At 61.5% G+C, this 53,742-nt stretch carries 42 protein-coding genes and 1 pseudogene; 12 read left to right on the top strand and 31 right to left on the bottom strand.

What is annotated here, in order from left to right; genetic code table 11:
• Positions 1-638: pseudogene (locus AC1D06_RS24900) on the top strand (hypothetical protein); the annotation flags it as partial.
• Between the two features lie 208 nt (positions 639-846).
• On the opposite strand, the gene AC1D06_RS24895 reads toward AC1D06_RS24900, so the two are convergent.
• The 4 genes from AC1D06_RS24895 to rpsU all read right to left on the bottom strand — a co-directional run bounded on the left by AC1D06_RS24895 (position 847) and on the right by rpsU (position 3,771).
• Positions 847-1,362 (bottom strand): P-loop nucleotide/nucleoside kinase family protein, encoded by a 516-nt coding sequence (locus AC1D06_RS24895; protein ID WP_477988489.1) that lies wholly within the window; start codon positions 1,360-1,362, stop codon positions 847-849.
• Positions 1,363-1,413: 51 nt separating this feature from the next.
• Positions 1,414-2,481 carry an NAD(P)/FAD-dependent oxidoreductase gene (locus AC1D06_RS24890; protein ID WP_477988488.1) on the bottom strand — a complete coding sequence of 356 codons (1,068 nt, stop codon included), beginning with the start codon at positions 2,479-2,481 and terminating at the stop codon, positions 1,414-1,416.
• A 58-nt stretch (positions 2,482-2,539) separates the two neighbouring features.
• Positions 2,540-3,415, bottom strand: a complete 876-nt coding sequence (locus AC1D06_RS24885; protein WP_477988486.1) for a tetratricopeptide repeat protein — start codon at positions 3,413-3,415, stop codon at positions 2,540-2,542.
• A gap of 119 nt (positions 3,416-3,534) precedes the next feature.
• Positions 3,535-3,771 (bottom strand): 30S ribosomal protein S21, encoded by a 237-nt coding sequence (gene rpsU / locus AC1D06_RS24880; protein ID WP_477988485.1) that lies wholly within the window; start codon positions 3,769-3,771, stop codon positions 3,535-3,537.
• A gap of 314 nt (positions 3,772-4,085) precedes the next feature.
• On the opposite strand from rpsU, the gene AC1D06_RS24875 reads away from it, so the two are divergent.
• From AC1D06_RS24875 to AC1D06_RS24855, 5 genes are all read left to right on the top strand, one after another.
• Positions 4,086-5,339 carry a sarcosine oxidase subunit beta family protein gene (locus AC1D06_RS24875; RefSeq protein WP_477882218.1) on the top strand — a complete coding sequence of 418 codons (1,254 nt, stop codon included), beginning with the start codon at positions 4,086-4,088 and terminating at the stop codon, positions 5,337-5,339.
• Between the two features lie 15 nt (positions 5,340-5,354).
• The gene (locus AC1D06_RS24870; RefSeq protein ID WP_477988483.1) at positions 5,355-5,669 is read left to right on the top strand and encodes a sarcosine oxidase subunit delta; all 315 of its coding nucleotides are present in this window, start codon (positions 5,355-5,357) and stop codon (positions 5,667-5,669) included.
• The gene (locus AC1D06_RS24865) at positions 5,666-8,662 is read left to right on the top strand and encodes a sarcosine oxidase subunit alpha (protein WP_477988482.1); all 2,997 of its coding nucleotides are present in this window, start codon (positions 5,666-5,668) and stop codon (positions 8,660-8,662) included. The genes AC1D06_RS24870 and AC1D06_RS24865 overlap by 4 nt, the downstream gene beginning before the upstream one ends.
• Positions 8,655-9,200 carry a sarcosine oxidase subunit gamma gene (locus tag AC1D06_RS24860; RefSeq protein ID WP_477988481.1) on the top strand — a complete coding sequence of 182 codons (546 nt, stop codon included), beginning with the start codon at positions 8,655-8,657 and terminating at the stop codon, positions 9,198-9,200. Before AC1D06_RS24865 ends, AC1D06_RS24860 begins: the two co-directional genes overlap by 8 nt.
• Before the next feature lie 63 nt (positions 9,201-9,263).
• Positions 9,264-9,488: a hypothetical protein gene (locus AC1D06_RS24855; protein ID WP_477988480.1), complete on the top strand. Its 225-nt coding sequence runs from the start codon at positions 9,264-9,266 to the stop codon at positions 9,486-9,488.
• A gap of 80 nt (positions 9,489-9,568) precedes the next feature.
• Here the strand turns inward: AC1D06_RS24855 and AC1D06_RS24850 are convergent, their stop codons facing one another.
• Both AC1D06_RS24850 and glgX read right to left on the bottom strand, forming a co-directional pair.
• Positions 9,569-10,615: a DUF2332 domain-containing protein gene (locus tag AC1D06_RS24850; protein WP_477988479.1), complete on the bottom strand. Its 1,047-nt coding sequence runs from the start codon at positions 10,613-10,615 to the stop codon at positions 9,569-9,571.
• A 135-nt stretch (positions 10,616-10,750) separates the two neighbouring features.
• On the bottom strand, positions 10,751-12,697 hold the full coding sequence (glgX, locus tag AC1D06_RS24845) for a glycogen debranching protein GlgX (protein WP_477988478.1): 1,947 nt from the start codon (positions 12,695-12,697) through the stop codon (positions 10,751-10,753).
• A 148-nt stretch (positions 12,698-12,845) separates the two neighbouring features.
• Here glgX and AC1D06_RS24840 point away from each other — a divergent pair, with 148 nt between their 5' ends.
• Positions 12,846-13,862 carry a hypothetical protein gene (locus tag AC1D06_RS24840; RefSeq protein WP_477988477.1) on the top strand — a complete coding sequence of 339 codons (1,017 nt, stop codon included), beginning with the start codon at positions 12,846-12,848 and terminating at the stop codon, positions 13,860-13,862.
• A 147-nt stretch (positions 13,863-14,009) separates the two neighbouring features.
• On the top strand, positions 14,010-15,176 hold the full coding sequence (locus AC1D06_RS24835; RefSeq protein ID WP_477988476.1) for an HD-GYP domain-containing protein: 1,167 nt from the start codon (positions 14,010-14,012) through the stop codon (positions 15,174-15,176).
• A gap of 59 nt (positions 15,177-15,235) precedes the next feature.
• Here AC1D06_RS24835 and AC1D06_RS24830 read toward each other — a convergent pair whose 3' ends face one another.
• On the bottom strand, positions 15,236-16,147 hold the full coding sequence (locus tag AC1D06_RS24830; RefSeq protein WP_477988474.1) for a LysR family transcriptional regulator: 912 nt from the start codon (positions 16,145-16,147) through the stop codon (positions 15,236-15,238).
• Positions 16,148-16,308: 161 nt separating this feature from the next.
• Between AC1D06_RS24830 and AC1D06_RS24825 the strand changes: the two genes are divergently transcribed.
• Complete coding sequence (locus AC1D06_RS24825) at positions 16,309-17,007, top strand: type 1 glutamine amidotransferase domain-containing protein (RefSeq protein WP_477988473.1); 699 nt, start codon at positions 16,309-16,311, stop codon at positions 17,005-17,007.
• A 128-nt stretch (positions 17,008-17,135) separates the two neighbouring features.
• Here AC1D06_RS24825 and AC1D06_RS24820 read toward each other — a convergent pair whose 3' ends face one another.
• The 10 genes from AC1D06_RS24820 to AC1D06_RS24775 form a co-directional block, all read right to left on the bottom strand.
• On the bottom strand, positions 17,136-18,764 hold the full coding sequence (locus AC1D06_RS24820; RefSeq protein WP_477988472.1) for an alpha-D-glucose phosphate-specific phosphoglucomutase: 1,629 nt from the start codon (positions 18,762-18,764) through the stop codon (positions 17,136-17,138).
• Positions 18,765-18,769: 5 nt separating this feature from the next.
• Complete coding sequence (glgA, locus tag AC1D06_RS24815) at positions 18,770-20,212, bottom strand: glycogen synthase GlgA (RefSeq protein WP_477988471.1); 1,443 nt, start codon at positions 20,210-20,212, stop codon at positions 18,770-18,772.
• Between the two features lie 4 nt (positions 20,213-20,216).
• The gene (gene glgC, locus AC1D06_RS24810; protein WP_477882244.1) at positions 20,217-21,476 is read right to left on the bottom strand and encodes a glucose-1-phosphate adenylyltransferase; all 1,260 of its coding nucleotides are present in this window, start codon (positions 21,474-21,476) and stop codon (positions 20,217-20,219) included.
• Between the two features lie 31 nt (positions 21,477-21,507).
• Positions 21,508-23,805 carry a 1,4-alpha-glucan branching protein GlgB gene (gene glgB / locus AC1D06_RS24805; RefSeq protein WP_477988470.1) on the bottom strand — a complete coding sequence of 766 codons (2,298 nt, stop codon included), beginning with the start codon at positions 23,803-23,805 and terminating at the stop codon, positions 21,508-21,510.
• Entirely contained in the window at positions 23,802-26,267 is a 2,466-nt protein-coding gene (locus AC1D06_RS24800; RefSeq protein ID WP_477988469.1) for a glycogen/starch/alpha-glucan phosphorylase, read from the bottom strand. Before AC1D06_RS24800 ends, glgB begins: the two co-directional genes overlap by 4 nt.
• Positions 26,268-26,583: 316 nt before the next feature.
• The gene (locus AC1D06_RS24795; protein ID WP_477988468.1) at positions 26,584-27,747 is read right to left on the bottom strand and encodes a vWA domain-containing protein; all 1,164 of its coding nucleotides are present in this window, start codon (positions 27,745-27,747) and stop codon (positions 26,584-26,586) included.
• A 247-nt stretch (positions 27,748-27,994) separates the two neighbouring features.
• The gene (locus AC1D06_RS24790; protein WP_477988467.1) at positions 27,995-28,876 is read right to left on the bottom strand and encodes a transglutaminase-like domain-containing protein; all 882 of its coding nucleotides are present in this window, start codon (positions 28,874-28,876) and stop codon (positions 27,995-27,997) included.
• 11 nt (positions 28,877-28,887) lie between these two features.
• Complete coding sequence (locus AC1D06_RS24785) at positions 28,888-31,290, bottom strand: circularly permuted type 2 ATP-grasp protein (RefSeq protein ID WP_477988465.1); 2,403 nt, start codon at positions 31,288-31,290, stop codon at positions 28,888-28,890.
• 1 nt (position 31,291) lies between these two features.
• Positions 31,292-34,612 carry a transglutaminase family protein gene (locus tag AC1D06_RS24780; protein WP_477882256.1) on the bottom strand — a complete coding sequence of 1,107 codons (3,321 nt, stop codon included), beginning with the start codon at positions 34,610-34,612 and terminating at the stop codon, positions 31,292-31,294.
• A gap of 80 nt (positions 34,613-34,692) precedes the next feature.
• Positions 34,693-35,388: a LuxR C-terminal-related transcriptional regulator gene (locus tag AC1D06_RS24775; RefSeq protein ID WP_477882257.1), complete on the bottom strand. Its 696-nt coding sequence runs from the start codon at positions 35,386-35,388 to the stop codon at positions 34,693-34,695.
• A 264-nt stretch (positions 35,389-35,652) separates the two neighbouring features.
• Here AC1D06_RS24775 and AC1D06_RS24770 point away from each other — a divergent pair, with 264 nt between their 5' ends.
• Positions 35,653-36,378 carry a helix-turn-helix domain-containing protein gene (locus AC1D06_RS24770; protein WP_477988464.1) on the top strand — a complete coding sequence of 242 codons (726 nt, stop codon included), beginning with the start codon at positions 35,653-35,655 and terminating at the stop codon, positions 36,376-36,378.
• Positions 36,379-36,389: 11 nt separating this feature from the next.
• Here the strand turns inward: AC1D06_RS24770 and AC1D06_RS24765 are convergent, their stop codons facing one another.
• From AC1D06_RS24765 to AC1D06_RS24740, 6 genes are all read right to left on the bottom strand, one after another.
• Positions 36,390-38,018 carry an amidohydrolase gene (locus AC1D06_RS24765; RefSeq protein WP_477882261.1) on the bottom strand — a complete coding sequence of 543 codons (1,629 nt, stop codon included), beginning with the start codon at positions 38,016-38,018 and terminating at the stop codon, positions 36,390-36,392.
• A 70-nt stretch (positions 38,019-38,088) separates the two neighbouring features.
• Positions 38,089-38,928: an ABC transporter permease subunit gene (locus AC1D06_RS24760; protein WP_477882263.1), complete on the bottom strand. Its 840-nt coding sequence runs from the start codon at positions 38,926-38,928 to the stop codon at positions 38,089-38,091.
• Between the two features lie 2 nt (positions 38,929-38,930).
• Positions 38,931-39,845, bottom strand: coding sequence for an ABC transporter permease (locus AC1D06_RS24755; RefSeq protein WP_477882265.1), 915 nt, complete (start codon positions 39,843-39,845; stop codon positions 38,931-38,933).
• Positions 39,846-40,092: 247 nt separating this feature from the next.
• Positions 40,093-41,220, bottom strand: coding sequence for an ABC transporter ATP-binding protein (locus tag AC1D06_RS24750; RefSeq protein WP_477988463.1), 1,128 nt, complete (start codon positions 41,218-41,220; stop codon positions 40,093-40,095).
• Between the two features lie 43 nt (positions 41,221-41,263).
• Complete coding sequence (locus AC1D06_RS24745) at positions 41,264-42,367, bottom strand: polyamine ABC transporter substrate-binding protein (protein ID WP_477988462.1); 1,104 nt, start codon at positions 42,365-42,367, stop codon at positions 41,264-41,266.
• 149 nt (positions 42,368-42,516) lie between these two features.
• The gene (locus AC1D06_RS24740; RefSeq protein ID WP_477988460.1) at positions 42,517-43,662 is read right to left on the bottom strand and encodes an aromatic ring-hydroxylating oxygenase subunit alpha; all 1,146 of its coding nucleotides are present in this window, start codon (positions 43,660-43,662) and stop codon (positions 42,517-42,519) included.
• Between the two features lie 319 nt (positions 43,663-43,981).
• On the opposite strand from AC1D06_RS24740, the gene AC1D06_RS24735 reads away from it, so the two are divergent.
• Positions 43,982-44,635 carry a TetR family transcriptional regulator C-terminal domain-containing protein gene (locus AC1D06_RS24735; RefSeq protein WP_477988459.1) on the top strand — a complete coding sequence of 218 codons (654 nt, stop codon included), beginning with the start codon at positions 43,982-43,984 and terminating at the stop codon, positions 44,633-44,635.
• Between the two features lie 26 nt (positions 44,636-44,661).
• Here AC1D06_RS24735 and AC1D06_RS24730 read toward each other — a convergent pair whose 3' ends face one another.
• The 8 genes from AC1D06_RS24730 to AC1D06_RS24695 all read right to left on the bottom strand — a co-directional run bounded on the left by AC1D06_RS24730 (position 44,662) and on the right by AC1D06_RS24695 (position 53,027).
• Positions 44,662-44,820, bottom strand: a complete 159-nt coding sequence (locus AC1D06_RS24730; protein ID WP_477882274.1) for a hypothetical protein — start codon at positions 44,818-44,820, stop codon at positions 44,662-44,664.
• A gap of 90 nt (positions 44,821-44,910) precedes the next feature.
• Positions 44,911-45,855: an agmatinase gene (gene speB / locus AC1D06_RS24725; RefSeq protein WP_477988458.1), complete on the bottom strand. Its 945-nt coding sequence runs from the start codon at positions 45,853-45,855 to the stop codon at positions 44,911-44,913.
• 225 nt (positions 45,856-46,080) lie between these two features.
• Complete coding sequence (locus AC1D06_RS24720) at positions 46,081-47,697, bottom strand: 5-guanidino-2-oxopentanoate decarboxylase (RefSeq protein WP_477988457.1); 1,617 nt, start codon at positions 47,695-47,697, stop codon at positions 46,081-46,083.
• Positions 47,698-47,770: 73 nt separating this feature from the next.
• The gene (locus tag AC1D06_RS24715; protein WP_477988455.1) at positions 47,771-48,580 is read right to left on the bottom strand and encodes an ABC transporter permease; all 810 of its coding nucleotides are present in this window, start codon (positions 48,578-48,580) and stop codon (positions 47,771-47,773) included.
• Between the two features lie 9 nt (positions 48,581-48,589).
• On the bottom strand, positions 48,590-49,414 hold the full coding sequence (locus AC1D06_RS24710; protein WP_477988454.1) for an ABC transporter permease: 825 nt from the start codon (positions 49,412-49,414) through the stop codon (positions 48,590-48,592).
• A 294-nt stretch (positions 49,415-49,708) separates the two neighbouring features.
• A complete protein-coding gene (locus AC1D06_RS24705; RefSeq protein ID WP_477988452.1) occupies positions 49,709-50,824 on the bottom strand; it encodes an ABC transporter substrate-binding protein in 1,116 nt (371 codons plus the stop codon).
• A 115-nt stretch (positions 50,825-50,939) separates the two neighbouring features.
• A complete protein-coding gene (locus AC1D06_RS24700; RefSeq protein ID WP_477988451.1) occupies positions 50,940-52,013 on the bottom strand; it encodes an ABC transporter ATP-binding protein in 1,074 nt (357 codons plus the stop codon).
• Between the two features lie 108 nt (positions 52,014-52,121).
• On the bottom strand, positions 52,122-53,027 hold the full coding sequence (locus tag AC1D06_RS24695; protein WP_477878719.1) for a LysR substrate-binding domain-containing protein: 906 nt from the start codon (positions 53,025-53,027) through the stop codon (positions 52,122-52,124).
• Positions 53,028-53,163: 136 nt separating this feature from the next.
• Here AC1D06_RS24695 and AC1D06_RS24690 point away from each other — a divergent pair.
• Positions 53,164-53,742, top strand: a 579-nt coding sequence (locus AC1D06_RS24690) for a zinc-binding metallopeptidase family protein (protein WP_477988450.1), incomplete at its 3' end; no start/stop codon positions are given.

Genomic DNA, 53,742 nt, shown 5'->3' with positions numbered 1-53,742 from the left:
AGCGTGTGGTGTCCCTCGCTTGCAGGAACGATATGTTTGCGCTCTATGAGGACGATACGCAGAACCAAGATGATTGCGATATCAAAAGCGCGTTTGTCGATGCCTATGCCAACGGTTACCGGGACACCGGGTCAATCATAAGCCCGCCTTGCAATCTCGCGAAGGCGGTACGCAGTGACGACGGGCACTATCATGTCTGTAGTTTTCCGAGCCACGACGATTTGATTGCCTGGTTCTGCAATATTCCGGATAAGGTGCTCAGCGCCAAAATCGCCTACTTCGGCGATCGCGAGATTATCGAGTCAAAACTCGAATCCGCCCAAGCCAAAGGGCAATGCTCCGGAACCGAACCTGAGAAGTCGCCAACCACTTATACCTACGAACCCTATGCCCTGTTAATCAGCAAGGCTGATCCCGATCTCGTCCAGTTCGTTCAGAAACGTGTCTATGAATTCTTCTCTCATCGGAACAAAGCCACGTCCCTCTTTGCTACCTATTTCCCTGGCGCTCAGATGTCGCCCGTGCTGGCTTATCTTTTCCTGTTGAATTCAATCGATGAAGAAAAATATTACCAGGTGCCGTACCTGGAGAACGCCCAGGTGGCGGATACGTCGTCCAGGCAATCAACCAAACCGTGACGGACGATAGGCACCAGAAGCGGTTCCGGGTCGCCGTCGAGAACTTCCTTGGCGGCAATTCGTCGGTCGCCGGCGCCTGCGTCATTCCGGAAAGCGCCACGGCGAGATCGATGCCGTCGGCGGCCGTGGCACGACCGATGTTCGGGAGGCCGTCCTTAGGCATTGGCGGGAAGCTTGGGAGACGCAAAGAAGGTCACCGAGGAGATCGTCAAGGCGATGGAGCACTGAGAGCGGTCATAATTCGCTCGACGCTCTGATCGACGGACAGGGATGCCGTGTCCAGTACTAGATGGGGCCGGTCCCACCGTTCGTAGTGACGGGCTTCGACCTGTTCCCAGCTCGGCTTTGTCAGTCCCTCCATGTCTGTCTGCCGGGTTTCAACACGATTGCGATGCATGTCGACGTCGGAGCACACGACTTCCACCTCTAGAAAGTCGACATCTGCCTGTTCCGCAACATGTCTGTAAGCATCTCGGGTGATTTTCAGCGGGTTGACCGAGTCGACGATGATCACACGATCCGGTCGGAGATTGTCGGCGGCGATCCGGTAGGCCGCCATGTAGCCTGCCGGTCCTACGTCTGTTCTGAAAGGCAGGATGCCGGATGAGCGGATCGCCTGTTCGATCGTGTCGATGCGGAGATACATTGCTCCCAGGCACTCGGCCAGGTGGCGCGCAATCGTGCTTTTGCCGGTTCCGGGAAGGCCTGCGAATATGATGAACATTGGCGAATCGCCTTTCGAGACATCGAGAGAAAAGTCGCTTTTGCCTGCGACCTATTCAAAGCGTGAAAGCCGGTAGGGCGCAAGCAGCGACTGGGAAGCACCGTCGAGGACTTCATTGGCGGCAAATTCGCCGATTGCCGGTGCCAGCGTGATGCCGGAATGGGTCACGGCGAGGTAGAGGCCGTCAACGGCTGACGCTCGACCGATGATCGGGAAACCGTCTTTCGGCATCGGGCGGAAGCCGATTCGGTAGCTGTCGTATTCGAGGCCGTTCGCGTCCGAAAGTCGCGAGGCGAGGTCGTCGAACACAGCGTGCGCGGTGGCTTCGGGGTCCTCACCGGGATCGGTGCCGTTAAACGACGTGGAGGCGACGATATGACCATCGGCAGCCTGGCGCATTTCCATGTCCGGTGCGACGATGATGTGGCGGATGAGCGGCGGGGCCGGTTTCGTGTCCACCAACAGACCGGGCGACGCTGTGAGGGGAACCGTGACGCCGATGGATGCGGCAAGCTCCGGCGTGGCGGCGCCGGCCGCGACGATTACTTCATCGGCGTCGATGGTACCGGCGTCGGTGACGATGCCGGTGACCCGGCCGTTGCGGGCGGAGAGGGCGCGCACCTCAGTGCCTTCAACCAAGGTTGCGCCCGATCTTTCTGCATCGGCAAGCAGGTCGCGGGCGGCGGCGTCCGGCTCGATCATGCCCTCTTCGTCAATCTTCAGCGCCCATTCCGGCGGTTCGGCGATATGCGGCTCAAGCGCTGCGATCTGCGCCCGGCTGATGCGCTCGATCCCGTATCCCCAGGATGAATGCTCGGCTGCAAAATTTTCCAACCCATCCGGCGGCAGGTCATAGCAGATCGATCCGCTCCAGCGCGGCGCGATGCCGGGGACGGATTCGGCCAGCCGCCGCCAGCCGGCCATGGCATGGCGCCTGAGATGGAAATAGGGTTCCGGATTGCCCCAGCTGGCATTGATCCAGGCAAAGGAATTGGGCGTTGCCACGCCGCCTGGCCGGGCGCAACAGACTGTGATCGGCGCACCGCGTCTGGCCAGATGCCAGGCGATGGACGCGCCGATGATGCCGCCGCCGATGACGATGATGTTGGGTTTGGCCATGTCGAATCTCCGCTCTGCTGGCGCAGCATAGCGAAGATTTCGATTGTATCAGAAGCGGTTAATTCGCCACGACCGAACTTCTCGTGCGATCCACGCCGTCACGCGCCGGCTGGTATTTCGGGTCCAGCTGTATCGCGTGCATGTAGGACTTGTAGGCGCGCTTCAAGTCCTTGCGGCGTTCGTAGACCAGCGCCTGGTTGGCCCAGGATTCTGCCAGCGTGCCGTCGAGTTCGATGGCGTGGTTGAAGTCGGCGAACGCGTTATCGTCGTCGCCGGTCGCCAGATAGGAGATACCGCGGCCGTTATAGGGTTCGGGAGAATTGGGCGACAGCGAAATCGCCGAGGAGAAATCCTCGATCGCCTTGGCGTGATTGCCCTTTTTCTGCTCGATCAGACCACGGTTATGGTAGGCGCGCGGATCGGTCGTGTCGAGGCCGATCGCCTGATTATAGTCGGCGAGCGCTTGGTCGAGCTGTCCGGCCTGGCGATAGACATTGCCGCGACCGATAAAGGCGACGTCGTAGCGTGGGCTGAGCTTGAGCGCGGTGGTGTAATCCTGCAGCGCCAGATCCGGCTTGCCCATGTTGCGTTCGATCAGGCCGCGATTGGCATAGGCTTGGTAGAATTTCGGATTGAGTTCGATCGCCTTGTTGAAGTCGTCGAGCGCGTCGCTGAATTCGCCGGCACGGCCATAGGCGGAGCCACGGGTATTGTAGCCTTCCGGATCCGACGGGTTGGAATTGATGACGGCGGTGAGCGAGGCGATGTTCTCTTCCGCGCCCTGCGCCTTGTTGATGCGAATCGTATCGGTGGTGTCGGTGGTGCAGGCTGCAAGGGAGCCGGCAAGCGACAGCAGAATGAGGCCCGTGCGCATCGCGGCAAGCCCGCGTCCGTTGAAAAGGTTGCCCCGGCAATCTGCAGTGCGTTTGTTCATGATCGATCGTCTTCCCGCAAACCGCCCCGGCGGACAGCCAAACTCAATCAAAAAAAGGCGGTGGCGAACCGAATCGCCCCCGCCACTTATCTATCAGATTTCGTCAGAACGACGGCAGATCAACGGGTTGCAGCAGGACGGCCGCCGCTGACTATGCCGCCTTCGCGCTGGGCGCGCTTGCGAGCCAGCTTGCGGACGCGGCGGACAGCTTCCGCCTTTTCGCGGGCGCGCTTCTGAGAGGGCTTCTCGTAGTAATCACGCATCTTCATTTCACGGAAAATGCCTTCGCGCTGCATCTTCTTCTTGAGAGCGCGAAGCGCCTGATCAACATTATTGTCGCGAACCAGTACCTGCACGTGAATCCCGTTCCTTATCTCGAGTTGGAGCCGGAATGGCGAAGATTCCGGAAAACAAAGGTTGCCTTCGCATGGCCGAAGGTCACGCGATTGAGAGAACGCACTACCAGAACCGTCGTTCCAAGTCCAGTGCCGACTTTATATTTTGATGCAAATCCGCTGCATACTCGTCGCAAATCCTGCTACATCCGACTTTAGAGCATGGCGGAGGCGCGCTTTGCAGCGTCGCAAAACGGACGTTGCCAACGTCGTATTTTTGCGATTTGGTCCTGCAACGACATCAGCATCGCTTGACGATAGGGAGCTTCCATCGGATGCGCAAATATTCAGTTTTCGCCATCGCCCGCGAGGCCATGCGTGGCCATACAGGCTGGGAGAAGCAGTGGTCTTCGCCCGAGCCGCGCAAGGACTATGATGTCATCATCATCGGCGCTGGCGGCCACGGCCTCGGTGCCGCTTACTATCTCGCCAAGGAGCATGGCATCACCAATATCGCGGTGATCGAAAAGGGCTGGTTGGGCGGCGGCAATACCGGCCGCAACACCACGATCATCCGCTCGAACTACCTCTATGACGAGAGCATGGATATCTATGAGCATTCGCTGAAGCTCTGGGAGAATCTGTCGCAGGACCTGAACTACAACGTCATGTATTCGCCGCGCGGTGTGATGATGCTGTCGCATACGGTGCATGATCGCCAGACCTTCATGCGCCATGTTCATGCCAACCGCCTCTATGGCATCGACAATGAATGGCTGACGCCGGAGCAGGCGAAGGAATATTGCCCGCCGCTCGATATCGCCGCCGCCGCCCGCTATCCGATCAACGGAGCAGCGCTGCAGCGTCGCGGCGGTACGGCCCGTCACGATGCGGTTGCCTGGGGCTATGCTCGCGCGGCTTCGGATCGCGGCGTGCATGTCATCCAGAATTGCGAAGTCACCGGCATCCGCCGTGGCCCCGATGGCGCCGTGACCGGCGTCGACACGTCCAAGGGCTTTATCGGCGCCAAGAAGGTGGCGGTGTCGGCCTCGGGCCACAACACCGTGCTGATGGCGATGGCCGACGTGCGCGTGCCGCTGCATTCCAATCCGCTGCAGGCACTGGTTTCCGAGCCGATGAAGCCGATCTTCCCCTGCGTGGTCATGTCCAACACCGTGCATGCCTATATCTCCCAGTCCGACAAGGGCGAACTGGTGATCGGCGCCGGCACCGACCAATATGTCTCCTATTCTCAGACCGGCGGCCTGCAGATCATCACCCACACGCTCGATGCCATCTGCGAAATCTTCCCGATCTTCCGGCGGGTGAAGATGATGCGCCAATGGGGCGGCATCACCGACAACACCCCGGACCGTTCGGCAATCCAGTCGAAGACGCCGGTCAAGCATCTCTATGTCAATTGCGGCTGGGGAACGGGCGGCTTCAAGGCGACGCCGGGTTCGGCGCATCTCTTCGCCCACCTGATCGCCAAGGACGAACCGCACCCGCTGGCCGCCGGCCTGACGCTCGACCGCTTTACCAGCGGCCGGTTGATCGACGAAGCCGCCGCCGCGGCTGTGGCGCACTGAACGAGGTCTCCGACAATGCTGCTCATCTACTGCCCCTATTGCCAGGAAGACCGTTCGGAACTCGAGTTCCGCGGCGCCGGCGACGCGCATATCGACCGCCCGCAGAACATCACTGAAATCTCCGACGAGCAATTCGCCGAATATTTCTTCATGCGTGACAATCCCAAGGGCCTGATCTTCGAACGCTGGCGGCATATCCATGGCTGCGGAAAATTCTTCCGCGCCATCCGCCACACCGTGACGGACAAGTTTGTCATGACCTACAAGCAGGAAGAGCCGCGGCCTGATGAGGCGACTATCGAAGCCCGGCTTGCAGGAGGCGCAAAATGAGCGGAGCCAATCGTATTGCCGGCAAGGGCCGGTTGACGCCCGCCAAGACGGCGCGCTTCACCTATGACGGCCGTGTGCTCGGCGCGTTGGAAGGCGACACCGTCGCCTCGGCGCTGCTCGCCAACGGCATCCATCTCGCCGGCCGCTCGTTCAAGTACCACCGGCCGCGCGGCATCCTGACCGCCGGTCCGGAAGAGCCGAATGCGCTGTTCGATATCTCCCGTGACGCCGCTCGCGCCCAGCCGAATGTCCGCGCTACGGTGCAGGAAGTGTTCGACGGCATGAAGGTCAAGTCGCAGAACCGCTGGCCGTCGCTGGCCTTCGATGTCGGCGCGGTCAACAACCTGCTGTCGCCGTTCTTCGCCGCCGGCTTCTACTACAAGACCTTCATGTGGCCGAAATCGGCCTGGAAGAATGTCTATGAGCCGCAGATCCGCAAGGCGGCCGGCCTCGGCGAAGCGCCGAAGGAAGGCGATCCGGATCACTATGCCGGCCGCTATGCGCATTGCGACGTGCTGGTCGCTGGCGGCGGCGTCGCCGGCATTGCTGCGGCGCTGGCCGCGGCCGAAGCCGGCGCCAGCGTCATCCTCGCCGATGAGCGGCCGACCTTGGGCGGTGCGCTGCACTTCGATGCCGGCGTGACCATCGACGGCCAGGACGGCTATGCCTGGGCGCAGGCGATGGGCGCCAAGCTCGCCGCCATGCCGAATGTCCGGGTGCTGACCCGTACGACAGTGTTCGGTTATTATGAGCACAATTTCCTCGGCCTTGCCGAGCGCGTCACCGACCATCTCGCCAATCCCGACAAGCATCAGCCGCGCGAGCGGCTCTGGCAGGTGCGCGCCAAGCGCGTCGTTCTTGCCACCGGCGCGATCGAGCGGCACATGGTGTTCGACGGCAATGACCGGCCGGGCATCATGCTGGCGTCGGCCGCACGCACCTATCTCAACCATTATGGCGTCGCCATCGGCGCCAAGGTCGGCGTCTATACGGCGCATGATTCGGCCTATGAGGCAGCCTTCGATCTCAAGGCGGCCGGCGTGCAGGTTCCCGTCATCGTCGACAGCCGCGACCGGCCCGGTGAAGAAGTGCTCGCCAAGGCGCGTTCGCTCGGCATCAATGTCATGACCGGTTCCGCGGTCATCGGCACGTCCGGCAGCCTGCGTATCAAGTCGATCGAGGTGGCACGCCGGGGCATGCGGCAGGGCGAGAAGATCGCCGTTGACGCGCTGATCGTCTCCTCCGGCTGGACACCTGCTGTGCATCTCTTCTCGCAGTCGCGCGGCAAGCTCGCCTTCGATGGTGAGAACCAGCGCTTCCTGCCCGGCACCAACCATGAGAACAGTTTTTCGGTCGGCGCCTGCAACGGCACGGATTCGATCGAGGCTGCCATCCAGGAAGCGCTTGGCGCCGGCGAATTGATGGCGCGTGCGACCGGTAGTGACAAGCCGGTATCGCTCTCCATCTCGGCCAGCCAGCCTTTCGCCTGGACCGGCGGCATGGCGGGTGCGGCGGAAGGTGCAGGCCCCGACAACACGACGGCCAAGGCCTTCGTCGACTTCCAGCACGACGTCACGGCCAAGGACATCCGGCTTGCGGTGCGCGAAGGCATGCACTCGATCGAGCACATCAAGCGCTTCACCACCAATGGCATGGCGACCGACCAGGGCAAGCTCTCCAACGTCCATGGCCTGGCGATCGCAGCAGAATCGCTCGGCAAGCCGATCCCCGAAGTGGGTCTCACCACCTTCCGCGCACCCTACACGCCGGTGACCTTCGGCACGCTGGTCAGCCATTCGCGCGGTGCGCTGTTTGACCCGGCCCGCAAGACACCGATCCATAACTGGTCGGTGGCGCAGGGTGCGGTGTTTGAGGATGTCGGCAACTGGAAGCGCGCCTGGTTCTATCCGAAGCCGGGCGAGGACATGCATCAGGCCGTCGACCGCGAATGCACGACGGTCCGTACGATTGCCGGCGTGTTCGACGCCTCGACGCTCGGCAAGATCGAGGTCGTCGGGCCGGATGCGGCCAAGTTCATGAACCTGATGTACACCAACAGCTGGGACAATTTGAAGCCGGGCCGCTGCCGCTATGGCATCATGCTGCGCGAAGACGGTTTCGTCTATGACGACGGCGTCGTCGGTCGGTTGGCGGAAGACCGTTTCCATGTGACCACGACGACCGGCGGTGCGCCGCGCGTCATGCACCATATGGAAGACTATCTGCAGACGGAATTCCCGCATCTCGACGTCTGGCTGACCTCGACCACCGAACAGTGGGCGGTCATCGCCGTGCAGGGGCCGAAGGCGCGCGAGATCATTGAGCCGCTGCTCGAGGGCATCGATCTATCGGCCGAGGCTTTCCCGCATATGAGCGTGGTGGAAGGCAAGATCGCCGGCGTGCCGACGCGGCTCTTCCGCATGACCTTTGCCGGCGAGCTCGGCTTCGAAGTCAACGTGCCGGCTGATTACGGCCAGTCGGTGATGGAAGCGATCTGGGAGCGCGCGGGACCCCTGGGCGCTTGCGCCTATGGCACCGAGACGATGCACATCCTGCGCGCCGAGAAAGGCTATATCATCGTCGGCCAGGATACCGACGGCACGGTCACGCCCGATGATGCCGGCCTTTCCTGGGCGGTGGGCAAGAAGAAGGCTGACTTTGTCGGCATTCGCGGCCTGAAGCGTCCGGACATCGTCCGCGAAGGCCGCAAGCAGCTCGTCGGCCTGCGCACCAAGGATCCGAAGGTGGTGCTCGACGAAGGCGCGCAGATCGTCGCCGATCCGAACCAGCCGAAGCCGATGAAAATGCTCGGCCACGTCACCTCGTCCTATTGGTCGGAAAATCTCGGCCATTCGATTGCACTGGCGCTGGTCGCCGGCGGACGGTCGAAAATGGGCCAGACGCTTTACGTGCCGATGCCGGACCGGGTGATCCCGGTCGAGGTTTGCGACATGGTGTTCTATGACAAGGAAGGAGGCCGGATCAATGGCTGAAGCAGTCCGTAAATCGCCGCTCTCCCATGCTGCCGCAGGTTCTGCTACAGTGCGTATCGACCTGCTGCCGGCGGCGGCCCGCGCCGCGTTGCGCGCCAAGCCGGATGCGGTCGGTGCGCTCTCCAGTGCGCTTGGCGTCACGCTGCCGACGCAGCCGAAGCATTCGTCTGCGAGCAACGACAGGCATGCGCTGTGGATCGGGCCGGACGAATGGTTCCTGATCGGGCCAGACGGCACCGATTTTGTCGCTCTTGCCGGCAATTCCGGCGTGCTGCATTCGGCGGTCGATATCTCGCACCGCAATGTCGGCATCCTCGTCACCGGCGCAGGTGCGGCCGCCGCGATCAATGCCGGCTGCCCGCATGATCTCTCGGAAGCTTCGTTCCCGGTCGGCGCCTGCGCCCGCACCGTGCTCGGCAAGATGGAGATCATCCTCTACCGGACGGCTCAAGATGTTTATCGCGTCGAATGCTGGCGCTCGTTCGCCGAATATTGCTTCGGCATGCTGGCCGAGGGCGCGGCGGACGCCGCTCTCTAAGCTTTGAGAACCGGATACCATGCGCTATGTTCCTGGTGGATATAGCGCATGGTGGATTGATCGATGGCCAGTATTCCCTTTCCTCTTCATCTTGAGCCGGAGCTGCAGCGTCGACTCGAAGAGGTTGCGCGGGACGAAGATGTTTCAGTTGCGGCGATGGCTGCGCAAGCGATCGAAACTTTCCTCGACAATCGAGAGTATAAGCGGCGAGAAATTGCGGCTGCTATTGCCGAAGCGGACAGGGGAATATTCATTTCGTCGGAAGCCATCGAGCGATGGATGGCTTAGTGGTGCACAGACAACGAATTGCCACTTCCCGAACCGGATATTTTTCCAGATCAAGGAAATGATAAAGCGACGAAATAGGGCTATTGCCAGCCCTTCCAATCCACCCATCGGCCGTGGAAATCGCCGCGGCCAACTTCCTGCTTCTCTCCCGTTGGCCAAATCTGCAGAGTGAGCGACGCGCCCTCCGGCTTGCCGTCGGCCTCCAACTGCAAACGCGCCAGAGGCGCATCCTCCGTTGCTCTTTCGCCAGCCTCGGCGATTAGCCGCTCACCTTCAGCCTGCAAGGCCTTCGGCAGATATTGCCAGGCGATGGTATTGAAGATCGCATGCACCGCGCCGGGTTGGATGAACTCCAGCCGGGTTTTCAACCAGTCGATGGCGTCGGCCTTGTCGATATTGAGGCCGTAGGCGGCGGCAAGGTCGAGGGCGGCGCGAGTGCGGGCGAGGCGGTCCGCCTGGTCGGCCCAGATATAGGAGAGCATACGCAGGCGGTGCTCGGGGTTGGCGGCGTCGACCGGGTTGAGGTCGCAGCCGGCGCGATCCTGTACGGTCAGGGACGCGGAGGGCAGGGGTGCGCCGCGCCATTCCGGGGCGATGACGACGGGCGAATTCGGATCGCCCCAGGTCGCATCGCCGAGGCGGTAGAAATAGCGATCCCATTGCAGGTTAAGGCCGGCGCTGGAGCCCACTTCCGACAGCACCAGCGGTTTGCCGAAGCGGGCGGCGAGTGTCAGGAAACCGGGCAGTAATGCGCCTGAGCGGCGCACTTCGTTGGTTTGCGGCGCTGACTTCAGGCGCTCGAGGATGAAATCGGAATGCGCCGTTAAAGCGTGGTGGATGGCTGCCCAGAGCGCATCGTCATCGCTTTCGGATGGTGGATAGGCGGCGGAAAGAAGACCGTCGCCGCCCTGCAGCACGAGTGCGTGCAAACAGCCGGCGATGCGCAACGGCACGGAATCGGCCGCGGGGGAGGGATCGCCTTCCCATCCGAGAATGGTGGTTCCTACCGGATTGTCGGCTTCGAGCCGTTCGGCCAGCAGGCGGCAGACACGGGCGGTGAAGGGCGAGCCCAGGCTGTCGCAGGCCTTTGCCTGGCCGAGGAATGCGGCGCGGATATCGTAAGGCATTCAGCCCTCCTTGATCTGCTCTTGTGCTATACGCAGTTTCACATGCGCTCATCGCCGAGGCTATGACGGCGGTCATCAATTTTCGTCCGCAAAACGATCACTACGGGCCGTTTCGAGCCGTGCGGCGCTTGAGCGCTAATCGAGCCTGCCGGCAAAAATCGACACCGAGCGCGCGACGACCGTCATGCCGGTACCAAGCACGACCTTCCAGTTCCGCGCCCCGCCTGGCAGATGAATGAGCTTGTCGTCGCGGGTCCGGTTGAAGGCGATGGCGAGCCGGCAGAGTTCGTTGGCTTCGCGGTCGACGGTTTTCAGCGACATCAGCAGATAGCCGTTGCCGGGTGCATCCCAGTCCCAGACCTGCATCGGCATGCCTGATGGCGACAGCCATTCCACATCCTGGTCCGTCAGGAATCGGGTGCTGGAAAAAATGTCGAAGCGCCGGCGGATGGCCGAGAGCGTGGCGGCATGATCCTCGATCTCGATATCCCGCTCAGCCCAGTTGAGCCAGGTCAGCGGATTGTCCTGCGCATAGGCATTGTTGTTGCCGTCCTGGCTGCGGCCGAATTCGTCGCCGGCCGTCAGCATGATCGCGCCGCGGCTGGCAAACAGCGTCGACAGCAAGGCCTTCACATCGCTGCGGCGATGGCCTTTGATCAAGGGATCGCTGGTCTTGCCTTCGGCGCCATTGTTCCAGGAATAGTTCTCATTGTGGCCATCGCGGTTCTGCTCGCCGTTCAGCGCATTGTGCTTGGCATTGAAGGACACGAGATCGAGCAGGCTGAAACCGTCATGGGCGGCGATGAAATTGACCGTGCGGGTCGCGGTGCCGCCGTGACGAGAAAAGGTGCTGGAGGAGCCGGCGAGCAGGGAGGCGAGATCGCCGATCTTATGATCATCGCCACGCCAGAACATCCGCATGTCGTCGCGCGCGCGGTCGTTCCATTCGAGAAAGCCCTCGGGGAAATTGCCGAGTTGATAGCCGCCGGGACCGATATCCCAGGGTTCGGCGATCAGGACACGGTCGGCCAGCAGTGCATCCTCGCGCATCGTCGCCAGCACGGCGGCATCCGGATGGAAGCCATGCGGGCCGCGACCGAGGATTGGGGCGAGGTCGAAGCGGAAGCCGTCTACGCCGCAATATCGGACAAAGTGCCGGAGCGTATCGAGCACCAGTTCGCGCACCGGGCGATGGTCGCAGGCGAGCGTATTGCCGGTGCCGGTGTCGTTGACCAGCCCGCCCGGCTCGCCCTGCGGATGACGATAATATGTGAGGCTGTCGATGCCGCGCATCGAGATGATCGGCCCGAATTTGTCGCTTTCGCCGGTATGATTGAAGACGAGGTCGAGAATGGTGCCGATGCCATGCGCATGCAGCGCTGCGACAGCTTCCGCCAGTTCGCGTACGCCACCGGGGCAGAGGCGCGGGTCGAGCGCCATCATGGCGACGGGATTGTAACCCCAGCTGTTGCGCAGGTTGAGCGGTGGCAGATGCCGCTCGTCGATCCAGGCGGTGATCGGCATCAGTTCGACGGCCGAGACGCTGAGTTTCCGGAGATGGGCGATGATGGCCGGGTGGCTCAGCGCCCGCACGGTGCCGCGCTCGGCTTCGGGGATGTCGGGATGCTGCATGGTCAGGCCGCGGACATTGACCTCGTAGATCAATCCGCCGGTCTGGAAATGCGGTGCGTGATGCGGAATCGGGTTGCATTGCCTGGCAATCGATTTCGGAACCACGGCGGCCGTGTCGGCGCCGAACTGCGACAGGATTGGGTCGTAGTGAAAAGGTCTGTCGAGCTCCACCGCATAGGGGTCGACAAGCAGTTTCGACGGATCGAACCAGAGCCCGCGTTCCGGCGCCCAATCGCCATGGGCACGATAGCCGTAATGTGTTCCCGTCCGTGCGCCGTCGACCGATAAATGCCAGACGTGATCGTTACCCACCGTCATCGGCAATCGCGAGAGCTCAAGGCCGCCATTGTCCTCGTAGAGGCATAGATCGATTGCCCTCGCATATCGGGACCGGATGGAGAAATCGATGCCGCGAGAAGTGATCGTCACGCCAGGCTTGGCTTGGGGCATGGGGGAGACTTTCGATTGGAACGATTCGGCACAACGTATGGCGGAAACAAGAAAACGTTATTTCAGGCGAAACCGACAGCCCCAATTAGGAAATTCCTGTGCGTCGCGGTGTCGATGATATTAGAAAGAAGCCAAGAAGGAGCGGTACATGGAGATGGAGCCGAAGAGTGAGGTGATCGTTCATGCTGAAACGCGCGACGGCGTTAGCCTGCCGGTGATCGATGTCACGCATCCGCGTTTCCACGTACCTGATGACGCGGCCGGCCGGCCGGCTCTGGAAGAAGCGTTCGTGCGCAGCGAGCGGCGCAACCGCCTGATCCCGGGTTTTGTCGTGCGCTGGATGCTGAAGTCGGCGGTGCAGAAATCGAAGCTGCTGGCTGCACTCTTCGGCGGCCGGGAAAGCTTTCTCGACGGCATCACCACCTATGTGATGAAGCTCGGTGCTGACAATCTCGTGCCGCCTTATGACGCGCCGATCGACCGACGTTTCGCCGCCTCGCCGCATGCAACCTATCTCAGGCTGAGAACGCAGCAGATGGCGGAGCTGATGGCCGACGGGCTAATACCCAATCTTCGCCCCGATGCACGGCCGCTGCATATCATCAATATTGCCGGTGGGCCGACGATCGATACGCTCAACGCGCTGATCATTCTCAAGCGGCGTAACCCGGTATTGCTGGCACGCAAGATCGCGATCCATGTGCTGGATCAGGACGATGCTGGTCCATTCTTTGGGCGCAATGCGCTTGCGGCGCTGCAAGCGGAGAACCGGGCTCTCGCCAGCCTCGATATTGCCTTCGACCATCGCGCTTACGACTGGAACGATGTCGTTCTTCTCGGTGAGCTCATCGCGGACTGTATCGGGCGGAATGCGATCATTGCCGCCTCCACGGAGGGTGGCCTGTTCGAATATGGCAGCGACCAGGCAATCATCGACAATCTCAAGATCTTGGCTGCCGATGGCAAAGGTGTTCGTTTCGTCGTCGGATCGGTGACGCGCGACGACGAGCAGCGCCGGAAACTGCTCGCACAAAGCCGCATCAAGCTGATCTTGCGCGGGCTGGAGGGCTTTTCCCCTCTGGCGGCAAAGGCTGGGTTTGGCATCCGAGACAGCCGTCCGACGATCTGGAGCGACCAGGTCGTTCTTTCGCCAATAGAAAATTAGTATTTACTAAATAATTTGAACCTGCCGGGCAGTCAGTTAGCTTTTGTCAAAACTTGCCTGTGAATATTAGGATTCCAGTAAGTCAACTATAGGAAGCTCTTCTTTGTTAAATACCATTTTCGTGAGCAGCCGATGGTGGCAGAGGCAATGACGAGCGATCGGGGGACCGCCCTGGATATTGACGACCTTATTCTGCAGCTTTCACTGGCGCGTGGTTTCGACGAAGTCACGGCGATCGTCCGCAGCGGCGCGCGGCCGCTGGTCGGTGCGGATGGCGTCACCTTCGTGCTGCGCGATGGCGACAAATGCTTCTATGCGGACGAGGATGCGATCGGGCCGCTGTGGAAGGGCCAACGTTTCCCGCTGGAAAGCTGCATTTCGGGCTGGTCGATGCTGCACAAGGAAGCGGTGGTCATCGAGGATATCTATGCCGATCAGCGCATTCCGCACGCAGCTTATCGGCCGACTTTCGTCAAAAGCCTTGTCATGGTTCCGGTGCGGCGCGACGATCCGGTGGGCGCGATCGGTTGCTATTGGGCGTCGCATCATCGGCCGTCGAACAGCATCATTCGCATCCTGCAGCGCATCGCCAACAGTGCTGCGGTGGCGATGACCAATATCGCGCTTGCCAATTCGTTGCGCGCTGCGCGCGACGAGGCGATCCGCGCCAAGGATGCCATGGTGATGGCGATGGCGGATCTGGCCGAGGCGCGCGACAACGAGACCGGCAACCATATCCGTCGCACGCAGCACTATGTCCGCGCGCTGGCCGAGGCCTGCCTAGCGCGGGGTGTCTATGCGGGAGAACTCGATTCCGAGACGATTGCGCTGCTCTACAAGTCAGCGCCGCTGCATGATATCGGCAAGATCGCCATTCCCGACGCCATCCTGCGCAAGCCGGGCAAGCTGACGGGCGACGAATTCGCCATCATGAAGACGCATGCCATGCTCGGCGGGCGCGCCATCGCCAACGCCCAGAATAATCTCGGCGTCGACTCCGGCTTCCTGCATGTTGCCGGACAGATCGCCGAGACGCATCACGAGAAATGGGATGGTTCCGGTTATCCGAACGGATTGAAAGGCAGCGAGATTCCGCTCGCCGGCCGGCTGATGGCGATCGCCGACGTCTACGACGCGCTGATTTCGGAGCGGGTCTACAAGCCGGCAATGCCGCATGAGGAGGCGGTGAGCATTATCCTTGCGGAACGCGGCCGGCATTTCGATCCGAAACTCGTCGATGTGTTCGCCGAGATTGAGGGACGTTTCGCCAAAATCCAGGCGAATTTCGGCGATTCAATATCGCGTGCAGCCTGAGACGGTCAGGAGCGAAGTGCCCTCTCAGCTTACATGAACACGAGCGTGGGCAACCGATTTTAAGTCTCTCTTGCGGTCATTTCTCCTGCCAATTCGCCGATCATCGAACGCAACCACCTGTGGGCTGGGTCGTGACGATAGCGAACGTGCCAAGCCATTTGCACAGGGAAGGTGCCGAGGTCGACGGGCGTCGGAAGCACTTTCAGGCGCGGATCCTGCTCCAGCTTCTGACAGATCAGGCGCGGCAGCGTTGCGCAGTAGTCCGTGACGGCAAGCATCTCGGGGACGGCGAGAAAGTGCGTCACGGAAACGGCAACCTCCCGTTTGAGGTTATGCTGCCCCAACGCCTGGAAGAGGCCTGCGCGCAGCCGGCCCGGCGGGAGAACGTTCACATGCTTTAGGCTCTCAAACTGCTCTCGGGACATACGATCTCCGATCTCGGGATGATCGGCGCGCACCACACAGGCAAGCCCGTCATCCATAAGATGCTGAACGACAAGGTTATCCGGTGGATCGACAATCCGGCCAAGCACCATGGCCGTCGTCCCTGAAATGACGCCGGTCTCGGCGAGATCATTTCCGAATGGCGTCATGCGGAGCTTAATGCCCGGCGCCCGCTCGCGCATTCTCGCGGCCAGTGCCGGCATCAAAACAAGTTCCACGTAGCTGTTGGGAGCAAGCGTGAACAGGCGCTCGGCGTTTGCCGGCTGAAACTCCTGCTGGTTCGAAACGAGATCGTCGAGTTGCGCCAGCGCTGCTTCGATTGTCGGGGCGATCTCTTCTGCCAGTTCTGTCGGCTTTATGCCGTATCTTTCTCGGATGAACAGCGGGTCACGCAGGGTTTCGCGCAGGCGGTTCAGCGAATTGGACAGTGCCGGTTGCGTGATGCCCAGCCGCGCTGCGGCCCGCGTCACGCTCCGCTCTTCCATCAGGGCCAGGAAAACCGGGAGCAGGTTCAGATCGTATCTCATTGAGATATAATTTCATGTGAATATCTAAAATCAAAGAAATAAATTTCCGAAATATGTCGGCCGATGCCATTGTCACCACATCGAAAAGCCGCTGCGGCTGAACGAACTCCAAATCAACCGGCTGCCACGCCCATGGCACCATCTCACGGAAGGATCTGGCAATGAAAGTCCTCATCGTACTCACTTCGCACGACACGCTCGGCGACACCGGCAGGAAGACCGGCTTCTGGCTCGAAGAGCTGGCAGCGCCCTACTACGTCTTCAAGGATGCCGGCGCCGAGATCACTCTCGCCTCGCCGAAAGGCGGCCAGCCGCCTCTCGACCCGAAGAGCGATGAGCCGACGTTCCAGACCGACCTGACGCGGCGCTTCAACGGCGACAAAGCGGCCAAGGCGCAGCTGGCAGAGACTGTGCGCCTGGATAGCATCAACCAGAAGGACTTCGATACAGTCTTCTACCCCGGCGGCCACGGCCCTTTGTGGGATCTGGCCGAAGATCGGAATTCGATCGAACTGATCGCATCCTTCGTTGCGGTTGGCAAACCGGTCGCTTTGGTTTGCCATGCGCCGGGTGTTCTGCGTCATGTGACAAAACCCGACGGCAGCCCCTTCGTTCAGGGACGCTACGTCACCGGCTTCACCAATTCCGAGGAAGAAGCTGTGGGCCTCACAAAGGTCGTGCCGTTCCTGGTCGAGGACGAGTTGATCGGTCTCGGCGCGGTCTTCTCCAAAGTCAAGGACTGGGGTGTGCATACAGTGGTCGATGGCCAGCTCATCACCGGTCAGAATCCGGCCTCATCGAGTGAAGCAGCGGAGGCACTGATTGCTGCTCTGGGCCGGATGAAGACCAGGACTGCCTGAGCGTGCCGAAACGCCGCGATCCGCCGACGGCTCGCGTCGGCGGATCATCTTCAAAAGCCGGAGTTTGTGACGTCCTCCCCTGTTCCAACAATACTGCTGTAACAGCGAGATTTCCGTACATCGAAGCGTCAGGTTATCACGCTCGGCGTGTCGCGTCCCGTCCTCGACTTGATGCCGGCGATCTGGTCTGCCACGGCGATCAGGTCGGCCAGCGCCTGCTGCGTGTCGAGGTCGTGGCGCGAGGCGTCGGGCTCGTAGCGCTCGATATAGACGCGCAGCGTCGCCCCGGACGTGCCGGTGCCTGACAGGCGGAAGACGACGCGGCTGCCGCCTTCGAAGAGGATGCGGATACCCTGGTGCTCGGACACGGAATGGTCGACCGGGTCGTGATAGGCGAAGTCGTCGGCGGTCTGGACCGTCAGCTCACCGAATTTCTGGCCGGGCAGGGTGGCGAGCTGGCTGCGCAGATTGTCCACCAGGCCATTGGCCGCTCCGGTCTCGATTTCCTCGTAGTCGTGGCGCGAATAATAATTGCGGCCGAAGGCGGCCCAATGCTTGGTGACGATGTCCTTGGCGCTCTCGTTGCGCACCGCAAGGATATTGAGCCAGAGCAGCACGGCCCAGAGGCCGTCCTTTTCGCGCACGTGGTTGGAACCGGTGCCGGCGCTTTCCTCGCCGCAAATCGTCGCCATACCGGCATCGAGCAGGTTGCCGAAGAATTTCCAGCCGGTCGGCGTCTCGTAGATGCCGATGCCGAGCTTTTCAGCAACGCGGTCGGCCGCACCCGAGGTCGGCATCGAGCGGGCGATGCCGGCAAGCCCTTTGGCATAGCCGGGAGCGAGGTGAGCATTGGCCGACAGCATGGCAACGCTGTCGGACGGGGTGACGAAAATGCCTTTGCCGATGATCAGGTTGCGGTCGCCGTCGCCATCCGAGGCGGCGCCGAAATCCGGCGCGTCCGGCCCCATCATCTCGTCATAAAGGTCCTTGGCATGGACGAGGTTCGGGTCGGGGTGGTGGCCGCCGAAATCCGGCAGCGGCACGAAATTGCGCACCGAACCCTTGGCGGCACCGAGACGGTTTTCGAGGATCTCCTTGGCATAGGGACCGGTGACCGCGCTCATCGCGTCGAAGACGACGCGAAAGCCGGAGCCGATCTTGGCCTTGATCGCCGGGAAATCGAACAGTGTCTCCATCAGCGCCGCATAATCCTCGACCGGATCGAAGACATGGACTTCCATGTTTTCCAGCGACTTCATGCCCGGGACGTCGATGTCGATATCGGGGGCGTCGGAAATCTGGTATTTGTCGATCTGCTTGGAGAGGGCGAAGATCGCGTCGGTGATCTTCTCCGGCGCCGGGCCACCGTTTTCGGCATTGTACTTGATGCCGAAATCCTCGGTCGGGCCGCCGGGATTGTGCGAGGCGGACAGGATGATGCCGCCGAAGGCCTTGTATTTGCGGATGATGTTGGATGTCGCCGGCGTCGAGAGGATGCCGCCGCGGCCGACCATGACCTTGCCGAAGCCGTTGGCGGCCGCCATCTTCAGCACGATCTGGATGACTTCGCGGTTATAGTAGCGGCCGTCGCCGCCGAGCACCAGCGTCTGGCCGAGATAGCCTTCGAGGGAGTCGAAGATCGATTGCACGAAGTTCTGCACATAATTGGGCTGCTGGAAATGCGGCACCTTCTTGCGCAGGCCTGATGTGCCCGGCTTCTGGTCATTGTAGGGTGTGGTCGAGACGGTGAGGATCATGGCGGTCAAACCCTGCTGATGAGATTCTGGTAGAGGCTGGCATATTGGCGGGCACTGGCGCCCCAGGAGACGTCGGATTTCATCGCCGCCTTCTGAATCTGCGCCCAGGTCTTCTGGTCCGCGTAGAGCCGGAAAGTACGGCGCAGCGCGTCGCGCAGGCCATCGGAGGTGACGGGGGAGAACTCGATGCCGGTCGCGACCTTGGCGGTAACCGCAGCACCATTGGCGTCGATAATCGTGTCGGCGAGCCCGCCCGTATGGCCGACAACCGGAAGGCAGCCATAGCGCAGGCCATAGAGCTGGGTCAGCCCGCAGGGCTCGAAGCGTGACGGCACGAGGATGGCATCGGCACCGGCCTGCATCAAATGTGACAGCGGCTCGTCATAGCCGACGACCATGCCGACGCGGCCGGGATGGCGCGTCACCGCCGCCTGCAACGCCTCTTCGAGCGCTGCGTCGCCGGAGCCGAGTATAGCGAGGCTACCGCCATTGGCGACGATATAGTCGATATTGTCGACGACGAGATCAATGCCCTTCTGCCAGGTGAGCCGCGAGACGATGCAGAAGATCGGCCCAGCGCCAGGGGTGAGCCCCACGCGGGTCGCGAGCGCCTTGCGGTTTTCCTCGCGGCGTTTGAGCGAGGAGGAATTGTAGTTGGCGACGATGTGCCGGTCGTTTTCCGGATCCCAGATCTGGTCGTCTATGCCGTTGACGATGCCGGTGAGATCGGCAGCGCGGGCGGCGATCAAGCCTTCGAGACCCATGCCGAATTGCGGCTCGGTGATCTCGATCGCATAGGTAGGGCTCACGGTGGTCAGCGCCCAGGCGGTGCGCAGCCCACCCTTGAGATAGCCGACATCGCCATAATATTCGAGGCCGTTGACGTTAAAGGCATCCGGCGGCAGTTCCAGCTGGGGGAAAATCGCAGACGAAAACTGGCCCTGGAAGGCGATGTTGTGAATGGTGATCACCGACGGCACGCGGCCGCCGGCGGCGCTGTATTTCAGATAGATCGGTGTAATTGCCGCCTGCCAGTCATGGACATGGATGAGGTCCGGTAACCAGGCAGGATCCAATCCGTTGGCGATGTCGGCGCCGATATAGGAGAGTGCGGCGAACCGCCGCCAATTGTCGACATGGTCGAGGCCCGCTGCGTCGGTATAGGGGCCGCCCGGCCTGTCGAAATAGGCCGGCGCGTCGAGGATATAGAGATCCAACCCGGCGTGCTGGGTAAAGAGCACGCGCGCCGGTTCGCCCAGAAGCCAGGTCAGATCGGCGATGACTTTCGTCTCGCCGATCTTGGCCATGACGGAAGGATAGCCGGGCAGAAGCGTCCGCATCTCGACGCCGAAAGGCGTGAGCGCGAGCGGCAGCGCGCCCGCGACATCCGCGAGCCCTCCGGTCTTGATCAGCGGAAAGACTTCCGAGGCGACGGACAGGACTTTCATGATTTCAGCCCAGTTTGTCGATCATGGCCTGGGTGATGAGGCAGATGCCGGATTCGGTGCGGCGGAAGCGCTTGGCATCGAGTTCGGGATCCTCGCCGACGACCAGGCCTTCCGGGATGATGACGCCCCGATCGACGACGACCTTGCTCAGCCGCGCGTGGCGATTGACGATCACTTCCGGCAGGACGACCGCGTGGTCGAGGCTCGAATAGGAATTTACCCGGCAACCGGTCGACAGCATCGTGCGATGGACGGATGCACCGGAAATGATGCAATTGCCCGAGACAAGCGAGGAGATGGCGGTGCCACGGCGGCCGTCGATATCATGGACGAATTTGGCCGGCGGCGTGATCTCGGAATAGGTCCAGATCGGCCACTGGACGTCGTAAAGATCGAGTTCCGGCACGACATCCGTCAGGTCGATATTGGCTTGCCAATAGGCATCGACGGTTCCGACGTCGCGCCAATAGGCCTCCGTCTCCATCTCCGCCTTGACGCAGGATTGGCTGAAACGGTGGGCGACGGCTTTGCCGTTCTTGACGATATAGGGGATCAGGTCCTTGCCGAAGTCGCGTGAGGAGTTCGGGTCGGCGGCGTCGCGCCGCAGGAGGTCGACGAGGAACTTGGTGTGGAAGATGTAAATGCCCATCGAAGCGAGCGCCATGCTCTCGTTGCCGGGAATGCCGGGCGGGTCGGCGGGCTTTTCGACGAAGTCGATGATCACGTCCTTGTTGTCGACATGCATGACACCGAAGGCCACAGCCTCCATGCGCGGCACTTCCAGGCAGCCGATGGTGACGTCGGCGCCGGAATTGACGTGCTGGCGCAGCATCAGTTCGTAGTCTTGCTTGTAGATGTGGTCGCCGGCGAGGATGACCATGTATTCCGGATTATGCGGAACGATGATGTCGATGTTCTGGTAGACGGCGTCGGCCGTGCCTTCATACCACTGCGTCTCGGAGACGCGCTGGGAGGCGGGCAGGATATCGAAACTCTCATTACGCTCGGGGCGGAAGAAGTTCCAGCCGCGCTGCAGGTGGCGGATCAGCGAATGCGCTTTATACTGAGTGGCGACGCCCATGCGGCGGATGCCGGAATTCAGTGCATTGGAAAGCGCGAAATCGATGATGCGCGTCTTGCCGCCGAAATAAACTGCGGGCTTGGCGCGTCTGTCCGTCAGTTCCTTGAGACGGCTGCCGCGTCCACCGGCCAGCACATAAGCCATGGCATCGCGCGCCAAAGGCTGGAGTCTTCTTTCTGCCATTTTATTTCCTCCCAGTGATCGTTACGCGTACTCATACGGGCTCCAGCCAGATCGTGCCGAGCGGCGGCAGGACGAGTGTCCCGACGATCCGTCCGGATGGCTGTCTATGGGCGGTCACTTCCCCAAGATTGCCTTTTCCTGAACCGCCATAGGTTTCGGCATCCGTATTGATGATTTCACGCCATTTGCCTTCCATCGGCAAGGGCACGTCGTAATTGTCGCGCTCGACAGGCGTGAAATTGGTGATCACGGCCACTGGTTTCTCGCCCGGTGCCTTGCGGATCCAGGCATAAACCGAATTTTCGTGGTCGTCGGCGATCATCCATTCAAAGCCTTCGCCCTCGCAGTCGCGGGCATGCAGGGCCGGCTTGGTTTTGTAGAGCTGATTGAGATCGCGCACGAGACGGCGCATGCCGTCGTGGTTGGGGAAATCGAGCAGGTTCCAGTCGAGCGAGCGCGATTCCGACCATTCGTTCCACTGGGCGAATTCCTGGCCCATGAACAACAGCTTCTTGCCGGGATATCCCCACATGAAGCCGTAATAAGCGCGCAGATTGGCGAATTTCTGCCACTGGTCGCCGGCCATTTTGGTGATCAGCGAGCCCTTGCCATGCACGACTTCGTCATGGGAAAGCGGCAGGACGAAATTCTCCGACCAGGCATAGAGCAGGCCGAATGTCAGTTCATTGTGGTGATGCTTGCGGTGGATCGGGTCACGCTTGAGATATTCGAGCGTGTCATGCATGAAGCCCATGTTCCACTTGAAGCCGAAACCCAGGCCGCCGTCATAGACCGGCGCGGAGACCTTCGGCCAGGAGGTGGATTCCTCGGCTATGGTCAGGATGCCGTGATGCGAGCCGTAGAGATGGCGGTTCATGTCCTTGAGGAATTCCACCGCCTCGAGGTTTTCGCGGCCACCGTATTTGTTGGGAATCCACTCGCCTTCCTTGCGCGAATAATCGAGGTAAAGCATGGAGGCGACGGCATCGACACGCAGGCCGTCGATGTGGAATTTTTCGGCCCAGTAGAGCGCGGAATTGATCAGGAAGCTTACGACTTCGGTGCGGCCGAAATTGTAGATGGCGGTATTCCAGTCGGGGTGAAATCCCTGGCGCGGGTCCTCATGCTCGTAAAGCCCGGTTCCGTCGAAATGCCGAAGCCCGTGCTGGTCCACCGGAAAATGCGCCGGCACCCAGTCCATCAGGATCGAGATGCCCGCCTTGTGAGCGCCGTTGACGAAACGTGAAAAGGCTTCCGGCTCGCCGAATCGGGCGGTGGGCGAGAACAGGCCCGTCGTCTGATAACCCCAGGACGGGTCGAAAGGGTGCTCAGTGATCGGCATGAATTCGATATGGGTGAAGCCCATTTCGACGCAATAGGGGATGAGCAGGTCGCCGAGTTCGTCCCAGGTCAGCATCGCGTCGTCGGGGCCACGCCGCCAGGAGGCGGGGTGGACTTCGTAGATCGAGATCGGCTGGCGGCGGGCATCGATGGTGGACCACCATTCGCGATGTGCCGCATCCTCCCATTCCTGTTCGATCTCCGGCGTGGTCAGCGAAGCTGTCTTCGGTCTGAGCTCCGATTTGCGTGCGTAGGGATCGGCTTTCAGCGGCAGCAGCGTGCCGTCGCGGGCGAGGATTTCATATTTATAGGTCTCGCCACCGCCAATGCCGGGAACGAAGATTTCCCAGACGCCGCTGTCGCTGCGGAAGCGCATGACATGCCGGCGGCCGTCCCAGTTGTTGAAGCTGCCGACGACCGAGACCCGGGCGGCATTCGGCGCCCAGACGGCAAAATGAAAGCCTTCCGCACCTTCATGCTCGATCGGATGGGCGCCCATCTTGTCGAACAATCTCAGATGCGAGCCTTCGCGCAGATAATAGTCGTCCATCGGCCCGAGCACGGGGCCGAAGGAATAGGGATCGACCACATCCCATTCGCCGACGGCGTTTTTCGCGTGGTAACGGAGTGGTTGCCGTGCCTTGACGGAGAGCAGCCCCTCGAAGAAGCCGGCACCGTCGCGACGGGGAATCGAGCCGAGATCTTCACCCTTCAGCGTATAGGCGGTGATCTGCTCGGCGCCGGGGACGAACGCGCGGACGACGAATTCCTTGCCGAATTCATGCAGGCCGAGCACGGCGAACGGATTGGCATGCACGCCCGCGACGATCGCGGCCACCTCTTCATCGAAGATGCGGAAATCCTTGACCTTGGCTGGCTTCTTGGCGGCATTGTCTGCCGCCGCGTTTGCGTCAGGCGTGGCGCCTCCGTTCGCATCTGCTTCCGACTTTACCGTCCTGCGATCGGCCTTGCCCGCCTCGATACTCATCCCGCCCTCCAGATTTCCTTGGCATATTGCCGGATTGTCCGATCAGAGGAAAACCATCCCATGCGCGCTGTGTTCCGGATTGTTTTTGCATACCAGCTTTTTTCATTCTCCCAGGTGCGATCAATCTCGCGCTGGGCCTTGGTATAGGCATCGAAATCACCCGCCACCATGAACCAGTCGTGCTGGTAGAGGCCGTCGACGAGGCTGGCGAAGCGGGTTGGGTCATCGGGCGAGAAGACGCCCGAAGCAATGGCGTGCAGTGCTTGCGACAGGTCGCGCGAGCCTTCGATGATGGCCCGCGGATTGTGGCCTTCGGCGCGTGCCGCGGCGACTTGTTCTGCGGTCATGCCAAAAATCTGGATATTGTCTGCGCCGACGTAGTCACGCATTTCGACATTGGCGCCATCGAGCGTGCCGATGGTGAGCGCGCCGTTGAGGCCGAACTTCATGTTGCCGGTGCCGGAGGCTTCCATGCCGGCGGTCGAGATCTGTTCGGAAAGGTCGGCCGCAGGCACGAGCACTTCGGCGAGCGAGACATTGTAGTTCGGCACGAAGACGACTTTGAGCAGGCCACGCACCGCGGGGTCGGAATTGACGACACGGGCGACGTCATTGGCGAGCTTGATGATCAGCTTGGCGTTGTGATAGCTCGGCGCCGCCTTGCCGGCGAAGATTTTCACCCGCGGCACCCAGTCCTGCTCGGGACGGGAGCGCATCTGGTCGTAGAGCGACACGGCCTCGATGATGTTGAGGAACTGACGCTTATATTCGTGGATGCGCTTGACCTGGATGTCGAACATGGCCGACGGGTCAAGCTTCAAGCCCATACGGCTCTGGATGAGCTGGGCGAGGCGGACCTTGTTGTCGCGCTTGACGGCGGCGAACTTCTTCTGGAATTCGGCGTCTTCGGCGAAGGCATTGAGGCTCTGCAGTGCCTCGGTATCGTCGAGGAACTTGTCGCCGATCGTTTCGCGCAGCAGCTTGACCAAGCTAGGATTGCACTGGTTGAGCCAGCGGCGGGGGGTGATGCCGTTGGTCTTGTTGTTGATGCGGTCCGGATAGAGCCGGTGCAGGTCGGCGAACACCGTGACCTTCATCAGGTCGGTATGCAGTGCCGAAACGCCGTTGATCGAGTGCGAGCCGATGAAGGCGAGATTGCCCATGCGCACGCGGCGGTCGCCGCTTTCGTCGATCAGCGAGATGGCACGAATCTGCGGATCGCTGAAATTCTTGGCCTTGCGGGCTTCGAGCAGCACTTTGGCATTGATGCCGTAGATGATCTGCATATGGCGCGGCAGCAGGCGCTCGAACAGCGGCACCGGCCAGGTTTCCAGTGCTTCCGGCAGGAGCGTATGGTTGGTGTAGGAGACCGTCTTGTGGGTAATTTCCCAGGCTGCATCGAATTCGAAGCCGTGGACGTCGCAGAGAAGGCGCATCAGTTCAGCGACGGAGACGGCCGGATGTGTGTCGTTGAGCTGGATCGCAACCTTTTCGTGGAGGTTTTCCAGCGTGTTGTATTGCTGGCGATGGCGGCGGAGGATGTCCTGCAGCGAGGCCGAGGAGAAGAAGAATTCCTGCCGGAGCCTGAGTTCCTGGCCGGCGGGCGTTGCGTCGGCGGGGTAGAGCACGCGCGCCAGGCTCTCGGCCTTGTTGCTTTCGCGCAGCGCGCCGATATGGTCGCCGGCATTGAAGGCGGCGAGCAGGATCGGGTCGATCGGCTGGGCCGTCCAGAGGCGCAGCGTGTTGACGCGATTGCCGCGCCAGCCGACGATCGGCGTGTCATAGGCCATGGCGATGACGCGCTCGGCCGGCTTCCAGACGTAACGAGCCTCGCCATCCTGAGCGAGCACGGATTCGACGGCGCCGCCGAAGCCGACTTCATAGGCGCTTTCGCGGCGCTCGAACTCCCAGGGATTGCCGTGGGCAAGCCAGGTTTCCGGCAGTTCCACCTGCCAGCCGTCAGCGATCTGCTGGCGGAACAGGCCGTGGACATAGCGGATGCCATAGCCATAGGCGGGGATATCCGTCGTCGCCATCGATTCCATGAAGCAGGCGGCGAGGCGGCCGAGACCGCCATTGCCGAGTGCTGCGTCGGGTTCAAGCGCCGCGACGACGTCGAAGTCGACGCCGAGCATTTTCAGCGCTTCACGCAGTTCGTCCATCAGGCCGAGATTGGAAACAGCGTCGCGCGTCAGCCGGCCGATCAGGAATTCCAGCGAGAGATAGTAGACACGCTTGCCCTCGCTCTCATACGTGCGGCGGGTGGACTCCATCCAGCGGTCGATCACCCGGTCGCGAATGACCAGGATGGCAGCGGTCAGCCAATCATGCGGCTTGGCCACGGTGGCATCCTTGCCAATGCGGTAGGTCAGGCGCTCGACAATGTCTTCGGCCAGGGTCGCGGGATCGGACAGTCTTTCCGGCGGCTTCGGGATTTCGACTTTCTCTGCAGAGGTTTTCATTGTGAGCTCAATTACTTCGGGGGTTGACGATCGGCGGGCACGCTGGACAAATCGCCACCGCGTCTCGCGAGATTTGCACCGTTCAAAAAGACATGCAACGGTTTATTCCATCCACCGCTGAAAACAGAGCTATGGCGAAATCGTGACACTTCGATGAACCGGCGCCAAAACTGCACGCGCCAAACCTCCCGAACGCTCCCAGGGAGTCATATTAGGCATTTAATCGATTTAGGATCAATATGGATTCAAAAAAATACCGCCGGCTATGAAACCGGCGGTTCAAGGTCGTTGGGACAGGCTCGGGGAGGTAGGAGTGTTATTGGGTCAGGCGTGTTGCCGTCTCGGTGGCGCGCTCGCCGATATATTCGAAGGCGGCGTTGATATCGTCGGCGTTTTCGGCGGCGAAATAATGCGAGCTGGTCGTGGCGCAGTAGCTCAGCAGCGCTTTGCCCCGTGTCGGCGCCATGAAGGCGATCGTATAGACTTCTATGCCATTGGTGCGGGCAAGATCGCACCACTTCTTAGTCTCGGTGTCGGCCGAGTCATAGTTGTTGTCGCCGTCGGTCATGAAGACGATGTATTTCGACGGCACCTGGCCGTTCTTGTTGAGGTGTGCGGTGTTCTCCGATGCGGCCACGAGCGACTGGTATGCCGTCTTGAAGGCGAGGCCGGAATCGGTGCCGCCGTCGGCAGTCAGCTTGCTGATATAGGTTTTCGTGGCCGTCTCGCCCCAGGCGAGCGTGCTGGGTGTCTGCATTGCGGTATTGTAAGAGGCCGCGGCGGTGCGGACGAGGGTTGTCGCCGGATCGGCGGTGGCAAGCTGGTTCATCAGGTTGGTCGCCGCCATCCGGAGCGCGGTGATCTTGTCGTAGTAAGTGTAGCAGGTATAGGTCTTGCGGCCATAGCGGCAGGTATAGCTGCCGGAGACGGTATTGGTATATTCCGCCATCGAGCCGGAGCGGTCGAGCACAAGGTACATCGACAGCGCATTCTTGCTGGCCGTCGTCGATTCCGTCGAACTGGTCACCGTCAGCCGGCCGCCGGTCTGGCCGAGAAAGGCCGACAGCGTCGAATATTGCACGTCATAGCAGGTCTGCACCGTGACATCGTATTTCTTGGCCGTGCCGACCGTCGTCTGGTCGTTGACGGTCACATGCGTGCAGCTTGAAAAGTTGAACGGGTTGGTCTTTTCCTTGTCCGGATTGTCCATGTGGTTGGACATCTGGCCGGTGATGAAATCCGCGGCAAGCGTCTTCGCCTGGTCGTCGGTAATGCCCTTGTTGGCGAGCGCCGACGCGGCGGCCAGGGCCGCGGCATCGGCGGCGTTCTGCAGCGCCGCCTTGGTGGCGATCATCTTCGACATATCCAGCGCCAGTCCTCCCGCAGCCAGCCCGACCGGCAGGATCAGTGCCGCCATGAGCGAAAGGTTGCCAGCCTTGTTACGGAGGAAACGGCATAGAGATGACGTACGTGATGTCATGGCGGCCACTCGGAGGAAGGGTTGACTTCTAATATTTTGAGAAGAAGTTAACAGCGATGTGTTCGAATTAAGTTTCTGAAAAGACTTCGATTTAACGAAAGTTTAGTGTTAAAATTTCTCGTTGGAAGTTACACTTTTTTCAGACTTTCGCGTGGCCGCACGAAAGAATTGCCGGAAACTATGTCTCCGACTGCTCCTAATACGCGCGAGACGCGAAAAGGTTCCCTATGCCGTGTAAAAAAAATAATCAGGCCTTGACGGGGACGACGTCGACGGCTTGGTCGGTCGTGTGACTGCCGTAACTTTTCAATATCCCGATGACCGGAGCGACGTCAGAATAGTCGCGGCCGTAGCCGACGCGGATATGGTCGCTGCCGGCCATGATATTATTGGTCGGGTCCCATTCCATCCAGCCGCCCGCCTGGCCGCACCAGACGCGCACCCAGGCATGCATGGCGTCGGCACCTTCGAGCCGCTCCTTGCCGGGCGGCGGGATGGTGCGCAGATAACCACTGACATAGCCGGCGGGAATGCCCACCGAGCGCAGGCCGAGGATCATGATATGGGCAAAATCCTGGCAGACGCCCTTCTTCAGTTTGAAGGCCTCGCCCGCTGGCGTGTCGACCTTGGTGGCGCCGGGCACATAGGTGAATTGCTTGTTGATCCGCTGGCAGATGACGGTCGCGGCTTCGCGGACCGATATATCAGGCTTGAACATTGTGCGCACCCAGTCGCCGATGTCGCGCGAGGCGGGAAGCCTGGGGCTGTCGCCGAGGAAATGATGCGGCGCTTCGGGACCTAGTGACCAGCAGTCGGTCACCTCATCGCCGATCTTGCCGACGCGTGGGGAAGAATCCGCCTGGGGCGAGGCATTTTCAACCTGCACACGCGCCTGCATGCGGATCTCGAATTCGTCGAGCGGATTGCGGAAAGTGATGGCTGTGGCGGGATTGTTGAAAAAATCGGCGAAATYGGTGCGCTCGTCAGGGCCTGGTCCGAAGGCTACCGTGCCGGCGATCAGGCGCTGGCCCTTGTCCAGCGTCAGCGGCAGCACGCGCACGATCTGCCGTGCCCCGGATGCGGCGACCTCGTAACTGTAGCTGATTTTCATCGAAACGTCGTAGAGCATGTCTGAAGGCTCTAACCGATATAGGTGCGGGCGAGAAGGTCGGAAAAGTTTTCCATGTCGGCTTCGAGCCGGTCATAAAGGTCGACAGTCATGCTTTCTGGTGTCATCAGCGCCAGCGTCGAGTAGAGGCGCAACGCCTCGCGGTAGAAGGGCGACATCTGGCCCTGGACGATCGCGTTGGGCAATTGCTCGACTTCTGCCTTGATCTCGTTGAGCTGGTAGAGGACCGAGCGCGGATTGAGCGAATCGAGCGCCAGCAGGTCGGTCACGGTCAGCCGCGCCGTTGCCACGTTGTAGCGGCGGCGATGGGTCATGACGCTGTCGCCGATCTCAATCAGCATGTCGAGCGCGCCGTCGGGCGCATCGGAGCCGGAAAAATGGCCGAGCAGCCGCGACATATGCAGGCCGCGCTCCAGGTGGCGGCCGATCGACAGGAAACGCCAACCGGTGAACCGATACATGTTTTCATGTACCAGACCGGCGAAGCCGGCCAATTTGCGCAGCAGCACGGTCATGGCGCCGGTGGCGTCGTCGCCGGGCTGCACCTTCTCGCGGAATTCGCGCGTGGTCTTGGCTAGGTCGTTGAGCGCCAGCCAGCCGTCGGCGGAGAACCGGTCGCGTATGTTGGAGGCGGAATAAAGGGCGCTGGAAATGTTGCGCATCAGGCTTTCCGGCACGACTTCCTTGGTGTCGATGTCGAGCTGGGCGAGATAGGCCGAGAACTTGGCGAGCAGCGGCTGCTTGCGGTCGGCATATTCAGCGAAGCGGCCGTGCCAGGCGCGCAGGATGCGAAGCGCTCCTTCGCCCCGCTCGATATAGCGGCCGAGCCAGAAGAGATTATCGGCGGCGCGGCTCGGCAGGCTGCCCGGCATGTTGCGGGTGAAGCTCTCCTCCGGCGGCAGGAGTGTCGACCATTTCACCGGCTTGTCGGAAACGATCCAGACATCGGCGACTGCGCCGCCCTTCTGCATGGCGATCGCGGAGACATCCTCGCTGGCGCCGATGCGAGCGAAGCCGCCGGGCATGATCTGCCAGCCGTCGCGGCTGCGGGCGGCGAAGACGCGCAGGCTCATCGGCCGCGGCGACAGTTTACCGTCGACAAAGGCCGGCGTGGTCGAGAGTTTTACGATCTCCTGGCCGACCAGCCGGCTGCCCTCCTGGTTCAGGCGCTTGAGGAAATCCTTGTCCTTCTCGGCCAGCACCGTGCCGAGTTGCGATTCCTGTTCGTCGAAGAAGGCAAGGCTGGAAAAGGCCGGTCCGATGATCATCCGGTCGAGATTCTTGGCGACATGTTCGCGCTCGGCCTTCTGGCCACACCACCAGGTGGCGATCGAGGGCAATTTCAGGTCCTCGTTCATAAGCCGGCGACAGATGGCAGGCATGAAGGCGAGCAGGGCGCGGGTTTCGAGAATGCCGGTGCCGATCGCATTGACGACCGTGACGCTCTCGGCCCTGAGCGCCTGGACGAGGCCGGGCGTGCCGATCTGCGAACGCTGGTTGAGTTCGAGCGGATCGGCATATTCCGCGTCGAGGCGACGCCAGAGCACGCTGACCGGCTTGAGACCGGCGACGGTGCGGACCATGACCTGGTTGTTGACGACAGTCAGGTCCTCGCCTTCGAGCAGCATGAAGCCGAGATAGCGGGCGATATAGGCATGCTCGAAATAGGTTTCGTTGGCCGGACCCGGCGACAGGATGGCGATGCGGTCGTCTGAATGCGTCTTGCGGGCCTGCAGGGCGTCACGGAAGGCGCCGAAGAAGGCGGCAAGCCGGTGGACATGGATTTCAGCATAGACATCGGAATAGGCGCGCGTGGTGGCGACCCGGTTTTCTAGCGCAAAGCCGGCGCCCGACGGCGCCTGCGTCCGGTCGGACAGCACCCACCAGTCGCCATCCGGCCCGCGGCCGATTTCAAAGGCAATGAAATGCAGGAAATGGCCGCTATCAGCCGGTTTCAGGCCGACGACGGGCCGGAGATATTCAGGATTGGAGGCGAGAAGGGAGGCAGGGAGGAAGCCTTCCTGCACCAGCCGATTGTCGGAATAGATGTCGGCGACCAGGCGTTCCAGCAGTTCGGCGCGCTGAACGAGGCCCTCGGAGAGTTTTTGCCATTCCGCGCCGTCGATCAGCACCGGCACGTGGCTCAGCGGCCAGGAACGCTCGGCATTGGAGGCGCCGCCGCCATAGGCGCGATAGAAGACCCCGGCATCGCGCAGATAGCGGTCAGCCTTGTCCATGCGATTTTCGCGATCTTCGGCATCCATGGCGGAGAAGCGCTCGACGAAATGCCGCCAGACGGGACGCACTTGTCCATCCGGGCCGAGCATCTCGTCGGCCGCGCCTGCCAGTGGCTTGTAATCGAGCCCTGGTTTCTTCCCCGAAACGGTGTCGCGCTTGCCGCTTACCCCCGTCAATTCACACCCCTGGCGGCCGCCTAAGATCGAGCGTCAGCGGGAATTCCGCATTAGGAGCCTCGGGCCGGAGCGGGTAGCGCCCGGCTGTATAGCCCCAAGGTTCGAAGCGCGAGAGCCGCCGCGCCTGCGCTTCATTGCCGTTGACTGGAAATGTTTCATAATTGCGTCCGCCCGGATGAGCAACATGATAGATGCAGCCACCAACAGCCTTTCCTGTCCATGTGTCGTAAATGTCGAAGGTGAGCGGCGTGTTGACCGGCAGCGTCGGATGGAAGCCGGAGGCCGGGTGCCAGGCCTTGAAGCGGACGCCCGCCACAGCCGGGCCGCCGGCTTTTGTCTTCTGCAGCGGTACGGGTCGGCCATTGCAGGTCACGGTGTAGCGTTCGGGATTGCCGGTATCGAGCTTGACCTGCAGCCGCTCGATCGAGGAATCGACGAAACGCGCCGTGCCGCCGATGGCGCCGGTTTCGCCCGTCACATGCCAAGGTTCAAGTGCCTGGCGAAGCTCGAGCTTCGTGCCGTCGAAATCGACCTCGCCGTAGAAGGGGAAGCGGAATTCGAGCTGCGCTTCGAACCATTCCGGCCGCAGTTCGAAACCGTGGCTCCTGAGGTCGTCGAGCACGTCGAGAAAATCCTGCCAGACATAGTGCGGCAGCATGAATCGATCATGCAGGGTCGTGCCCCAGCGGGTGAACCTGCCGTCAACGGGCGCTTTCCAGAAGCGGGCGATCAGCGCCCTGACAAGAAGCTGCTGGGCAAGGCTCATGCGCGCATCCGGCGGCATTTCGAAGCCGCGAAATTCGACCAGGCCAAGCCGGCCGGTCGGGCCATCGGGCGAGAACAGTTTGTCGATGCAGATTTCCGAACGGTGGGTGTTGCCGGTGGAATCGACAAGCAAGTTGCGGAACAGGCGGTCGACGAGCCAGGGCAGGGGCGCCATGCCCTTGCCGGGCGCCGGCACCTGCGACATGGCGATTTCGAGTTCATAGAGACCGTCGTGGCGGGCTTCGTCGATGCGCGGCGCCTGGCTGGTCGGGCCGATGAACAGGCCGGAGAACAGATAGGACAGCGACGGATGCCGCTGCCAGTAGAGCACGATGCTCTTCAGCAGATCCGGCCGGCGCAGGAACGGGCTGTCGTTGGGATTGATGCCGCCGACCACGACATGGTTGCCGCCGCCGGTGCCGGTATGGCGGCCGTCGATCATGAATTTTTCCGCGCCGAGGCGCGATTGGCGGGCCTCCTCATAGATCGCGGTGGTGATGTCGACGCATTCCTTCCAGCTCGTCGCCGGGTGGATGTTGACCTCGATGACGCCGGGATCGGGAGCGACGCGGATGACGTTCAGCCGCTCGTCATGCGGCGGCGCATAGCCTTCGATATGCACCGGCAGGCCGAGCGCCGCTGCGGCACGTTCGGCCGAGGCGATGAGATCGAGATAATCTTCCAGCGACACGGTCGGCGGCATGAAGATGCAAAGCCGGCCGTCGCGCGGCTCGATGGAGATCGCTGTCCTGACGCGTCCGCCGATCTCTTCATAGGATTGCGGCGTCTGGACCTGCCGGTCGATCGATGCCCGAAAGGAATGGGCATCGAGTATGCGCCCCTTGTCGGCGCTGAAATCCGGCAGCGGAGGCCGCTCGACCGTAGGGTCGGTCGGGTTGATATAGGGATACCAGGCGGGTGGTATATAGGGCAGGGAATTGAGCGGCAGGCGGAAGCCGACGGGAGAATCGCCGGGAACCAGGTAAATGCGACCACGACGGGTGTTCCACTTTTCGCTGACCCAGATCCGGCCGCTGGCACGCGCATTCCAGGCCTGCACCGGCAGAACATAACCGGTCGGATCGTTCAATCCTCGCGAAAAGACCTTGGCAATGCGCGTCCGTTCTTCAAGATCCTTCAGCTTGGAATTGGCGGGATCGACATTTTCCGGCAGGCTGGCTTCCTTGATGATCCATTCGGCCGGATCTTCGAAGGCAGGGGCTACGTTTTCCGCTGGGATGTCGAGCTCGACTGCGATTGCCGCCAGTAATCGCCCGGCATCTTCCTGTGTCACCTTGTAGTCTGCCTTCTCGACCGCGATCAGTGTCTGATCGCGCCAGACCGGCAGGCCGTCGCGCCGCCAGTAGAGCGAGAAGGTCCAGCGCGGCAGGCTTTCGCCTGGATACCATTTGCCCTGTCCGTAGTGAAGAAAACCACCCGGCGCGAAGCGGTCGCGCAGCCGGCGAATCAGCGTATCGGCCAGACCGCGCTTTTGCGGGCCGACGGCGGCAGTGTTCCATTCGTCGGACTGGAAATCGTCGATCGAGACGAAGGTCGGTTCGCCGCCCATGGTCAGGCGCACGTCCTCGGCCTTGAGATAGGCGTCGACCTCTTCGCCCAGTGCATCGAGCTGTTCCCAGCTGTCCTGCGGGAACGGTTTGGTGATGCGTGGATGTTCGGAGACACGCGTAACCTTCATGTCGAAGGCGAATTCGGTTTGTGCCTTGCCCGAGAAGCCGCCGGAGATCGGCGCGGCATTCTTGTAATGCGGCGTGGCAGCAAGCGGGATGTGGCTCTCGCCGGTCAGGAGGCCCGAGGTTGGGTCGAGACCGACCCAGCCGGCGCCGGGAAGATAGACCTCGCACCAGGCATGCAGGTCGGTGAAGTCGACCTCGGTGCCGGACGGGCCGTCGAGCGCCTTGAGGTCCGGGGCAAGCTGGATCAGGTAGCCTGAGACGAAGCGGGCGGCGAAGCCCAGATGACGGAGGATCTGCACCAGCAGCCAGCCGGAATCGCGGCAGGAGCCGAGCGCGGAGAGAAGCGTCTCTTCCGGCGTCTGCACGCCGGGCTCCAAGCGGATGACATAGCCGACCCGTTGCTGAAGCTTTGCGTTGAGATCGACGACGAGATCGACGGTCTTACGCGGCGTGCGATCGAAGGCATCGAGAAGAGCTTGCAGTTCCGGGCCCGCCGGCTCCGGCGTCCGATAGATCGATAGGTCTTCCTTCAGCTCTTCCGGATAGTTGAACGGCCAGATTTCCGCCGATTCCTCGACGAAGAAATCGAAGGGATTGTAGACCGTCATGTCGGCAATCAGATCGACCTCGATCTTGAATTCCGTCACCGGCTCGGGGAAGACGAAGCGGGCGAGATAATTGCCGTAGGGGTCCTGCTGCAGATTGACGAAGTGAGTGTCGGGCGTGACCTTGAGCGAGTGGCTGAGAACCTTGGTCTTGGAGTGTGCTGCCGGCTTGAGGCGGATGATCTGCGGGCTCAGTATGACCGGATTGTCGTATTTATAATGGGTCAGATGGTAGATGCTGGCTTTGATGGTCATGCGGTTTGCCCGTTCCCCTGTTATTGCTGCGAGTTTGTGCAATGCAAACGGGGAAAGCAAGCGGCATTTGACGTAAAGGGCTATACCAGGCCACGACGGTCGGCTTCGATGGCGGCTTCGGCACGGCTCGACACGTTGAGCTTGCGATAGATCGCCTTGATGTGGGTGGCGCAGGTGTTCTGCGAGAAGCCGAGGATGCCGGCGATTTCAGCGGCAGTCAGTCCCTTGCCGAGCAATCTCAACACCTCGAGTTCGCGATTGGTGAGGTTTCCGGCGGATGCTGGGCCGATATCGGGCCGGGCAGTTGGATTCGATGCCCGGAAATAGGCGAGGATGCGGTGGGCGATCCGCGGCGAGATCGGCGGCTCGTTGCGGTCGATGCGCTTGAGCTGCTCGATCAGATGTGCCGTCTTGGGGCTCTTCAGGATATAGCCCATTGCGCCGGCGGACAGCGCGTCGAAGAGATTGGCGTCGTCATCGGCGCTGGTGAGCATGATCGGCATGGTGCCGGGCAGGTATATGGACATCCGCCGGACCAGGTCGATGCCGTTGCCGTCGGGCAGCGCAATATCGGTGAGGGCGACATCGAAATCGCGCCTGACGTCGTTGCGGCCGAAAAGCAGCCGCTGCGCTTCGGCAAAGGTCCCCACCGCGGTGACATTCGCGCCGGCGAGAGCGCTCTTCAGGCTCTCGGCGATCCAGGCGCGCGTCTCCCGGTTGTTCTCGACGACGAGGAGGCGGCAATGGCTGAGCGCGGGTACAAGCAAATTCGTCATAAAGTTGCACTTCGCGGAGGAGGCAGCGAGATTGGCAACAGGAAGCGGCTGCCGTGGCGCCTCCCGAGCGTTGGCACATGTTAGCTTTGCATGTTCAAATGTGTAAACTCTCGAAACCGCTAGGTTTGGCCAACATTCATCGTGTTTCCGGCGTGTTTCGCATACGTCGATCTCCTTACATTGAAAGCATTTTTCCCTTGGTGTAAAAAAGAGGCAGGGGCGGCGCGACAATCCCGGCGCATGCAACAGGGGGCGCTCACGGTGATGATAAAACAGATAATGCGCCTCGCCGGCGGGGCGCTTGAGGCGGATACGGCCGAGGAAGCGAGCGCCCGGTTTTTCGAGGCGGCGCGGCGCGTCGGCGCGACCTATTTGCAGACCCGGCTCTACCGCCGGCCGATGGCGCGGCTGACGTCGCAGGCCCATTGGGCTGCCGGCGGTTTCATCAAGCGCATCTCGCCTGCGACATGGCCTGGAAGTGCTGCGTTCAACTATATCTGTTTCGACTGCAATCCGCTGCTTAGCGCCATTCGCGAGAATCGGACGCGTTATCGCTTCTCGGACTTTGCCCCGCATGATGATCGTGTGTTCAAGGACTATTGGGATGCGATGGGCGAGGCCGGTATCGCCGACGCGCTTTGCGCCACCTCCTACGGCGCCAAGGGTGTGATCACGTCGCTGCATCTCGGATTTGGCGACCGCGACATTGATGCGCAAACCGCGCGGGTGGCGCAGATGGCGGGGTTGCTGCTCACCGAGCGGCTGATGGAGTTTGCCGGCGGGTTGGAGGACGATTTGCCGGAGCTTTCTCCCCGGGAACGCGACTGCCTCGCCTATGTGGCGGATGGCAAGCGGGACAGCGATATCGCCGACTTGCTCGGGATCAGCGACACGACTGTGCGCTTCCATGTCGACAATGCCCGCAGGAAGCTCGGCGCAATCAACCGGCCGCAGGCCGTCGCTCGTTTGGCGAACAGGGGTGCGCTTTAACCTCCGGGGCGTCAGAAGCCAGGATCGCGATGTACCTCACGTCCCGCAAGCAGGGTGAGCAATACCTGCGTGGCGCCGATGTTGTAGGCGTCGCAGGTCAGGATATCGCGGTCGAGCACGATCAGGTCGGCATATTTGCCGACCGAGAGGGAGCCGGTATCGGCGATGCGCCAGGCGGCTGCAGCAGCGAAGGTGGTGTAGCCCTTCAACGCTTCTTCGCGCGTCATGCGCTGTTCCGGCAGGAAGATCGGATGCGTGCTGGGCCGGGCCGGTGGCTGGCGGGTGATCGCCGTTTCCATGATCTCGAAGGGATTGAGCGTCGACACACCCCAATCCGACGACAGCGCGTAGCCGGCGCCGGCATCGATGAGCGAGCGGAAGGCATACATCCATTTGCCGCGTGCCGTGCCGACCATCGGCAAAGCGACATCGGTGACAGAGGGCTCGTGCCGCGCCCAGAGCGCCTGGATGTTGGCCATGGCGCCGAGTTTGTGGAAACGCTTGATGTCATCGGGGTCGATGCACTGGACATGGGCGAGTTGATGCAGGCTCGGCCAGGGGCCATTGGCATTGCGGGCGGCTTCGAGGCCGTCGAGGGCAGCGCGAACCGCCATGTCGCCGATCACATGAACATGGATCTGGAAACGGGCGGCGTCGAAGGCGGTGAAAAGCTCCAAGATCTGCGGATGCGAGAACATCAGCGGCGCATTGCCGCCGATGGCGTCGGAATAGTCGGAGATCATGGCGCCGGTGCGGTTTTCCAGAACGCCGTCGAGGAAGAACTTTGCCGAATGGATGTGAAACATCTCGGAACGATGTTTTGCACGCAGGGCTGATACCCGGGCGAGTGCCGCATTGGTCGCCTCGAAGGGTTCGACCTTGGCGGTGGCGCGGACACGCACGGTCAATTCACCACGCGCTTCCATGCCGGCATAGACGCGGGCATGGCGTTCGCCGACCGAGGCGTCGAGCACTCCGGTAATGCCGTGGCGATTGGCGAGCGCCTGGGCGAACCGGATGCCATCGGCATAGTCTTCGTCGGAAAGCTCAGGCATGCGCTCGCGTGCCCAGTCGAGCGCATCTTCGTGCAGCATGCCGGTCGGGACGCCCTTGTCGTCGCGGACGAAATGGCCGTTGAACGGGTCCTCGATGCCCTTGACGAGGCCAAGCAACTCGCAGGCTTTCGAGTTGAGGCAGGCATTGTGGCCGTCGGAGGCGAGAATGAAGGACGGGCGATCCGGCACGGCGCGGTCGAGCACCTCGCGGGTCAGGTTGGTGTCGGTGAAGATGCCGGTATACCAGCCGACGCCATTGACCCAGTCGCCGGCATGCGTATCGCCGAATGCTTTCAACGCCGCGACCATCTCGTCGACAGTGCGCGGGGCTTCGAGATTGGCGTTGTGGGCGAAGGCCTGGCCGCTATCCTGCAGGTGGATGTGCGTATCCTGGAAACCGGGCAGAACCATGCGGCCGCCGGCGTCGATGATCTCGGTGCTGGAGGTGGCAAGGCGCTTGATCTCCGCATCCGTCCCCAACGCCATCACACGACCATCGCGGACCGCCAGCGCTTCGACGCGCGGCGCCAGTGGATCCATGGTGACGATATTGCCGTTGAGGACGATCAGGTCTGCTGCGGGCATGATGGTTTCCGGTTCAGAGCAGGGCTATAGGGGAACCATGTGGCGGATGGCGGCATCATCGTGCATGTCGTCACTCGTTCGCCGCCGTTGCCAGATGGATATCCCTTTCCCGTCGCCGGTCGGCGCGCGCCATGATCACGCCGGCAATGGCCACGCAAATGCCGACGAAGATGATGATGATGGTTGCCAGCGCATTGATATCAGGCGTGACACCGAGGCGCACCTTGCTCCAGATCAGGATCGGCAGTGTCGTCGAGCCGGGACCGGTGGTGAACGAGGTGATGACGACATCGTCGAGCGAGATAGTGAAGGCAAGCAGCCAGCCGGACATGATCGCCGGGAAAATGATCGGTAGCGTCACGTCCTTCAGCACCTGCCAGGGCCGCGAACCCAGATCCATCGCCGCTTCCTCAATCGAAATATCGACGCTTGTCAGACGCGACTGGATGATGGTCGCCACATAGGTCATCGAGAAGGTGATGTGGGCGACGGTGACGGTGGTGAAACCGCGCTTGCCCGGCCAGCCGATCCATTGGCCCATGAGGATGAACAGCATCAGCATGGAAATGCCGGTGATGACTTCCGGCATGATCAGCGGCGCGGTGACGAAGCCGGAGAACAGGGTCTTGCCGCGAAAGCGTCCGAAGCGGGCAAGCGTGATGCCGGCCATGGTGCCGAGGATCGTCGCTACTGTCGCGCTGGTCAGCGCGATTTCCAGCGACAGGATCGCGGCATTCATGATCTGCTGATTGGCGAACAGCTTTCCATACCATTCGGTCGAGAAGCCGCCCCAGACGGTGGCGAGCCGCGACTTGTTGAACGAAAAGAAGATCATCGAGAAGATCGGGATGTAGAAGAAGGCGAAGCCGAAGGCCAGGCAGCTCATCAGGAAGGTGTGGCGCTGTTTCATGATCAGTTGTTGTCCTTCGCCTGCGCCTTGGCCTCGAAATGCGTGTAGAGCATCATCGGGATCACCAGCAGGATCAGCAGCGCCACGGCGACGGCAGCGGCCATCGGCCAGTCGCGCGCCGAGGAGAATTCGTCGGAGATGACGCGGCCGATCATCGGGTCGTAGGCATTGCCGACCAGACTTGGGATGACGAGTTCGCCGGAGGCGGGGATGAAGACGAGCAGGCCGCCGGCGATGATGCCGGGCACCGAGAGCGGCAGGGTGATGTCGATGAACACCTGGTAGCGTTTCGAGCCGAGGTCCATCGCCGCCTCGTTGAGCGTCATGTCGAGCTTTTCGAGATTGGCGTAGAGCGGCAGGATCATGAAGGGCAGGTAGGAATAGACCATGACCAGCACGACGGCGAAATTGGTGTTCATCATCGGAATGCTGGTCAGCGCCCAGTCGGCCGGCACGATGAAATTCCAGATGGTGGTCAGGCCGTGATTGAACCAGCTGTTGGACCCCATCAGGCCCATCCAGGCATAGACGCGCAGAAGGAACGAGGTCCAGAACGGCAGGATCACCAGGATCAGCAGGAAATTGCGCCAGGTGCGGCTGACGCGGGTGAGGCCCAGCGCCATCGGATAGCCGATCAGCAGGCAGAAGAAGGTGGCGACGGCGGCGTTGAACACCGAGATCAGGTAGGCGCGGATATAGAGCGTGTCGGTGAACAGGCGCTCGTAGCCTTCCCAGAAGATATAAGGCCAGCCGGGCTTGTACATCAGTGGCGGCGAGGCCGGCGCGGTCTTGGCGAGGCTGATGCCGACAACGATGACGAAGGGCAGGAAGCAGAACAGCGTCAGCCAGATATAAGGTGTGCCGATGATGACCTGGCGCCAGCCGCGGCCGTTGAACCATTGGGAGAGGCGGGTCATGGGTGGGCACCTGCTTCGATCGGCTGTCGGCGTGTGCGGCTACCCCCCTCTGGCCTGCCGGCCATCTCCCCCTCAAGGGGGGAGATTGGCAAGTGGCGTGCACTCTGCCCAAAGTCAGTGTCGAGTGCTGCGCGCTGTGACGGAAGAGGGAGGCTAAGCCGTGCCCCATCCAATCTCCCCCCTTGAGGGGGAGATGCCCGGCAGGGCAGAGGGGGGTGAACCCGGAATGCAGATATTTCCATCCTCCTCACTCCTGCAACAGAATCACGGAGGACGGCTCGAACGACAGCCACACTTTGTCTTCCCATTGCGCGACGCGTTCGCTTTCGGCGGCGCGGCGGGAGTTGACGTTGTTGACGGCGACCACGGTGCCGGTGTCGAGCTTGATGCGGTAAAGCGAATCCTTGCCGAAATAGCCGAGGTCCTCGACCGTTCCCGGGATGGCGTTCATGCCGGCGGGCGGCGGCTCGCGGGTGATGTGGATCTTTTCCGGCCGCACCGCGACCTTGACCGTCTGGCCGGCGCTCATGCCTTCGGGAAGCGGTGCGGTGACGGTGGCGCCGAGCAGGGGCACCTCGACACTCGCCACGCCATTGGCCGTCTTCACCTGGCCGTCATACATGTTGATCGAGCCGATGAAGCCGGCGACGAAGCTGGAACTGGGATATTCGTAGACCTCGGTCGCGGTGCCGATCTGGCGGACGATGCCGCGGTCCATGACGGCGATGCGGGTGGCGAGCGTCATCGCCTCTTCCTGGTCGTGGGTGACGACGACGAAGGTGATGCCGGTCTTGTATTGGATATTGGCGATCTCGAACTGGGTGTGCTCACGCAGCTTCTTGTCGAGCGCGCCGAGCGGTTCGTCGAGCAGCAGCAGTTTCGGGTGCTTGGCAAGCGAGCGGGCGAGCGCCACGCGCTGGCGCTGGCCGCCGGAAAGCTGGTGCGGCTTGCGGTGGCCGAGATCGGAAAGCTGCACCAGGCTCAGCATTTCCTTGACCCGGTCCTTGCGCTGGGCGTCGGTCATGTTGTCGTGCTTGAGGCCATAGGCGACGTTCTTCTCCACCGTCATATGCGGGAAGAGGGCGTAGGACTGGAACATCATGTTGATCGGCCGCTCGTATGGCGGCACATTGGTCATGTCCTTGCCGTCGATATAGATCTTGCCGGCGGTCGGGGTCTCGAAGCCGGCGAGCATGCGGAGCAGCGTGGTCTTGCCGCAGCCGGAGCCGCCGAGCAGGGCGAAAAGTTCGCCCTTGCCGATGTCGATGGAGACATTCTTCACCGCAGGCAGGCCGGCGAAGGTTTTGGTTACATTCTCGATCCTGACAAAGTCAGGCTGCGTGGTCTTGACGGCCTGCTGTTGGGCTTGGTTCATCATATCTCTCTGGTTGGCGGAAATCGGAGTGCCGGGCGATCGCTCAGCCGGATTTCACGTCGGTCCAGACGCGGGTATAGGCGCGTTCCTGTTCTTCGGTCGGCGCCGTCGGCGTGTAGAGACGGCCCATCACTTCCTTGTCTGGATAGACGGCCGGGTTGGACGCGATCTTCTTGTCGATGAAGGGCAGAGCCTTGAGATTGGCATTGGCATAGTTGGTGAGGTTGGTGCACTTGGCGATCACCTCGGGGTCCATCAGGTAGTTGATGAACTTGTGGGCATTGTCGAGATTGGCGGAATCCGACGGGATGGCCCAGAGATCGACCCAGGCAGGCGCCCCGGTCTTCGGCACATAGTAGGCGAGGTTGATCTTGACCCCAGCGTCGGCGGCGCGCTTTTGGGCTGTGGCATAGTCGCCGGACCAGTCGTTGATGACGCAAAGTTCCTTGTTGGGAATGGCGTTGAGATAGTTCGAATTGTCGAAGGTCTTGATATATTTGCGGATCGGCTTGAACACATCGGCGGCCGCCTTGTAGTCGGCTTCGGTCGCGGTGTTCGGGTCCTTGCCGATATATTTCAGCGTCATGAACAGAATGTCGGTGGGGCTGTCGAGCACCGAGATGCCGCAGTCGGCGAGCTTTGACGCATTTTCCGGCTTGAACAGCACGTCGAGCGACTGCAGGTCGACATTCGGCAGGCGCTCTTTGACCATGTCGACATTGAAGGTCATCCCGACCGAACCCCACATATAGGGCGCGCCATAGTCGTTACTGGGGTCCCAGCCAGAGGCAATTTTCAGGATTGCCGGATCGAGATTGGCCCAGTTGGGCAGCTTGGACTTGTCGAGCTTGTGGTAGACCTTGGCTTTGAGCATGTTGGGAATGCCGAGGCCTGACTGGAGGACGACGTCGTAACCGGTCGAGCCGGCGAGCATCTTGGCCTGCATTTCCTCGGCCGAAGCATAATTGTCGTAGGTTACGGCAATGCCGGTGACTTTCTGGAAATCGTCCAGCGTCGTCTCGCCGATATAGTCCGCCCAATTGTAGACGTTGAGCGTGCCTTCGGCGCGGGCGCGCTTGACGAAGGGTGCCGCGAGCAGCGTGCCGCCGATGAGGGTGAGGGCTGTGCGCCTGGTGATAGCCGTCATGATGTCTGTTCCCTGTTATGGTTTTTGTCTTGGTTGATAAAAGTCAATTCCTACCGGAGATGCAAGATGGCCTCCGGCGCCATGCTCGGCTTAGTCTTTTGTTTTGACGCAGGTTCCGGAAAACCGTGGGACAGTTTTCCGGAACCTGCTTAGGCCATTTCCCCCCTGATCCATTGCTGGAAGCGATAGACGTCGAATTCCTGCGGCATGAGCCGGCCGTGATCGAATTTCGCGCTTCTGAGACCCCGCTGGTTCATCTCGCAGGCGGCTCCATCCTGCTCCATGACGAGCGTGGCGAAGTCGACCACGTTGGAAAGATTGAATTCGGGATTGCCGAGCGTTTCCGGCAGGAACAGCCATTCGGCTTTGAGTTCGGTGGTCTCGGGTCCGAGCGGCCGCAACGAGACGGCCCGGACATAGTCGACATGGGCGACGATGAACATGGTCGGCAGCATGGTGACGAAGAGCTGGCCCATGTCGCGTTCGGCCTCGGTCAGGCCGAGGAATTCCGGGCCACAAGTCCCACCATCCATCGACCAGGTGCGGGCGCCGTGCTCGAGCGCGTGGCCGTGGTCATCCGTCTCGGGCGTCCAATCGGGCGCCTCGTTGGGTGCCATGTAGCCCTTTGAATAGATCGGCACCATGTCGGAGAGTTCGGGATGGATGCCCGGGCAGTGCAGGCATTCATTGTAATTTTCCCAAAAGACTTTCCAGTTGCAGGCGAGTTCGCGGACCATGGTGTGACCGGTCACGAGATCTGTCATCGGCCAGTTGTCAAGCGCATGCTCGCCCATATCCGGCACGGCGGCAAAGTCCGGTGGCTCGTCGGCGAGACAGACATAGATGAAGCCGTTCCAGACTTTCACATGTGCGGAGAACAGGCCAAAATCTTCCTTGCGGAAATCCGGTGTCATCGAAATGAACGGCGTGCGGATGAGGCGGCCGTCGAGTGCATAGCTCCACTGGTGATAGGGGCAGGCGATCAGCTTGGAGGCGAGTTGTTTTTCCTCGACCGAGCAGAGCTCCGAGCCGCGATGGCGGCAGGTATTGTGGAAGCAGGAGAGGGCGCCGTCGCGGTCCTTGATCAGGATCAGGTTCTGGCCGGCGACGCTGATGCGGCGCATGGTCATTTCCGGCAGACCGTTATCGCGGCCGACATAGACCCAATGCTTCGACCAGATCGTAAGCTGTTCGCGGGCAAACCAGTCGGGATCGAAATAGGCCTTGGCGGGCAGGGTCTCGGGACAATGATCCAGAAGCGGCGAGGCGGGATGCGGCATGTGCATCTGGTTCATCGGATCGGCTCCCGCTCGTTACCGCATGCCCCGGCGACACGACATCATCCGCACCATCCGCCGGCCGGCAATGCGGCGACGAAAGCGCGTCAGAAGGTCGGCATAGCCCGGCTGCGGCATCGTTCTCGTTCCCTGCCCATCTGGTTCGCAGGCTTCTCCTAAGCGAGATTAGCAGCGTCCGACAGGTTCTGAAATTTAGTTTTTTGCATTTTGACTGAACTGTCAATCAATAAAATTCGAAGCCGGCGAAAAATAATTTCTTCCGTTTGCGGGGCGATCATGCGACTTATGATAAGAATTTTTCAACAACCATAAGTCGATGGCAGACACAGAAAAAACCGAGGAAACCCTTCCGCGCAAGGCAAGCCGAGAGGCTCGGCGGCAGCAATTTATCGAAGCGACCATCGCAACGCTGGCCCGTAACGGTTTTGCACGCACGACGTTGACAGAAGTGGCTGCAACTGCAGGGTTGTCGCATGGCCTCGTCATCTTTCATTTCCAGACGAAGGAAAAGCTGCTGATCGAGACGCTGATCTTCCTTGCCAAGGAGTATCGCGACAACTGGACGCAGGCGCTCGCCGCCGCTCCGGATCGGCCGGCGGAGAAGCTCGATGCGCTGATCAGGGCCGACTTCGTCGAAGAGATCTGCAATACCGGACGGCTGGGCGCCTGGTCGGCGCTCTGGGGCGAGGCGTTGAGCAGGCCGCTTTATGTCGAACATGGCGCGACCTACGATCTCGAATATGCCCATACGGTCGATCGGGTCTGCGCCGAGATCATCGCCGAAGGCGGCTATCCGCACGACGCGGCGGCGGTCGGACGGGTGGTGCGCGTGTCGCTGGAAGGCCTGTGGTTCGACCTGATGACTTCGCCGCAGCCCTATCCGGTGAAGGAGGCGCTGGCGAGCATGTTCCAGCTCGCCACGGCCTTCTTCCCGAAGCATTTCGACCTCAACGGCGTGATTGCTCAATAATCTTCGTAGCTGCCTCGCGGCGCATCTCAGTGATGGTGGCCGCCTTTGCCGCCATGATAGCCGCCGGGGTGAAGTTTCATTGCATTATCGGGGCGGCTGTATTTTTGCGGAGGGGGAGTCTGACACGCAGAAAGCAGCATGGTCACGACAACTAGAACAATTGTGAGGGCGGGAGAAAAACGCATCGGGTCACCTCCTGTGGCTGCGAATATAAATAGATTTGCAGTCAGTTGGCAACGTGCGAACACGTTGCCCGGAATGATGGTACGATAGCGTCAGCGTCTCACGCCCGGCAGGATGCAGAGCATTTCGTAGAGCAGGTTGGCACCAATGAGCGCCGTATTGCCCGAGGGATCGAAGGGCGGGGAAACTTCGACCAGGTCGCCGCCGACGAGATTGAGGCCGGCGCAGCCACGGATGATTTCCAATGCCTGCCAGGTGGTGAGGCCGCCGACTTCGACCGTGCCGGTGCCGGGCGCGAAAGCCGGGTCGAGGCTGTCTATGTCATAGGTGAGGTAGACGGGTGCGTCGCCGATCCTGGCGCGGATATCGTCCATCAGCGGCTTCAGCGACTTGTACCAGCAGTCCTCGGCCTGGATCACCGTCCAGCCCTTGCTGCGGCCCCAGTTGAAATCCTCCGGCGAATAGCCTGAGCCGCGCAGGCCGATCTGAAACACCTTGTCGTTGACCAGCAGGCCATCGTCATAGGCGCGGCGGAAGGGCGTGCCGTGGGCGATCTTCTCGCCAAACAYCTCGTCATTGATGTCGGCATGGGCGTCGACATGGATCAGCGCCACCGGGCCGTGCTTCTTGGCGATGGCGCGCAGGATCGGGTAGGTCATGGTGTGATCGCCGCCGAGCGACAGCGGGATGACATCGTGCTTGAGGATGTCGTTATAGGCCGCGGTGATGATGTCGACCGATTTCTTCAGGTCGAACGTGTCGATAGCAACGTCGCCGATATCGGCCACCTGGATGCTGTCGAAGGGCGCGGCGCCAGTGGCCATGTTGTAAGGCCGGATCATGCAGGATTCCTGGCGGATCTGGCGTGGTCCGAGGCGGGTGCCGGGGCGATTCGATGTGCCGACATCGAGAGGGATGCCGACGAAGCAGGCGTCGAGGCCCTCGGCGGTCGGCTGCGATGGCAGGCGCATCATCGTGCCGGGGCCGGCGAAACGGGGCATGTCGTTGCCGCCGAGCGGCTGGTTGAAGGTGGTCATGGTTGCTGTTCCTCTTCAAAACGGACGTCGAATTTGAGGTTACCCCCTCTGTCCTGCCGGACATCTCCCCCTCAAGGGGGGAGATTGGCTAGAGGCGCGCTCACCGCCCAAAATAAATGCGAGGCACAGGGCATGCGAGGCGGGAGGGGTGCGGGACGGTGCCCCACCCAATCTCCCCCCTTGAGGGGGAGATGCCCGGCAGGGCAGAGGGGGGTAGCCGCATACTCATCCCTTAGCCTTTGCTTCTGCTTCCCTGCGCACCTCTTCGCCGAACACAATCATCGTCGGCTCCTTGCCGCGGCTGGCAGCCTCGACCATGCCGAGCAGATCATCGACGCTACGGGCCGTCGCCGTCTCCCAGCCATAGGCCTCGCCAAGCGTGATGAAATCCGGCGTGTAGAGATCGACACCGAGCGGCGGGATGTTTTTCGAGATCATGTAGGACTTGATCTCGCCATAGCCGAAATTGTTGAGCAGCAGCAGGACCACCGGCAGTTTTGCCTCCTTGGCACAGGCCAGTTCGGCGATGGAGAATTGCACGCCGCCATCGCCGGCAAGCGCGATGACAGGCCGGTCGGGTGCCGCTGCCTTGGCGCCGATCGCGGCAGGAAGACCGTAACCCAATGTGCCATAGCCGGTGGCGGAGTTGAAATAGGTGCCGGGTGCCGCAGCCGTGTAGCCAAGATTGCCGGCATAGACGAGCTGGGTGGAGTCGCCGACGAAGATAGCGCCGGACAGGCGGTCACGGATGGTTTCGAGCAGATAGATGTCGCCGCGCATCGGAGCGGTCAGGTCGCCGCGCGGATCCTTGCGGGCGGCTGCAGCGCGGGCGGCGCCATCGTGCTTTGCCGTTGTGACGGCTTCGGCGAGTTGGCTGGCAGCGGTGGCGGAATCGCCGACAATGCCGATCTCGGGCGCGATGGTGCGCATCACCTGGGTCGGGTCGATATCGACGCGGATCAGTTTGCCGGGGATGGTGAAGAAGCCGTCCTCGTACATGTCATAATCGGTCGGTCCGAATTCGGTGCCGATCGCCAGCACGACGTCGGCGGCTTCGATCAGCTGTCGGGTTGCGGAGAAGCTGGCGGAGATCGAGACGCCGAGCGGATGACCTGCCGGCAGGATGCCGCGGCCATTGGTGGTCATCGCGACCGGCGCATCGAGCTTTTCGGCCAAGGCGCGGATTTCGGCCGCGGCATGCCTGGCGCCGCCGCCGACCAGGATCACCGGCGCGTTTGCCGCGTCCAGCAGTTTGGCAGCTTCTGTGATCTGGGCGCTCGCAGCATCCGGCCGCTGCAGCCGCACCATCTTTTCCGGCACCGGTAGGTGATCGGCTTCGGCGAGCATGACGTTGATCGGCAATTCGATATGCACCGGGCGGGGGCGGGCGCTGTCGAAGACGGCGAAGGCGCGGGCGAGAGCCGGGGCCAGTTCCTCCGGACGGTTGACCGTGTAGCTGAAGGCGGTGATGGTGTTGAGCAATGCCTGCTGGTTCGGCAGTTCGTGCAGCCAGCCTTCGCCAGAGCCCATGCGCCCATGGCTGTTGACGGTCGAGATCACCAGCATCGGGATCGAATCGCCATAGGCCTGCGCCATGGCCGTGGCGATATTGGTCATGCCGGGGCCAGTGATGATGAAGCAGACGCCCGGTCTGCCGGAGACACGGGCATAGCCGTCGGCCATGAAGCCGGCGCCCTGTTCGTGGCGCGGCGTGATATGGCGGATCGACGAGCCGGCAAGGCCGCGATAAAGCTCGACCGTGTGTACGCCCGGAATGCCGAACACCGTGTCGACGCCATAGGCTTCCAGAAGTTTCGTCAGATACATGCCCGTGCTGATCACAGCCGTCTCCCGTCCCGGATTTTCTAATTCTTCAATTGTATAATAAGCCTGAGCGGCAAGCGCCAGCGATTTTTCACTTCTTCGAGGCCAGCGCCGTGACGGCGGTCTTGGTGAGGATGACGGCGATGACGATGATGATCAGGATCACCGAAATCGAGGCGATGGCCGGATCGATATTGTCGCGCAGGCCCATCCACATCATGCGCGGTAGCGTGACGGCATTGACCGACGTGATGAACAGGGTGACGCCGATTTCTTCCCAGGAGAGAACGAAGGCGAGGAAGAAGGCGGTCAACAGGCCGAAGCGGATGTTCGGCAGGATGACGCGGAAGATGCGCTGCGAAATGCTGGCGCCAAAGCCGCGCGCGGCGAGATCGATGCGGCGGTCGACCTGCGACAGCGCCACGGTGATCAGCACGACTGCGAAGGGCGCGCTCATCACCGAATGGGCGATGGCGACACCGAGCGGCGTGTCATAGCCGACCCAGTCATTGACCTTGGAGAGCGAGGTCATGAAGAAATAGATGGTGATCGCGGAAACCACAGGCGGTGCCACCATCGGCATCAGCACGAAGCCGAACAGCACGCCGGCGAACCACGGCCGGAACATCCAGACCCCCAGCGCGAAAGCCAGCGCCAATGCCGTCGAAATCACGGCGCTCATGATGCCGATCCGGACGGAGAGCCATGCAGCCTGCAGCCAGGCGGGGTTGGTGATCAGTGTCTCATAATGCTTCCACGACCAGTTGCCGTTGGGCATGGAGAGGAAGCGCGTCGGGGTGAAGGACACGGGAATCACGGCAAACAGCGGCAGCAACATGAAGAGCGCCACGATTGCCGCGAGGATAAGGGCGAGGGTGCTGGGTCTATACATTGTCGACATGATCGCACCTCACTTCAGCATGCTGGCGGGGCGGGCGTAGCGCATCAGGAGCGCCAGCAGGCCGCCGACAATGATCATCATCAGCACGCTGATGGCCGCACCCAGGCCCCAATCCGGGCTCTGGAAGATGCGCAGGTAGATCAGCTCCGCCGCCATCACCGAGCGGCCGCCGCCGAGTATGGCGGGGGTGATGAAGAAGCCGAGCGAGAAGACGAAGACCATGATTGCGGCGCCCAATATGCCGGGGCCTGTCATCGGCAGAAAGACCTGCCAGAAGGTGCGGGTGCGTGTCGAGCCCATGCCGCGGGCGGCGAGCAGGACGCGCTCGTCGAGGCTGCGCATGGACGACGCGATCGGGAAGACGGCGAAGGGGATCAGATAATGCACCATGCCGAGGATGACGCCAAATTCATTGCGCACCAGGGTCAGCGGCTCGGAAATGATGCCAAGCTGGGTCAGCCAGGTGTTGATCAGGCCGCGATTGGAAAGAAGTGCCACCCAGCCGAAGGCGCGGGTCAGTACCGAGATCCAGAAGGGAATGAGGATGCAGAGTTCGGCGATCAGCCGCTGCGCCGGCGTGCCGCGCACCCAGATGAGTGCTATCATATAGGCGGCGATGACGGCGAAGACCGTGACGAAGAGGCAGATGCGGAAGGTGCGGATGAAGACGGAAAGCACCAGCGGGTCGGTAACGGCGTTTGTGTAGTTCTGCAGGCCGGGCTGGGGGAGGGTGAAACTCCAGTTGATCACGCCGAGGAAGGGCACGACATAGGCAGCTGCAAGGAACAGCAGGATCGGCCCGATCAGCAGCGTGGGTTTGAGGTGGTCGCGCATAGTCTCAGTCCTGTAAACTGGAGGCTCTTCATCGCTAGGCATAGAACTCGGGTTACCCCCCTCTGGCCTGCCGGCCATCTCCCCCTCAAGGGGGGAGATTGGATGGGGCACGCCCGCTGCCCTTCTTTACCGTTGGCCTGCTCGGCATTTGATGCTTCAGGCGGGGATCGGGCCTCTTGCCGATCTCCCCCCTTGAGGGGGAGATGGCCGGCAGGCCAGAGGGGGGTAGGCCCGATGCAGTACCTTGAATTTGGGATGTAGCGGCGGCCCTTGAGCCGCCGCCCGCCATCAAACTCAGGCCGAGATCACCTTCGTATACGCATCCAGCGCCGCACCGTAATTCTTCTCGTACCATTCCATGTTGAGCGCGATCTGCTTCTTCATGTTGTCGGGGTCGACCGGGTTTAGGCGCTTCCGGTCGGCCGGGATGAGCGCATCGGCGGCCGGGTTGGCCGGGCCCTGGCCGAGCTTGTCGAACATGACGAGCTGCTTCTTCGGGTCCTGGGCGGAGGCGATGAATTTCATCGCATTGTCCTTGCCGCCCGGATTGTTCTTGAGCACGCCGAGTGCGCCGGGCGAGATCAGGCCCTGGTCCCAGATGAACTTGATCTGGCCCGAAGAATCGCTCTCGATCAGGCCAGCGCGGGTCGACCAGATCAGTGCCATCGAGGCTTCGCCGTTGATCAGCACCGACTGACTTTCGGCGCCGCCGCCCCAATAGGAGACGACATTGTCCTTGAATGCGGCGAGCTTCTTGTGGGCACGGTCGAGGTCGAGCGGGTAGAGCTTGTCGGGTGCGACGCCATCGGCGAGCAGGGCGGCTTCCCACATGCCGGCGCCCCATTTGTAAAGCGAGCGCTTGCCCGGGAATTTCTGCACGTCGAAGAAGTCGGCCATGCCGGTCGGGACTTTGTCGCCGTATTTCTGTGAGTCATAGGCGATGATGTAGGAGAAGAAATAGGTCGAGGCCGAGTATTTCCAGCCGAAGCCGGGGCGCATCTTGTTCTTGTCGACGATCTTGTAGTCGATCTCTTCCATCATGCCCTGCTTGCCGAGGGATTCGGCCGAGAACGGGTCGACGTCGACCAGGTCCCAGGTGGGCTTGCCGGAGGCGACCTGCGCCTTGATCGCGCCTTCGGTCGGGCCGGTGCCGTCTTCCTTGACGGTGATGCCGGCTTCCTTCTGGAAGGGCTGGCCATAGGCCGCATCATAGGCGGGGCCGGCATCGCCGCCCCAGTCGACCAGCACCAGTTCGTTGGCGGCGGCGAGCGCGCCCTTGGCCTTCAGTGCCAGCGGCGCGCCGACCAGCAACATGGCGGCCAGCTGGGTGAAGCGGCGGCGCGAAATCTCCCCGCGCGCGGCCTTCTGTTCCAGGATTGCGATGCAATCTTTCTCGAAATTGTCAGTCATGTCGTTCACCTCTGTTCTTGTGTTTGTGCTCGTTGGATATCGAAAGCGCATCGTCACCGACGTGCTCATCCCTTGTCTTCAGGCATATCGCCGCCCGCTGGCGACCCTGCACGCGCTAGAGGAAATAACCTTCCTCTTCCCTCCAGCCGACCCAGGCCTTGTTGCCCGGCACAAAGCCCTGGGCGACGGAGTGGGTCGGCATTTCCAGGATCAATGACGGGCATTGCGGCGTGCTCGCCGAAAAGCGCGTCACCGAACCGAGATAGGTGACTGTGTCGATGGTGACCGGGATCGCATTGCCGCCCGCCGGCCGTTCGGCGTGGAGCGCCATGTGCTCCGGCCGGATGGCAAGATTTTGCGTCGGCGCGCCGGCAGCGGCGCTGGCCTTGATCAACTGGTCGCCGCATTTGGCCTCAGCGCCGCCGGCAATCATGCCCGAGCCGGTCAGCGGCAGGATGTTGATGTCGCCCAGAAATTCCGCGACGAAGCGGTTGGACGGCTTTTCGTAGACGTCGCGCGGGCTCGCCACCTGTTGCAGCTTGCCCTGGTTGAAGATCGCCACGCGGGTGGAGAGCGCCAGGGCTTCTTCCTGGTCATGGGTGACGAAGACGAAAGTCGTGCCGGTCTCCTGGTGCAGCCGGCGCACCTCGTCCTGCATCGAACCGCGCAGGTTTTTGTCGAGCGCTGAGAAGGGTTCGTCCAGCAGCAGCACCGAAGGCTCGAAGGCCAGCGCGCGGGCCAGGGCCACGCGCTGCTGCTGGCCGCCGGAGAGGTCGGCGGGACGCTTTCTCTCATGGCCGCGCAAGCCGACCTTGTCGATCATGTCGTCGACGCGCGCCTTGATTTCCTGGCCGGATTTGCCCTGGACCTGTAGCGGGAAGGCGATGTTCTTCTCCACCGACATATGCGGGAAAAGCGCATAGCCCTGGAAGACCATGCCGAAGGCGCGCTTTTCCGCCGGCAGCCGGGTAATGTCGACGCCGTCCTTGGTCAGCGTGCCGGATGTCGGGGTGACGAAGCCGGCAAGGATCATCAGGAATGTGGTCTTGCCGGAACCGGAGGGGCCGAGCAGCGTCAGGAATTCACCACGGCCGATCGTCAGCGAGATGTCGCTGAGCGCATGAAAGTCGCCATAGGTTTTGCCAATTCCCTGGGCGCCAATTTCAGCTGCCCGCTTTGTAGACTGCATCGTCGTTCCCTTTTTACTGAAGCGTATGAAGGAAATATCGGCAGTACAAACGAAATCTTTTCACCCATTCGACAAATTTCGTTCACCTATAGCGGCAAAACCGGTCTTTTACATAGATGGTAGCATTGCCTCGTTTTTCAGCACCTCGGCCTTCAGCCATTCGCTGAAGGCGACCACGGTCTTGTTGTCCGCCTTGGCTTCCGAGGCGACCAGAAAATAGGAGCGGTTGGATTTGATGTAGATGTCGAACGGGCGCACCAACTGGCCGGTCGCCATCGCGGTGCGGCAGATGAATTCATCGCCCATGGCGATCCCCTGGCCGGACATGGCGGCGGAATAGACGAGGTTCATGTCGGAAAAGACGATGCCGGTCTGGGCGAAGGCAGGGTCGATTTCGGCTGCCGTCAGCCAGCTCTCCCAGTCGTCATTGTCGACGAGGTGCAGCAGGCAGGTCTTGCGCACATCGGCCGGATCGGAGAGGCCGAATGTCTTGTTGATCAGCACCGGGCTGCAAAGCGGGGTGAATTCCACCTCCACCAGAAGCTCCACCTGCATGTCGGGCCAGTAACCGGTGCCGAAGGCGATGAACACATCGACCTCCGGATTCGACACGTCGTCGAGCCGCATCGGCGTCGAGATCGACAGCCGGACATCGGGGTGGCCTTCGCGGAAATTGCCGATATGGGCGCAAAGCCAGCTCGAGGCGAAGCCGGGGGCGCAGCAGACGTTGATCGTGCCTGAGACGCCGCGATTGGCATGGCGCACGGCCGAGCCGGAGATGGTGTTGAGCGCCTTGCGGATATCCTCCGCATAGCCAAGCCCCTGTTCGGTGAGCTCGATGCCTGTGCCGATGCGATTGAAGAGCTGGAAGCCAAGGTCGCGCTCCAGCAGACGCAACTGATGGCTGACGGCGCTGCGGGTGAGGTTCAGCTCATCAGCGGCCTTCCACACCGATCCATGCCGGGCAAAACTATCGAGCGCACGGAGCGCCTGGGTCGAAGGCATCCACTTCATTCCGATCCTCCTAAGGGTTGGAATGCTAATCAAAAAATGGGCATAGGTGAACAGAATTTGCGTGGGCGGGGAAATTATTTCACTTTTTTGAACATGCGATCTGCGGTCTAGTCTGCCGGGAGAAGGAGAAATCCGCATGCCCCTTTCCGCGGCCCAGTCCCACGCGATTGCCCATGTCGAGGCCATTAAGGCCGACCTTTCCGCCTGGACGGCGACGATCTTCGACTATGGCGAAACCGCCTGGCGCGAATACCACTCGGTCGAGTGGTATGTGAAAAAGCTGCGGCAAGAAGGGTTTACGGTTGAGGAAGGCTCGGCCGGCATGCCGACGGCCTTTGCGGCCGAGTGGTCGAACGGGCAGGGCCCTTCGATCGGCATGTATTGCGAATATGATGCCGTGCCGGGCAATTGCCAGGCGGCGACGACCGTCGAGAAGCCGCGCGACGGCTTGAGCGTGCATGCCGGCGGCCATACCGATCCGCATTCCGGTCTCGGCATGGGCGGGCTCGGCGGGCTGCTTGCCACAAAGGCGGCGATGCAGAAGCATGGCATCAAGGGGACGCTGCGTTTCACCGGCGAACCGGCCGAGAAGGTGCGTGGCTCGAAGCCGATCCATGCGGCCAAAGGCTATTATGACGGGTTGGATGCGATGCTTTCCTTCCACCCGTTCTACATGCTGCCGATGTGCAATACGGTGCGCTGGGACACGCATTGC

The sequence above is a fragment of the Rhizobium sp. P2_G2 genome (assembly GCF_056403555.1).
Note: the sequence above shows the minus strand (reverse complement) of the source record. Positions and strands in the feature narration are given on the sequence as shown.

Excerpts from the sequence above, each read along its gene's own strand:
- AC1D06_RS24895 (WP_477988489.1), bottom strand. The coding sequence starts at position 1,362 with ATGTTCATCATATTCGCAGGCCTTCCCGGAACCGGCAAAAGCACGATT.
- AC1D06_RS24890 (WP_477988488.1), bottom strand. The coding sequence starts at position 2,481 with ATGGCCAAACCCAACATCATCGTCATCGGCGGCGGCATCATCGGCGCG.
- AC1D06_RS24885 (WP_477988486.1), bottom strand. The coding sequence starts at position 3,415 with ATGAACAAACGCACTGCAGATTGCCGGGGCAACCTTTTCAACGGACGC.
- AC1D06_RS24875 (WP_477882218.1), top strand. The coding sequence starts at position 4,086 with ATGCGCAAATATTCAGTTTTCGCCATCGCCCGCGAGGCCATGCGTGGC.
- AC1D06_RS24870 (WP_477988483.1), top strand. The coding sequence starts at position 5,355 with ATGCTGCTCATCTACTGCCCCTATTGCCAGGAAGACCGTTCGGAACTC.
- AC1D06_RS24865 (WP_477988482.1), top strand. The coding sequence starts at position 5,666 with ATGAGCGGAGCCAATCGTATTGCCGGCAAGGGCCGGTTGACGCCCGCC.
- AC1D06_RS24860 (WP_477988481.1), top strand. The coding sequence starts at position 8,655 with ATGGCTGAAGCAGTCCGTAAATCGCCGCTCTCCCATGCTGCCGCAGGT.
- AC1D06_RS24855 (WP_477988480.1), top strand. The coding sequence starts at position 9,264 with ATGGCCAGTATTCCCTTTCCTCTTCATCTTGAGCCGGAGCTGCAGCGT.
- AC1D06_RS24850 (WP_477988479.1), bottom strand. The coding sequence starts at position 10,615 with ATGCCTTACGATATCCGCGCCGCATTCCTCGGCCAGGCAAAGGCCTGC.
- glgX (WP_477988478.1), bottom strand. The coding sequence starts at position 12,697 with ATGCCCCAAGCCAAGCCTGGCGTGACGATCACTTCTCGCGGCATCGAT.
- AC1D06_RS24840 (WP_477988477.1), top strand. The coding sequence starts at position 12,846 with ATGGAGATGGAGCCGAAGAGTGAGGTGATCGTTCATGCTGAAACGCGC.
- AC1D06_RS24835 (WP_477988476.1), top strand. The coding sequence starts at position 14,010 with ATGACGAGCGATCGGGGGACCGCCCTGGATATTGACGACCTTATTCTG.
- AC1D06_RS24830 (WP_477988474.1), bottom strand. The coding sequence starts at position 16,147 with ATGAGATACGATCTGAACCTGCTCCCGGTTTTCCTGGCCCTGATGGAA.
- AC1D06_RS24825 (WP_477988473.1), top strand. The coding sequence starts at position 16,309 with ATGAAAGTCCTCATCGTACTCACTTCGCACGACACGCTCGGCGACACC.
- AC1D06_RS24820 (WP_477988472.1), bottom strand. The coding sequence starts at position 18,764 with ATGATCCTCACCGTCTCGACCACACCCTACAATGACCAGAAGCCGGGC.
- glgA (WP_477988471.1), bottom strand. The coding sequence starts at position 20,212 with ATGAAAGTCCTGTCCGTCGCCTCGGAAGTCTTTCCGCTGATCAAGACC.
- glgC (WP_477882244.1), bottom strand. The coding sequence starts at position 21,476 with ATGGCAGAAAGAAGACTCCAGCCTTTGGCGCGCGATGCCATGGCTTAT.
- glgB (WP_477988470.1), bottom strand. The coding sequence starts at position 23,805 with ATGAGTATCGAGGCGGGCAAGGCCGATCGCAGGACGGTAAAGTCGGAA.
- AC1D06_RS24800 (WP_477988469.1), bottom strand. The coding sequence starts at position 26,267 with ATGAAAACCTCTGCAGAGAAAGTCGAAATCCCGAAGCCGCCGGAAAGA.
- AC1D06_RS24795 (WP_477988468.1), bottom strand. The coding sequence starts at position 27,747 with ATGACATCACGTACGTCATCTCTATGCCGTTTCCTCCGTAACAAGGCT.
- AC1D06_RS24780 (WP_477882256.1), bottom strand. The coding sequence starts at position 34,612 with ATGACCATCAAAGCCAGCATCTACCATCTGACCCATTATAAATACGAC.
- AC1D06_RS24775 (WP_477882257.1), bottom strand. The coding sequence starts at position 35,388 with ATGACGAATTTGCTTGTACCCGCGCTCAGCCATTGCCGCCTCCTCGTC.
- AC1D06_RS24770 (WP_477988464.1), top strand. The coding sequence starts at position 35,653 with ATGATAAAACAGATAATGCGCCTCGCCGGCGGGGCGCTTGAGGCGGAT.
- AC1D06_RS24765 (WP_477882261.1), bottom strand. The coding sequence starts at position 38,018 with ATGCCCGCAGCAGACCTGATCGTCCTCAACGGCAATATCGTCACCATG.
- AC1D06_RS24760 (WP_477882263.1), bottom strand. The coding sequence starts at position 38,928 with ATGAAACAGCGCCACACCTTCCTGATGAGCTGCCTGGCCTTCGGCTTC.
- AC1D06_RS24755 (WP_477882265.1), bottom strand. The coding sequence starts at position 39,845 with ATGACCCGCCTCTCCCAATGGTTCAACGGCCGCGGCTGGCGCCAGGTC.
- AC1D06_RS24750 (WP_477988463.1), bottom strand. The coding sequence starts at position 41,220 with ATGAACCAAGCCCAACAGCAGGCCGTCAAGACCACGCAGCCTGACTTT.
- AC1D06_RS24745 (WP_477988462.1), bottom strand. The coding sequence starts at position 42,367 with ATGACGGCTATCACCAGGCGCACAGCCCTCACCCTCATCGGCGGCACG.
- AC1D06_RS24740 (WP_477988460.1), bottom strand. The coding sequence starts at position 43,662 with ATGAACCAGATGCACATGCCGCATCCCGCCTCGCCGCTTCTGGATCAT.
- AC1D06_RS24735 (WP_477988459.1), top strand. The coding sequence starts at position 43,982 with ATGGCAGACACAGAAAAAACCGAGGAAACCCTTCCGCGCAAGGCAAGC.
- AC1D06_RS24730 (WP_477882274.1), bottom strand. The coding sequence starts at position 44,820 with ATGCGTTTTTCTCCCGCCCTCACAATTGTTCTAGTTGTCGTGACCATG.
- AC1D06_RS24715 (WP_477988455.1), bottom strand. The coding sequence starts at position 48,580 with ATGTCGACAATGTATAGACCCAGCACCCTCGCCCTTATCCTCGCGGCA.
- AC1D06_RS24710 (WP_477988454.1), bottom strand. The coding sequence starts at position 49,414 with ATGCGCGACCACCTCAAACCCACGCTGCTGATCGGGCCGATCCTGCTG.
- AC1D06_RS24705 (WP_477988452.1), bottom strand. The coding sequence starts at position 50,824 with ATGACTGACAATTTCGAGAAAGATTGCATCGCAATCCTGGAACAGAAG.
- AC1D06_RS24700 (WP_477988451.1), bottom strand. The coding sequence starts at position 52,013 with ATGCAGTCTACAAAGCGGGCAGCTGAAATTGGCGCCCAGGGAATTGGC.
- AC1D06_RS24695 (WP_477878719.1), bottom strand. The coding sequence starts at position 53,027 with ATGAAGTGGATGCCTTCGACCCAGGCGCTCCGTGCGCTCGATAGTTTT.